The 57,671-nt window shown below is 42.8% G+C and carries 61 protein-coding genes and 6 tRNA genes (2 of these 67 only partly in view); 11 read left to right on the top strand and 56 right to left on the bottom strand.

The window, feature by feature from the left end; genetic code table 11:
• The 28 genes from secY to JZY04_RS08540 form a co-directional block, all read right to left on the bottom strand.
• On the bottom strand, positions 1-1,238 hold the 5' portion of the coding sequence (secY, locus tag JZY04_RS08675) for a preprotein translocase subunit SecY (protein WP_005782223.1). Its footprint begins 109 nt before the window's first position; 1,238 of the gene's 1,347 nt are visible here — the first part of the coding sequence; its start codon is at positions 1,236-1,238; the stop codon falls past the left edge of the window.
• Positions 1,239-1,242: 4 nt separating this feature from the next.
• Complete coding sequence (gene rplO / locus JZY04_RS08670) at positions 1,243-1,689, bottom strand: 50S ribosomal protein L15 (RefSeq protein WP_005782221.1); 447 nt, start codon at positions 1,687-1,689, stop codon at positions 1,243-1,245.
• Positions 1,690-1,719: 30 nt separating this feature from the next.
• Positions 1,720-1,896: a 50S ribosomal protein L30 gene (gene rpmD, locus JZY04_RS08665; protein ID WP_005782220.1), complete on the bottom strand. Its 177-nt coding sequence runs from the start codon at positions 1,894-1,896 to the stop codon at positions 1,720-1,722.
• Between the two features lie 10 nt (positions 1,897-1,906).
• Positions 1,907-2,425, bottom strand: a complete 519-nt coding sequence (gene rpsE / locus JZY04_RS08660; RefSeq protein WP_005782218.1) for a 30S ribosomal protein S5 — start codon at positions 2,423-2,425, stop codon at positions 1,907-1,909.
• A 5-nt stretch (positions 2,426-2,430) separates the two neighbouring features.
• The gene (gene rplR, locus JZY04_RS08655) at positions 2,431-2,775 is read right to left on the bottom strand and encodes a 50S ribosomal protein L18 (RefSeq protein ID WP_005782216.1); all 345 of its coding nucleotides are present in this window, start codon (positions 2,773-2,775) and stop codon (positions 2,431-2,433) included.
• Between the two features lie 21 nt (positions 2,776-2,796).
• Positions 2,797-3,366, bottom strand: coding sequence for a 50S ribosomal protein L6 (rplF, locus tag JZY04_RS08650; RefSeq protein ID WP_005782214.1), 570 nt, complete (start codon positions 3,364-3,366; stop codon positions 2,797-2,799).
• A gap of 15 nt (positions 3,367-3,381) precedes the next feature.
• On the bottom strand, positions 3,382-3,777 hold the full coding sequence (rpsH, locus tag JZY04_RS08645) for a 30S ribosomal protein S8 (RefSeq protein ID WP_005782213.1): 396 nt from the start codon (positions 3,775-3,777) through the stop codon (positions 3,382-3,384).
• Between the two features lie 54 nt (positions 3,778-3,831).
• A complete protein-coding gene (rpsN, locus tag JZY04_RS08640) occupies positions 3,832-4,131 on the bottom strand; it encodes a 30S ribosomal protein S14 (protein WP_005782211.1) in 300 nt (99 codons plus the stop codon).
• 6 nt (positions 4,132-4,137) lie between these two features.
• Positions 4,138-4,695: a 50S ribosomal protein L5 gene (gene rplE / locus JZY04_RS08635; RefSeq protein ID WP_005782210.1), complete on the bottom strand. Its 558-nt coding sequence runs from the start codon at positions 4,693-4,695 to the stop codon at positions 4,138-4,140.
• Positions 4,695-5,015 carry a 50S ribosomal protein L24 gene (rplX, locus tag JZY04_RS08630; RefSeq protein ID WP_005791554.1) on the bottom strand — a complete coding sequence of 107 codons (321 nt, stop codon included), beginning with the start codon at positions 5,013-5,015 and terminating at the stop codon, positions 4,695-4,697. The genes rplE and rplX overlap by 1 nt, the downstream gene beginning before the upstream one ends.
• A 20-nt stretch (positions 5,016-5,035) precedes the next feature.
• Positions 5,036-5,401: a 50S ribosomal protein L14 gene (gene rplN / locus JZY04_RS08625; RefSeq protein WP_004296340.1), complete on the bottom strand. Its 366-nt coding sequence runs from the start codon at positions 5,399-5,401 to the stop codon at positions 5,036-5,038.
• Between the two features lie 2 nt (positions 5,402-5,403).
• The gene (gene rpsQ / locus JZY04_RS08620; RefSeq protein WP_005782206.1) at positions 5,404-5,673 is read right to left on the bottom strand and encodes a 30S ribosomal protein S17; all 270 of its coding nucleotides are present in this window, start codon (positions 5,671-5,673) and stop codon (positions 5,404-5,406) included.
• Complete coding sequence (gene rpmC, locus JZY04_RS08615) at positions 5,670-5,867, bottom strand: 50S ribosomal protein L29 (protein ID WP_005782204.1); 198 nt, start codon at positions 5,865-5,867, stop codon at positions 5,670-5,672. The genes rpsQ and rpmC overlap by 4 nt, the downstream gene beginning before the upstream one ends.
• A 5-nt stretch (positions 5,868-5,872) precedes the next feature.
• Positions 5,873-6,307: a 50S ribosomal protein L16 gene (rplP, locus tag JZY04_RS08610; RefSeq protein ID WP_005791549.1), complete on the bottom strand. Its 435-nt coding sequence runs from the start codon at positions 6,305-6,307 to the stop codon at positions 5,873-5,875.
• Between the two features lie 23 nt (positions 6,308-6,330).
• Entirely contained in the window at positions 6,331-7,065 is a 735-nt protein-coding gene (gene rpsC / locus JZY04_RS08605) for a 30S ribosomal protein S3 (RefSeq protein ID WP_005782201.1), read from the bottom strand.
• A gap of 5 nt (positions 7,066-7,070) precedes the next feature.
• The gene (rplV, locus tag JZY04_RS08600; protein WP_004291236.1) at positions 7,071-7,481 is read right to left on the bottom strand and encodes a 50S ribosomal protein L22; all 411 of its coding nucleotides are present in this window, start codon (positions 7,479-7,481) and stop codon (positions 7,071-7,073) included.
• 35 nt (positions 7,482-7,516) lie between these two features.
• Positions 7,517-7,786 (bottom strand): 30S ribosomal protein S19, encoded by a 270-nt coding sequence (gene rpsS, locus JZY04_RS08595; protein WP_005782197.1) that lies wholly within the window; start codon positions 7,784-7,786, stop codon positions 7,517-7,519.
• 20 nt (positions 7,787-7,806) lie between these two features.
• A complete protein-coding gene (rplB, locus tag JZY04_RS08590; RefSeq protein ID WP_005782195.1) occupies positions 7,807-8,631 on the bottom strand; it encodes a 50S ribosomal protein L2 in 825 nt (274 codons plus the stop codon).
• Between the two features lie 5 nt (positions 8,632-8,636).
• Positions 8,637-8,927: a 50S ribosomal protein L23 gene (gene rplW / locus JZY04_RS08585; RefSeq protein ID WP_005782193.1), complete on the bottom strand. Its 291-nt coding sequence runs from the start codon at positions 8,925-8,927 to the stop codon at positions 8,637-8,639.
• A gap of 16 nt (positions 8,928-8,943) precedes the next feature.
• Complete coding sequence (gene rplD, locus JZY04_RS08580) at positions 8,944-9,570, bottom strand: 50S ribosomal protein L4 (RefSeq protein ID WP_005782191.1); 627 nt, start codon at positions 9,568-9,570, stop codon at positions 8,944-8,946.
• Positions 9,570-10,187 (bottom strand): 50S ribosomal protein L3, encoded by a 618-nt coding sequence (rplC, locus tag JZY04_RS08575; RefSeq protein ID WP_005782189.1) that lies wholly within the window; start codon positions 10,185-10,187, stop codon positions 9,570-9,572. The genes rplD and rplC overlap by 1 nt, the downstream gene beginning before the upstream one ends.
• Positions 10,188-10,205: 18 nt before the next feature.
• Positions 10,206-10,511: a 30S ribosomal protein S10 gene (gene rpsJ / locus JZY04_RS08570; protein ID WP_005782187.1), complete on the bottom strand. Its 306-nt coding sequence runs from the start codon at positions 10,509-10,511 to the stop codon at positions 10,206-10,208.
• A gap of 80 nt (positions 10,512-10,591) precedes the next feature.
• A complete protein-coding gene (gene fusA / locus JZY04_RS08565) occupies positions 10,592-12,709 on the bottom strand; it encodes an elongation factor G (protein WP_122143401.1) in 2,118 nt (705 codons plus the stop codon).
• A 53-nt stretch (positions 12,710-12,762) separates the two neighbouring features.
• A complete protein-coding gene (rpsG, locus tag JZY04_RS08560) occupies positions 12,763-13,239 on the bottom strand; it encodes a 30S ribosomal protein S7 (RefSeq protein WP_005782183.1) in 477 nt (158 codons plus the stop codon).
• Positions 13,240-13,399: 160 nt separating this feature from the next.
• Entirely contained in the window at positions 13,400-13,801 is a 402-nt protein-coding gene (rpsL, locus tag JZY04_RS08555; RefSeq protein ID WP_005675419.1) for a 30S ribosomal protein S12, read from the bottom strand.
• A 250-nt stretch (positions 13,802-14,051) separates the two neighbouring features.
• Positions 14,052-14,357, bottom strand: a complete 306-nt coding sequence (locus JZY04_RS08550) for a DUF3467 domain-containing protein (RefSeq protein ID WP_005782180.1) — start codon at positions 14,355-14,357, stop codon at positions 14,052-14,054.
• Positions 14,358-14,695: 338 nt separating this feature from the next.
• The gene (locus JZY04_RS08545) at positions 14,696-14,956 is read right to left on the bottom strand and encodes a YtxH domain-containing protein (protein WP_005782178.1); all 261 of its coding nucleotides are present in this window, start codon (positions 14,954-14,956) and stop codon (positions 14,696-14,698) included.
• 62 nt (positions 14,957-15,018) lie between these two features.
• The gene (locus tag JZY04_RS08540; protein ID WP_122143402.1) at positions 15,019-15,264 is read right to left on the bottom strand and encodes a GlsB/YeaQ/YmgE family stress response membrane protein; all 246 of its coding nucleotides are present in this window, start codon (positions 15,262-15,264) and stop codon (positions 15,019-15,021) included.
• A 191-nt stretch (positions 15,265-15,455) separates the two neighbouring features.
• On the opposite strand from JZY04_RS08540, the gene JZY04_RS08535 reads away from it, so the two are divergent.
• Both JZY04_RS08535 and JZY04_RS08530 read left to right on the top strand, forming a co-directional pair.
• Positions 15,456-16,019, top strand: coding sequence for a Crp/Fnr family transcriptional regulator (locus tag JZY04_RS08535; RefSeq protein WP_181996502.1), 564 nt, complete (start codon positions 15,456-15,458; stop codon positions 16,017-16,019).
• A gap of 75 nt (positions 16,020-16,094) precedes the next feature.
• Positions 16,095-17,231, top strand: a complete 1,137-nt coding sequence (locus tag JZY04_RS08530) for an acyltransferase (RefSeq protein WP_044300965.1) — start codon at positions 16,095-16,097, stop codon at positions 17,229-17,231.
• A 70-nt stretch (positions 17,232-17,301) separates the two neighbouring features.
• On the opposite strand, the gene rpoC is transcribed toward JZY04_RS08530, so the two are convergent.
• From rpoC to rpsU, 17 genes are all read right to left on the bottom strand, one after another.
• Positions 17,302-21,585 carry a DNA-directed RNA polymerase subunit beta' gene (rpoC, locus tag JZY04_RS08525; protein WP_122143403.1) on the bottom strand — a complete coding sequence of 1,428 codons (4,284 nt, stop codon included), beginning with the start codon at positions 21,583-21,585 and terminating at the stop codon, positions 17,302-17,304.
• A gap of 146 nt (positions 21,586-21,731) precedes the next feature.
• Positions 21,732-25,544: a DNA-directed RNA polymerase subunit beta gene (gene rpoB / locus JZY04_RS08520; protein WP_005811391.1), complete on the bottom strand. Its 3,813-nt coding sequence runs from the start codon at positions 25,542-25,544 to the stop codon at positions 21,732-21,734.
• Between the two features lie 104 nt (positions 25,545-25,648).
• Positions 25,649-26,023: a 50S ribosomal protein L7/L12 gene (gene rplL, locus JZY04_RS08515; RefSeq protein ID WP_005782165.1), complete on the bottom strand. Its 375-nt coding sequence runs from the start codon at positions 26,021-26,023 to the stop codon at positions 25,649-25,651.
• 48 nt (positions 26,024-26,071) lie between these two features.
• Complete coding sequence (gene rplJ / locus JZY04_RS08510) at positions 26,072-26,584, bottom strand: 50S ribosomal protein L10 (protein ID WP_005782163.1); 513 nt, start codon at positions 26,582-26,584, stop codon at positions 26,072-26,074.
• Between the two features lie 15 nt (positions 26,585-26,599).
• The gene (rplA, locus tag JZY04_RS08505; RefSeq protein WP_122143404.1) at positions 26,600-27,298 is read right to left on the bottom strand and encodes a 50S ribosomal protein L1; all 699 of its coding nucleotides are present in this window, start codon (positions 27,296-27,298) and stop codon (positions 26,600-26,602) included.
• Positions 27,299-27,313: 15 nt separating this feature from the next.
• Positions 27,314-27,757 carry a 50S ribosomal protein L11 gene (gene rplK, locus JZY04_RS08500; protein WP_004291286.1) on the bottom strand — a complete coding sequence of 148 codons (444 nt, stop codon included), beginning with the start codon at positions 27,755-27,757 and terminating at the stop codon, positions 27,314-27,316.
• A gap of 60 nt (positions 27,758-27,817) precedes the next feature.
• On the bottom strand, positions 27,818-28,360 hold the full coding sequence (nusG, locus tag JZY04_RS08495; RefSeq protein WP_005782159.1) for a transcription termination/antitermination protein NusG: 543 nt from the start codon (positions 28,358-28,360) through the stop codon (positions 27,818-27,820).
• Positions 28,361-28,377: 17 nt separating this feature from the next.
• Complete coding sequence (gene secE, locus JZY04_RS08490; protein WP_005782157.1) at positions 28,378-28,569, bottom strand: preprotein translocase subunit SecE; 192 nt, start codon at positions 28,567-28,569, stop codon at positions 28,378-28,380.
• Between the two features lie 14 nt (positions 28,570-28,583).
• Positions 28,584-28,656, bottom strand: a tRNA-Trp gene (locus JZY04_RS08485).
• A gap of 53 nt (positions 28,657-28,709) precedes the next feature.
• Positions 28,710-29,894: an elongation factor Tu gene (gene tuf, locus JZY04_RS08480; protein ID WP_005782155.1), complete on the bottom strand. Its 1,185-nt coding sequence runs from the start codon at positions 29,892-29,894 to the stop codon at positions 28,710-28,712.
• A 50-nt stretch (positions 29,895-29,944) separates the two neighbouring features.
• Positions 29,945-30,016 (bottom strand) — tRNA-Thr (locus JZY04_RS08475).
• Between the two features lie 11 nt (positions 30,017-30,027).
• Positions 30,028-30,100: transfer RNA gene (locus JZY04_RS08470), tRNA-Gly, on the bottom strand.
• Between the two features lie 32 nt (positions 30,101-30,132).
• Positions 30,133-30,215 (bottom strand) — tRNA-Tyr (locus tag JZY04_RS08465).
• Between the two features lie 71 nt (positions 30,216-30,286).
• A tRNA-Thr gene (locus JZY04_RS08460) sits at positions 30,287-30,360 on the bottom strand.
• 98 nt (positions 30,361-30,458) lie between these two features.
• Positions 30,459-30,758, bottom strand: a complete 300-nt coding sequence (hpf, locus tag JZY04_RS08455) for a ribosome hibernation-promoting factor, HPF/YfiA family (RefSeq protein WP_122143405.1) — start codon at positions 30,756-30,758, stop codon at positions 30,459-30,461.
• 14 nt (positions 30,759-30,772) lie between these two features.
• Complete coding sequence (xerC, locus tag JZY04_RS08450; protein ID WP_005811400.1) at positions 30,773-31,654, bottom strand: tyrosine recombinase XerC; 882 nt, start codon at positions 31,652-31,654, stop codon at positions 30,773-30,775.
• A 73-nt stretch (positions 31,655-31,727) separates the two neighbouring features.
• The gene (gene rpsU, locus JZY04_RS08445) at positions 31,728-31,919 is read right to left on the bottom strand and encodes a 30S ribosomal protein S21 (RefSeq protein ID WP_005782152.1); all 192 of its coding nucleotides are present in this window, start codon (positions 31,917-31,919) and stop codon (positions 31,728-31,730) included.
• A gap of 172 nt (positions 31,920-32,091) precedes the next feature.
• On the opposite strand from rpsU, the gene JZY04_RS08440 reads away from it, so the two are divergent.
• Positions 32,092-33,870, top strand: a complete 1,779-nt coding sequence (locus JZY04_RS08440; protein ID WP_122143406.1) for an aminopeptidase P family protein — start codon at positions 32,092-32,094, stop codon at positions 33,868-33,870.
• A 114-nt stretch (positions 33,871-33,984) separates the two neighbouring features.
• Positions 33,985-34,497: a gamma carbonic anhydrase family protein gene (locus JZY04_RS08435; RefSeq protein WP_005782150.1), complete on the top strand. Its 513-nt coding sequence runs from the start codon at positions 33,985-33,987 to the stop codon at positions 34,495-34,497.
• A gap of 80 nt (positions 34,498-34,577) precedes the next feature.
• Here JZY04_RS08435 and JZY04_RS08430 read toward each other — a convergent pair whose 3' ends face one another.
• Both JZY04_RS08430 and gltX read right to left on the bottom strand, forming a co-directional pair.
• Positions 34,578-35,798: a 3-deoxy-D-manno-octulosonic acid transferase gene (locus JZY04_RS08430; RefSeq protein ID WP_005782149.1), complete on the bottom strand. Its 1,221-nt coding sequence runs from the start codon at positions 35,796-35,798 to the stop codon at positions 34,578-34,580.
• A gap of 12 nt (positions 35,799-35,810) precedes the next feature.
• Positions 35,811-37,328, bottom strand: a complete 1,518-nt coding sequence (gene gltX / locus JZY04_RS08425) for a glutamate--tRNA ligase (protein ID WP_122143407.1) — start codon at positions 37,326-37,328, stop codon at positions 35,811-35,813.
• A gap of 94 nt (positions 37,329-37,422) precedes the next feature.
• On the opposite strand from gltX, the gene JZY04_RS08420 reads away from it, so the two are divergent.
• A complete protein-coding gene (locus tag JZY04_RS08420; protein ID WP_005822149.1) occupies positions 37,423-39,480 on the top strand; it encodes an HD family phosphohydrolase in 2,058 nt (685 codons plus the stop codon).
• On the opposite strand, the gene JZY04_RS08415 is transcribed toward JZY04_RS08420, so the two are convergent.
• The 4 genes from JZY04_RS08415 to JZY04_RS08400 form a co-directional block, all read right to left on the bottom strand.
• Positions 39,455-39,928 carry a low molecular weight protein-tyrosine-phosphatase gene (locus JZY04_RS08415; protein WP_005782146.1) on the bottom strand — a complete coding sequence of 158 codons (474 nt, stop codon included), beginning with the start codon at positions 39,926-39,928 and terminating at the stop codon, positions 39,455-39,457. The genes JZY04_RS08420 and JZY04_RS08415 overlap by 26 nt on opposite strands.
• A 113-nt stretch (positions 39,929-40,041) precedes the next feature.
• Positions 40,042-41,841 (bottom strand): DUF4091 domain-containing protein, encoded by a 1,800-nt coding sequence (locus JZY04_RS08410; protein ID WP_005811407.1) that lies wholly within the window; start codon positions 41,839-41,841, stop codon positions 40,042-40,044.
• Positions 41,842-41,881: 40 nt separating this feature from the next.
• Entirely contained in the window at positions 41,882-44,341 is a 2,460-nt protein-coding gene (priA, locus tag JZY04_RS08405; RefSeq protein ID WP_044300984.1) for a primosomal protein N', read from the bottom strand.
• A 75-nt stretch (positions 44,342-44,416) separates the two neighbouring features.
• Positions 44,417-44,995, bottom strand: coding sequence for a porin family protein (locus JZY04_RS08400; RefSeq protein WP_005782143.1), 579 nt, complete (start codon positions 44,993-44,995; stop codon positions 44,417-44,419).
• A 340-nt stretch (positions 44,996-45,335) separates the two neighbouring features.
• On the opposite strand from JZY04_RS08400, the gene JZY04_RS08395 reads away from it, so the two are divergent.
• Positions 45,336-45,423: transfer RNA gene (locus tag JZY04_RS08395), tRNA-Ser, on the top strand.
• Between the two features lie 97 nt (positions 45,424-45,520).
• On the opposite strand, the gene JZY04_RS08390 is transcribed toward JZY04_RS08395, so the two are convergent.
• Both JZY04_RS08390 and aspA read right to left on the bottom strand, forming a co-directional pair.
• Entirely contained in the window at positions 45,521-46,681 is a 1,161-nt protein-coding gene (locus JZY04_RS08390; protein WP_122142210.1) for a 6-bladed beta-propeller, read from the bottom strand.
• Between the two features lie 186 nt (positions 46,682-46,867).
• Positions 46,868-48,301: an aspartate ammonia-lyase gene (gene aspA, locus JZY04_RS08385; RefSeq protein WP_005782141.1), complete on the bottom strand. Its 1,434-nt coding sequence runs from the start codon at positions 48,299-48,301 to the stop codon at positions 46,868-46,870.
• Positions 48,302-48,622: 321 nt separating this feature from the next.
• Between aspA and JZY04_RS08380 the strand changes: the two genes are divergently transcribed.
• Genes JZY04_RS08380 through JZY04_RS08370 form a run of 3 tightly spaced genes read left to right on the top strand, consistent with a single transcriptional unit; the run spans position 48,623 to position 52,255 of the window.
• Positions 48,623-49,933, top strand: coding sequence for an anaerobic C4-dicarboxylate transporter family protein (locus tag JZY04_RS08380; protein WP_005782138.1), 1,311 nt, complete (start codon positions 48,623-48,625; stop codon positions 49,931-49,933).
• Between the two features lie 43 nt (positions 49,934-49,976).
• On the top strand, positions 49,977-51,035 hold the full coding sequence (gene ansB, locus JZY04_RS08375; RefSeq protein WP_005782137.1) for an L-asparaginase 2: 1,059 nt from the start codon (positions 49,977-49,979) through the stop codon (positions 51,033-51,035).
• Between the two features lie 32 nt (positions 51,036-51,067).
• A complete protein-coding gene (locus JZY04_RS08370) occupies positions 51,068-52,255 on the top strand; it encodes a porin (protein WP_032543020.1) in 1,188 nt (395 codons plus the stop codon).
• A 73-nt stretch (positions 52,256-52,328) separates the two neighbouring features.
• On the opposite strand, the gene JZY04_RS08365 is transcribed toward JZY04_RS08370, so the two are convergent.
• The 3 genes from JZY04_RS08365 to JZY04_RS08355 all read right to left on the bottom strand — a co-directional run bounded on the left by JZY04_RS08365 (position 52,329) and on the right by JZY04_RS08355 (position 53,863).
• Complete coding sequence (locus JZY04_RS08365) at positions 52,329-52,550, bottom strand: DUF2795 domain-containing protein (RefSeq protein WP_002558131.1); 222 nt, start codon at positions 52,548-52,550, stop codon at positions 52,329-52,331.
• Between the two features lie 71 nt (positions 52,551-52,621).
• Positions 52,622-53,185: a cob(I)yrinic acid a,c-diamide adenosyltransferase gene (locus JZY04_RS08360; RefSeq protein WP_005782133.1), complete on the bottom strand. Its 564-nt coding sequence runs from the start codon at positions 53,183-53,185 to the stop codon at positions 52,622-52,624.
• A gap of 48 nt (positions 53,186-53,233) precedes the next feature.
• Positions 53,234-53,863 (bottom strand): hypothetical protein, encoded by a 630-nt coding sequence (locus JZY04_RS08355; RefSeq protein WP_032531575.1) that lies wholly within the window; start codon positions 53,861-53,863, stop codon positions 53,234-53,236.
• Positions 53,864-54,209: 346 nt separating this feature from the next.
• Between JZY04_RS08355 and JZY04_RS08350 the strand changes: the two genes are divergently transcribed.
• Both JZY04_RS08350 and JZY04_RS08345 read left to right on the top strand, forming a co-directional pair.
• Positions 54,210-56,354 (top strand): glycoside hydrolase family 172 protein, encoded by a 2,145-nt coding sequence (locus JZY04_RS08350; RefSeq protein ID WP_122142211.1) that lies wholly within the window; start codon positions 54,210-54,212, stop codon positions 56,352-56,354.
• A 151-nt stretch (positions 56,355-56,505) separates the two neighbouring features.
• Positions 56,506-57,671, top strand: the 5' portion of a protein-coding gene (locus JZY04_RS08345; protein WP_122142344.1) for a glycoside hydrolase family protein. 451 nt of this gene lie beyond the right edge of the window; only the first 1,166 of its 1,617 coding nucleotides appear in the window; the start codon lies at positions 56,506-56,508; the stop codon falls past the right edge of the window.

Here is a 57,671-nt window from a genome sequence, read left to right as displayed (position 1 = left end):
AAAACAACACCTACAAGAATTAACAGAGACGTACCACCGAAGAATTGAGCAAACTCAGCCTTCACACCAAAGATGCCGGCAAATGCGGGCATAATAGCAATGAAAGCCAAAAAGAAAGAACCCGGCAAAGTAATACGTGACATGATGTCATCGATATACTCAGCAGTTTTCTTACCTGGCTTAATTCCCGGAATGAAACCATTATTTCTCTTCATATCCTCGGCCATTTGAGTCGGGTTAATGGTTATCGCAGTATAGAAATACGTAAATAAGATAATCATTACTGCAAAAACAAAATTATACCAGAAACTCGTATGGTCAGTAAATGCATGTACAAAACCACTTACATTGTTCGTGTTAGAAAAGCCAATGAAAGTGATCGGAATAAACATGATTGCCTGAGCAAAAATGATAGGCATCACACCAGCAGCATTCACTTTTAAAGGAATGTACTGTCTTGCACCACCGTACTGTTTATTACCGACAATTCTTTTTGCATACTGTACAGGAATTTTTCTTGTGCCTTGTACTAAAAGAATTGCTCCTGCAATTACTATCAGCAGGAATACTATTTCAAATAAGAACATGATTAAACCACCAGTCTTATCAGTCATACGGGAAATCAACTCCTGGAACAATGACTGCGGAAGACGAGCAATAATACCAATCAAGATGATAAATGAAATACCATTACCAATACCTTTATCCGTGATTCTTTCACCAAGCCACAGGATAAACATACTTCCAGCTGCCAAAATAATGGTAGAAGTAACCATGAAAAGAGTCCAATCTAATGAAGCATTTAAGGAAGGTCCAGCCTGCATTTTAAGATTGAGCAAATAAGAAGGGGCCTGAACCAATAAAATAGCAATCGTCAAATAACGAGTATATTGATTCATCTTTCTTCTGCCACTTTCTCCTTCTCGCTGAAGTTTCTGGAAATACGGCACAGCGATTCCCAACAACTGAATAACGATTGATGCAGAGATATAAGGCATAATTCCTAATGCGAAAATAGACGCATTAGAAAATGCTCCTCCTGAGAACATGTTTAATAAGGCTAAAAGGCCCTCGCTTGTTTGTTGGTGCAATTGTGTCAGCATACCCGGGTTGATTCCAGGCAGCACAACGTACGAACCGAAACGGTAAATCGCCACAAACAATATGGTAATGAGGATCCGTTGTCTCAGATCCTCAATTTTCCATATATTCTTTAATGTTTCAATAGCTTTTCTCATTGAATCAGAGTTTTACTACATTTCCACCAGCAGCCTCAATAGCAGCAACAGCACTCTTAGAGAATGCATGAGCTTCTACACTCAGCTTAGCAGTCAAAGTTCCGTTACCCAATACTTTTACCAACTGGCTTGAAGAAATGAATCCAGCTTCAATAAAGTCATTAACTCCTATTTTTTCCAACTTCTTAGCTTCAGCCAATTTCTGGATTGTTTCTAAGTTAATAGCTTTATATTCCACTCTATTAATGTTCTTAAAACCAAATTTAGGTACTCGACGTTGAAGAGGCATCTGACCACCTTCAAAACCGATTTTTTTAGAGTATCCAGATCTTGATTTAGCACCTTTATGACCTCTTGTAGAAGTTCCTCCTAAGCCAGAACCCGGACCACGTCCGATTCTTTTTCTTGTTTTAGTAGAGCCTTCTGCAGGTTTTAAATTACTTAAGTTCATATTGTAATTCGTTTTATATTCAACAAATAATTACTTAACAATGGCAACCAAGTGTTTAACCTTATCTACCATTCCAAGAATTGAAGGAGTGCTTTCGTGTTCAACCACACGGTTCAATTTGCGAAGTCCCAGTGCATCAAGAGTTCTTTTCTGATCAGCTGGAGCACCAATTCTACTTTTAACTTGTTTGATCTTTATAATTGACATATCTCCCTCCTTATCCTCTAAATACTTTTTCAACACTAATTCCTCTGTTTTGAGCAATCATTCTTGCATCACGCATTTCGCCCAAAGCCATGATAGTAGCCTTCACGAGGTTATGCGGATTTGAAGAACCTTTTGATTTAGCCAAAACGTCAGTTACACCAACACTTTCCAATACAGCACGCATAGCACCACCGGCTACAACGCCAGTACCATGAGAAGCAGGTTTGATGAATACCTCAGCACCACCAAACTTAGCTGTCTGTTCGTGAGGAACAGTACCTTTCAGTACAGGTACTCTTGTCAGGTTTTTCTTAGCCGACTCAACACCTTTAGCGATAGCTGCTGTTACTTCACCAGCTTTACCAAGTCCCCAACCGATAATACCTTCTTCGTTACCTACAACTACAATTGCAGAGAAACTAAAAGTTCTACCACCTTTGGTTACTTTAGTAACACGATTAATAGCAACTAATCTGTCTTTCAGTTCTATATCGTTAGTAATCTTAACTCTATTATTAACTCCTGCCATAATGATTAAAATTTAAGTCCACCGTTACGAGCAGCATCAGCTACTTCTTTTACTCTCCCATGATACAAGTAACCATTACGGTCGAAAACAACAGTCGTAATACCTGCTTCCTGAGCCTTTTTTGCAATCATCTCACCTACTTTAGCAGCAACTTCTTTCTTAGGCAACTTCTCAGTCATACCCAGTGAAGAGGCAGCAGCCAATGTCTTACCTGACAAATCGTCGATAATCTGGACATAGATTTGCTTGTTACTTCTAAATACACTCATACGCGGACGTGCAGCAGTACCTGACACTTTATTGCGTACTCTATATTTGATCTTAATTCGTCTTTCTATTTTTGTTGTCATAATAATACAAATTTACGTAAATTACTTAGCACCGGCTGATTTACCAGACTTTCTGCGAATTACCTCGCCAACAAACTTAATACCTTTACCTTTATACGGTTCGGGCTTACGGAAAGAACGTATCTTAGAGCAAACTTGACCAAGCAATTGTTTGTCACAAGACTCTAAAAGAATAAGAGGATTCTTATTTCTTTCTGACTTTGTCTCTACTTTGACTTCAGGAGGCAACTGTATAAAGATATTGTGTGTATATCCTAATGCTAATTCAATGATATTTCCTTGATTAGAAGCACGATAGCCAACACCAACAAGCTCCAATTCTTTCTTATATCCTTCAGAGACACCAACAACCATGTTGTGTACTAATGAACGATACAAACCGTGAAATGCATGTTTCTGCTTGGGATTATCCAGCATTGCATTTTCGTTTTCAGTTAAAGTGATGTGTCCATCTTCAATAGCAATATTGATAGCCGGGTTCACATACTGGCTAAGTTCACCTTTGGGTCCTTTAACAGTAACCACTTCACCGTTCAGAGTAACTGTTACTCCAGCGGGAATACTAATGGGTAATTTTCCTATTCTTGACATTGCTTTTTCCTCCTATTAATATACATAACACAATACTTCACCACCGATCTTGAGTTCAGCAGCTTCTTTGTTTGTCATTACACCTTTGGAAGTAGATATTATAGCAATACCCAAACCATTAATAACACGCGGCATATCTTTGTAACCAGTATACTGACGCATACCCGGAGAAGATATTCTTTCAAGTTTTTTGATTGCGTTAACTTTGTTAACCGAATCATACTTCAAGGCAACTTTAATTGTTCCTTGAGGACCGTCTTCTACAAACTTATAATTAAGAATGTAGCCTTTTTCAAAAAGAATCTTAGTGATTTCTTTTTTCAAATTTGAAGCAGGAACTTCTACAACTCTGTGCTTTGCATTAATTGCGTTCCTTAACCTCGTCAAATAATCTGCTATTGGATCAGTCATATAAAAAATAATTAAATTAATCAGGACTACCCTGACAATATTTAAACAATATATTTACCAGCTTGCTTTCTTTACACCTGGGATCAGCCCATTAGATGCCATTTCACGGAACTGGATTCTTGAAACACCGAACTGACGGATATATCCTTTAGGACGACCAGTCAATTTACAGCGATTGTGCATACGAATCGGATTAGAATTCTTAGGAAGCTCCTGTAATTTCTGTGCAGCTTCGAAAGCTTCAGCAGGATCTCCGGTTCTCACAATCTGCTTCAAGGCAGCTCTCTTTTCGGCATATTTGGCTACTAATTTAGCACGCTTTACTTCGCGTGCTTTCATTGATTCCTTTGCCATAATTTATCAGTCTTTTTTAGCGTTTTTAAACGGTAAACCGAATTCTTTCAATAAGGCATAACCTTCTTCATCTGTTTGCGCAGAGGTTACAAAGGTAATATTCATTCCGAGAATTCTGGTAATACTATCGATATTAATTTCAGGGAAAATGATTTGTTCCTGAATACCAAGGGTATAGTTACCCTTACCATCGAACTTAGTTTCAATACCTTTGAAGTCACGGATACGCGGCAGAGCCACGCGAACCAATTTTTCCAGGAATTCGTACATTCTTTCACGACGCAGAGTCACCATAACTCCGATCGGCATTTTCTTACGCAACTTAAAGTTAGCGATATCTTTACGCGAAATAGTAGCTACGGCCTTCTGACCGGTGATAGCTGTCATTTCGTTGATTGCCACTTCGATAATCTTCTTGTCAGCAACAGCCATACCCAAACCCTGATTGATAACAATCTTCTTAAGTACGGGTACCTGCATTGTAGAAGAATACTGGAATTGTGACTTTAATGCAGGAGCAATGCGCTCTGCATATTCTTTCTTAAGGCTTGCAGTATTACTCATTACTTAATCTCCTCTCCTGATTTTTTAGAATAACGCACTAAAGTTCCTTCAGAACTTACTTTTCTACCAACACGCGTTGCTTTACCAGTTTTTGGATCAACCGGATTCAAGTTTGAAATGTGGATAGGAGCTTCCTGCTTAACTATACCACCCTGCGGGTTCTTTGCATTCGGTTTTGTGCTTTTAGATACCATGTTGATACCTTCAACTATTGCACGTCCTTCTTTAACAAGAACCTTCAATACACGACCAGTTTTACCTTTGTCTTCACCAGCATTTACGTAAACTGTATCGCCTTTTTTAATATGTAATTTACTCATTACTTAAATCTTTTACAAAATTAAAGTACCTCAGGCGCAAGTGACACAACTTTCATGTTTGTAGCACGAAGTTCTCTTGCTACAGGACCGAAAATACGACTACCTCTAATTTCACCTGCATTATTCAACAACACGCAAGCATTATCATCAAAACGTATATAAGAACCATCGGGACGACGGATTTCTTTCTTAGTACGTACGATCAAAGCTTTTGACACTGCACCCTTTTTAACATCACTTGAAGGGATGACGCTCTTTACAGAAACGACAATAACATCCCCCACTGAAGCGTAGCGACGACCTGTTCCGCCCAATACACGGATACACAGGGCTTCTTTAGCTCCACTGTTGTCACATACTGTAAGTCTGGATTCTACTTGTATCATAATTACTTAGCTCTTTCAATTATTTCTACTAATCTCCATCTTTTAGTCTTGCTCAAAGGACGAGTTTCCATGATGCGTACAGTATCACCTACATTGCATTCATTCTTTTCATCGTGAGCATGGTACTTCTTCGTTTTGCTAACGAACTTACCATATATAGGGTGTTTTTCCTTGAACTTAGCAGCAACTGTAACGGTTTTATCCATTTTATTGCTCAGCACAACCCCTGTTCTTTCTTTTCTTAAATTTCTTGCTTCCATCAAGCTGATCATTTATTGTTAAGTTCTCTTTGGCGTAACTCTGTTCTCATACGCGCAATCGTCCTGCGTAATTGTTTGATCTGCGCAGGATTTTCCAAAGGAGAAATAGAATGATTGATAACCATTTGGTTGTAATTAACCACTTCTGCTTCTACTCTTTCTACCAAATCATTGGTAGACATTTCTTTAATTTCTGCAATTTTCATAAACCTTACGCATTTTGATTTTGAATATCATAATCACGTCTCACGACAAACTTCGTAGTAATCGGAAGTTTCTGAGCTGCCAAACGCAATGCTTCTTTCGCGATCTCGTAAGATACTCCTTCAGCTTCAATAATAATTCTACCTGGTGTAACCGGAGCCACGAATCCTTCGGGGCTACCCTTACCTTTACCCATACGTACATCAGCAGGTTTTCTAGTAATCGGTTTATCCGGGAAAATACGAATCCAAATCTGTCCCTGACGTTGCATATATCTTGTCACTGCAATACGAGCAGCTTCAATCTGTCGGCCTGTGATCCATTTAGTTTCTAAAGCCTTAATACCAAAAGAACCAAAAGCGAGCTGGTTGCCTCTTTGTGCATTACCTTTAGCGCGACCTTTTTGTTGTCTTCTGAATTTTGTCTTTTTCGGTTGTAACATAGTTTCCTAAAATTCAAATTCGTTTAGCGATTATTTTTCTTTCTTTTGAAGTTCTTTCCGCCGCCGTTGTTTCCACCATTGTTTCCACGACCACTTTCTTTGCTTTGTGTAAAGTTCGGAGCCAATTCTCTCTTACCAAAAACTTCACCTCTACAAATCCAAACTTTAATACCGAGAAGACCTACTTTTGTCAATGCTTCAGCATGGCAATAGTCGATATCTGCTCTGAAAGTGTGTAACGGAGTTCTTCCTTCCTTATACATTTCAGAACGGGCCATTTCAGCTCCATTCAAACGTCCTGAAATCTGAATTTTGATACCTTCAGCACCCATACGCATAGTATTTGCGATAGCCATCTTAATGGCGCGGCGATAGGCAATTTTACCTTCTACCTGACGAGCGATGTTATTAGCAACAATCACAGCATCCAGTTCCGGTCTTTTCACTTCAAAGATATTGATTTGAATATCTTTGTCGGTAACCTTCTTCAACTCTTCTTTTAACTTATCAACTTCCTGGCCACCTTTACCGATAATAATACCCGGACGAGCAGTGCAAACAGTAATAGTAACGAGCTTCAGCGTACGTTCAATTACGATTCTTGATACACTTGCTTTCGCAAGTCTTGCATTAAGATATTTACGGATCTTGCTATCTTCCAGCAAAGAGTCACCGTAATCATTTCCACCATACCAGTTAGAATCCCATCCTCTGATAATTCCTAAACGGTTGCTTATTGGATTAACTTTTTGTCCCATCTACCTTAATTTTGATCTTCGTTATTACTTTTAGAACCAACGAACAATGTTACGTGATTTGAACGTTTGCGAATTCTGTATCCTCTTCCCTGCGGAGCCGGTCTCATTCTTTTGAGTGTAGCACCACCATCAACAAAAATCTTCGTTACGAATAATTCGCCACTTTCAGCTTTACGTTCGTTTTTCTGCTCCCAGTTAGCAATTGCAGAGCGCAATAATTTTTCCACTCTTGCAGCTGCTTCTTTTGAAGAAAACTTCAAAACGCCAAGTGCTCTGTTCACTTCCATCCCACGAATCATGTCAGCCACGAGACGCATTTTGCGAGGAGAAGTAGGAACATTTTGCAATTTAGCAAAATACATGGTTTTAAGGGCTTCTTTTCTCTTTTCAGCCGATATTTTTTTTCTTGCTCCCATTATATTTATTACTTTATTATTTCAGATAAATCCTGTTATTTTTTCTTGTTACCAGCGTGTCCTCTGAATGTACGAGTTGGAGCGAATTCACCCAACTTGTGACCTACCATATTTTCGGTAACATATACAGGAATAAATTTATTTCCGTTGTGAACTGCAACTGTATGGCCTACAAAATCAGGCGAAATCATTGAAGCTCTGGACCAAGTCTTAACGACAACTTTCTTGCCTGATTCATTCATAGCAAGCACTTTCTTTTCGAGTTTTACGTTAATATATGGACCTTTTTTTAATGAACGACTCATAGTTTACTCAATTAATCAGATTACTTTTTTCTTCTCTCAATAATGTACTTAGACGATTGTTTCTTCGGAGCTCTAGTCTTAAGTCCCTTAGCATACAATCCCTTACGAGATCTTGGGTGACCTCCGGAAGCACGTCCTTCACCACCACCCATCGGGTGATCAACCGGGTTCATAACAACACCACGGTTACGAGGACGACGGCCTTGCCAACGAGAGCGTCCAGCCTTACCTGAGCTTTCCAATCCATGATCTGAGTTACCAACGCTACCGATAGTAGCTTTACAAGTGCTAAGTATTTGTCTTACTTCACCTGAAGGCAATTTAATTACACAGTATTTACCTTCTCTTGAAGTCAGCTGAGCGAAGTTTCCTGCTGATCTAACCAGAGCAGCACCCTGACCCGGACGCAATTCAATATTGTGAATTACTGTACCGACCGGGATATTCTGAAGCGGAAGTGCATTACCAATCTCAGGCGCCGCATTCTCTCCGGACATCAAAGTCGCACCAACTTGCAATCCATTGGGAGCAATAATATATCTTTTTTCACCATCAGCATAAAACAACAAAGCGATACGAGCCGAACGGTTCGGATCGTATTCGATCGTTTTTACAACTGCCGGAACACCGTCTTTATTTCTTTTGAAATCGACAATTCTGATCACTTTTCTATGGCCACCACCCATGTAGCGCATTGTCATCTTACCTTCGCTGTTACGACCGCCAGATGATTTTTTACCATATACAAGCGACTTTTCTGGTACTGATGCAGTAATTTCCTCGAAAGTACCAATAATCTTATGTCTTTGCCCCGGTGTAGTGGGCTTAAATTTACGTACTGCCATTTTTATTAAATATTGCTATAAAAATCAATAGTATCTCCTTCTTTCAATGTCACGATTGCTTTTTTGTAAGCATTCGTACGACCATTGATGATACCTGCTTTTGTATAACGGCTCTTATTTTTGCCAGCATACTTCACAGTATTTACATCAACTACCGTAACATTATAAAGGGCTTCAACTTCACTCTTAATTTCCAATTTATTAGCTTCAGGACGCACGATAAAGCCGAAACGATTCAGCTTATCAGTTATCGCAGTCATTTTCTCTGTCACCAACGGTTTAATAATAATTCCCATTATTTAAGCCTCCTTTTTAGATTAAGATATTGTCAATAGCCTTCAAAGAGCTTTCGGTAAGCACAACAACCCCAGCATTCAATACTCTGTAAGTATTTAATCCTGAGATAGTCTGAACGTTAGCACCTTCGATGTTACGAGCTGACAAATATACATTTTTATTTGCTTCTGGTAAAACTACAAGCAGTTTTTTGTCAGAAACTTTAAGATTTTTTGTCATTTCAACGAAAACCTTAGTCTTTGGAGCCTCAAAGTTGAAGTCTTCCACCACTACGATTGCGTTGTCTTGAGCTTTATACGACAAAGCTGACTTACGAGCTAATGTCTTAACTTTTTTATTCAGTTTGAAGTAGTAGTCTCTCGGTTTCGGACCAAATACACGTCCACCACCTACGAGCACCGGTGAATTCATGTCACCACGACGAGCACCGCCACCACCTTTCTGACGACCGATTTTACGAGTAGATCCGCTGATTTCGCTTCTCTCTTTTGACTTGTGAGTACCCTGACGCTGGTTAGCCATAAATTGCTTTACGTCCAGATAGATAGCGTGGTCATTGGGCTCAATTCCGAAGATAGATTCGTTTAACGTAACCTTTCTTCCAGTGTCTTCACCTTTAATGTTATATACGTTAACTTCCATTATTTTTCAATTAATACGATTGAACCTTTGCAACCCGGTACAGAACCCTTGATCAAAAGAAGATTGTGTTCCGCGATTACTTTTAATACCTGTAAGTTTTGAACAGTAACTCTGTCGCCACCCATTTGTCCGCCCATGCGCATTCCTTTGAATACTTTTGCAGGATACGAACATGCACCGATAGAACCCGGTTTACGGGCACGGTTGTGCTGACCGTGAGTAGATTGACCTACACCACCAAAGCCATGTCTTTTAACTACACCCTGGAAGCCTTTACCTTTAGAAGTACCAACAACGTCTACATAGTCTGCGCCGTCGAACAGTTCTACTGTAACAGTATCACCCAGATTTAACTCGTTTTCAAATTCCTTGAACTCGGCCAAGTGTCTCTTCGGTGTTACTCCAGCCTTTTTAAAGTGACCCATCAACGGTTTAGTTGTATGTTTTTCCTTTTTGTCCTGGAAACCCAACTGAACGGCTGCATAGCCATCTTTTTCTACGGTCTTTACCTGAGTAACAACACAAGGACCTGCTTCGATAACAGTGCATGGTACATTCTTACCATCGGCACTGAAAACGGATGTCATTCCGATTTTTTTTCCTAATAATCCTGGCATTTCACTAATTTTTAAATACTACACTTTAATTTCTACTTCTACACCACTCGGTAACTCCAACTTCATCAGAGCATCTACAGTCTTAGCTGTTGAGCTATAGATATCGATCAGTCTCTTAAATGAAGAAAGTTCGAACTGTTCTCTTGATTTCTTGTTAACGAAAGTAGAGCGGTTCACTGTAAAGATACGCTTGTGCGTCGGAAGGGGAATCGGTCCGCTAACAATAGCACCGGTAGCCTTCACTGTTCTAACGATCTTCTCAGCTGATTTGTCAACCAAGTTGTGGTCGTAAGATTTCAGTTTAATTCTAATTTTCTGACTCATTAGTTTTTTAATTAATAAATTTATAAATAAGATAAAGCGGCAGGCTAAGAGTCATTCGCTAGCCTGCTGCTCAAGATATTTTAGAGTAAATCAGCACGTCCTTTTACTTCTTCCAATACTGCCTTAGCAATAGAGTTAGAAACCTGAGCGTGGTGAGAGTAAACCATTGATGAAGTTGCACGACCAGAAGTGATGGTACGCAACGCAGTTACATAACCGAACATTTCAGCCAACGGAACCATTGCTTTCACGATACGGGCTCCTGAACGGCTTGACTCCATACCTTCAACTTGGCCACGGCGTTTGTTCAAGTCACCGATAACATCACCCATGTTTTCTTCCGGAGTAACGACTTCCAGTTTCATGATAGGTTCCATCAATACAGGACCTGCCTTAGCACAAGCATTCTTATATGCCTGGATAGCACAGATTTCGAAAGACAACTGGTCAGAGTCAACCGGGTGGAATGAACCATCGACCAAAGTCACTTTCAATGAATCCAGCGGATAGCCGGCCAATACACCATTCTTCATCGCAGTCTGGAAACCTTTCTGAACTGAAGGAATGAATTCCTTAGGAATGTTACCACCCTTCACTTCATCAACGAATTGCAGGCCACCTTGAGTAAAGTCTTCATCAACCGGGCCGATGTTCACAATAATATCAGCGAACTTACCACGACCACCAGACTGTTTCTTATAGACCTCACGCAAATTAACTGTCTTCGTGATAGCTTCTTTGTAGTTAACCTGAGGTTTACCCTGGTTACATTCCACTTTAAACTCACGTTTCAGACGGTCGATGATGATATCCAAGTGAAGCTCACCCATACCGGAAATAACTGTCTGACCTGTTTGTTCGTCAGTTTTCACTGTAAATGTCGGGTCTTCTTCAGCCAATTTAGCCAAACCGTTAGACAGCTTATCCATATCTTTCTGAGTCTTAGGCTCAACTGCGATACCGATTACCGGTTCCGGGAAGTCCATTGATTCAAGAACGATCGGAGCTGTTTCGTCGCACAGCGTATCACCAGTGTGAATATCTTTGAAACCTACACCGGCACCAATATCACCTGCACCGATAACTTCTACCGGGTTCTGCTTGTTTGAGTGCATCTGGAACAGACGAGAAACACGTTCCTTCTTACCTGAACGAGAGTTGTAGATATAAGAACCTGCTTCAATCTTACCAGAGTATACACGGAAGAAAGTCAGACGACCAACATACGGGTCAGTAGCGATCTTAAACGCCAAAGCAGAAGTTTTGTCATCTTCGCTTGGTTTACGATCTTCTTCAGCACCGGTATCAGGGTTTGTACCGATTACATTCTCAGTATCCAACGGAGAAGGCAAGAAAGCACAAACGTAGTCAAGCAAAGTCTGAACACCCTTATTCTTGAATGAAGAGCCACACAACATCGGAACTACTGCCATCTGAACAGTTGCATTGCGAAGGGCTCTCAACACTTCTTCTTCTGTGATAGTAGAAGGATCGTCGAAATATTTCTCCATCAAAGCATCGTCAAATTCAGCAACTTTTTCAAGCATCTTATCTCTCCATTCGTTAGCTTCGTCAACGAGGTTAGCCGGGATCTCTTCCACAGTGTAGTCAGCACCCATTGTTTCATCATGCCAATAGATAGCTTTCATCTTGATCAGGTCAACCAATCCTTTGAAACTTTCTTCTGCACCGATAGGAATAACAACCGGACACGGATTTGCACCCAAAACAGCCTTCATCTGGCGAACTACTTCAAAGAAGTCGGCACCCGAACGGTCCATTTTGTTAACGTAAGCGATACGCGGTACGTTATATTTGTCAGCCTGACGCCACACAGTCTCCGACTGAGGTTCTACACCACCTACTGCACAGTAAGCAGCGACAGCACCATCAAGAATACGAAGTGAACGTTCTACTTCAGCAGTGAAGTCCACGTGTCCCGGAGTGTCAATCAAGTTGATTTTATAAGTATTACCAGCATACTTCCAACGAGTAGTTGTAGCAGCAGAAGTGATAGTGATACCACGTTCCTGCTCCTGCTCCATCCAGTCCATTGTTGCGGCACCGTCGTGTACCTCACCGATTTTGTGAGTTAAACCGGTGTAGAACAGGATACGTTCAGAAGTTGTTGTCTTTCCGGCATCAATGTGAGCCATGATACCGATATTACGAGTCAAATGTAAATCATTCTTTGCCATTTTCTTTTTCCTTTACTTTAAGTTTTTAATCAAATAGGTATTTCTTATAGTAATTAGAATCTGAAATGAGCAAATGCACGGTTAGCTTCAGCCATTCTGTGCATATCTTCTTTACGTTTGAAAGCACCGCCTTGTTCATTGAATGCATCCATGATTTCAGCAGCCAATTTATCAGCCATAGATTTACCACCTCTCTTACGAGCAAACAGAATCAAGTTCTTCATTGAGATTGATTCTTTACGGTCCGGACGGATTTCAGTAGGAACCTGGAAAGTTGCACCACCCACACGGCGTGATTTTACTTCTACTTGAGGAGTTACGTTATCCAACGCTTTTTTCCAGATTTCAAGAGCTGATTTTTCTTCGTTAGGAAGTTTTGTTTTTACTGTTTCCAGTGCGGCGTAAAAGATTTCATAAGAAGTATTCTTCTTTCCGTCATACATCAGATGGTTTACAAATTTAGAAACCTTCTGGTCATTGAACACGGGATCCGGAAGGATTACGCGTTTTTTTGGTTTTGCTTTTCTCATTTGTTTGAAAAATAATGTTTTTGTTTTTGGTTGTCTATTTCTTGACGTCTTCAACTCCCCCTCTGGGGAATTTACTCAACCTTTTTATAGCTTATTCCAACAAACTAAAACGAAAGTTATTACTTTTAATTTAAAAAATCAAATTCGGAATCACTCCGGATTATTTCTTCTTAGCCGGTGCTGCTTGTCCCGGTTTCGGACGTTTAGCTCCATATTTAGAACGTCTCTGAGTACGTCCGGCTACACCTGCTGTATCGAGTGTACCTCGAACGATGTGGTAACGTACACCCGGAAGGTCTTTTACACGACCACCGCGAACCAGTACGATTGAGTGTTCCTGCAAGTTGTGTCCTTCTCCCGGAATGTAAGAGTTCACCTCTTTCTGGTTAGTCAAACGTACACGAGCTACTTTACGCATTGCAGAGTTCGGCTTCTTCGGAGTAGTTGTATATACTCTCACGCAAACGCCACGTCTTTGAGGACAAGAATCCAAGGCTGGAGATTTACTTTTCTCCACCAGCACTTCGCGTCCTTTTCTTACTAATTGCTGAATTGTAGGCATTTTAAATTGTTTTTTAATTTATATTATTGTTATATTAATTTCGTAACTATACATTTTGGGCTGCAAAAATACGAATAATATTTGAATAATCAATGCACTACATCTTTTTTTTAATTTTTAAGAGCTTATTTCCCGGAAATCATTTCAATGGAAAGAAATTTGGGTGTAGCCATCCGCTCGCCAAGGCTACACCTTTTCCACCGGATAGCTACACCCATTGCCTCGGATGGCTACACCCTTTCTGCTTTCTTCAGGCTTCTCCCTTTATATCCAATATAGGTGGAGTATCTTCTTCCTGCAACCGGATCGGACCAAACGCACGCTCGTATTTGGCTATATTTTCTTCAAGCGCCCGTTGTAAACGTTTGGCGTGTTCGGGAGCAAGGATAACACGCGACTGCACTCCCGCTTTGGGCAATCCGGGTAATACCCGTACAAAATCGAGCACAAATTCTGAACTTGAATGAGTGATAATGGCTAAATTAGCATATGTGCCCTGTGCCACTTCTTCTTTCAATTCTATTTGCAACTGATTATCGGGATTCTGATTTTCCATACTTTAATTATTATTGATTATTCTAAATTCTTCTGGCACAAATATACAGATAATGTTTTATAGTAAAGACAAATGCCTTACACTCTTTTCAACAGAATGCAAGGCATGCAATAACAGACCATTATTAACAACTCCCCCTCTTTCTTTATCCAATACCTGAAGCCAGATCAGGAACATCCGGATTGTTAAGAAAGGAAGAACAGACTTATATAGTTTTCAAACGATATCTGAATAATTTCTGGAACAGTTATAAATCATAAACGGCGAACAATAACCTCCGTACACTTTGATAGTGCTATCTTATTCATTGTTCACCGTTCATAAACCACCACCCATTATTAAGAGTTAGATGTCAACTTATCTTTCACCTCAGTAGCTTTATCAGCCACCTTTTCGGCCACTTTAGCACCTGTCTTCACGGCCTTCTCTTTTGCTTCAACGACTGCCAATTCGGCATCTGCCTCTATTTCATGAAGAGCATTGAACACATCATTTTTCAATTTCTTAGCTTTCGCTGTGCGCGAAAAATGATAAACCAGCGCACCGATGGCAGAACCGATTCCAAGTCCCACCAGGAATTTTGCATTTCCACTTCCCATAAACTATTAATTTTTATATAACCACAATAAACAATATCGTTCTATAATAAAGCTCGTTTTCCCTATCGGGAACGACTGAAAAAAGAGGCTATCCAAAGAAATAAAATGGCACCGACAACGGAAGTAATCAAACTACCGATGATTCCGGTTGCTGCCAGCCCGAGAAGGGCAAATACCCAGCCACCCAACACAGCACCTATAATCCCTAACAGGAGATTGACTAAGAGGCCGAAACCTCCTCCGCGCATTATCTTACCGGCAAAATAACCGGCAAGGATACCTATCAAAATGTACCAGATAAAATTCATAATGCTTGATTTATATTGTTTTGTTATAGGAACGCTATAGGCACTGAAATGTTCGGGAGTCAAAGAAGGAATTAACGACTATTGAGAAACCTGCCTAAGCAAGCAGTACAGACAGATCGGATTTTCGGGTAACAAATTGTGGCGCTTACTAAAAAGAGGTTATCTTTGCCGAAAAGATAATCTTAGGGTCTATGAAAAATATAATTTACAACATAAAAAAGCAGTCTGAGATGTCTGATGAAACAATAGATTTACTGACGAAACAGCTGACTCCGTGCCGATTCCCCAAAAGGTATCTGCTGATACGGGAGGGAGTCTATCACAAATACGCTTATTTCATAGAAAAAGGAATCACACGGTCGTACTGGCTGGTAGACGGAAAAGAGGTTACGACTTCTTTTTCGTGTGAAGGAGATATCGTGTTCAGCATGGATGAGTTATATTACGGTAAACCTAGTGAAGAGTTTGTGGAAACACTGGAAGATGTACTGCTCTATGCCATCCCCATCAAGACACTGACCGAACTGTACGAAACAAATATAGAATTGGCTAATTGGGGAAGAGTCATTCATCAGAATGGATACCGGGAACTCCATCGCAAACATAAAGAACGGCTGACATTGTCGGCCCGAGAGAGGTATGCAAAACTTAAAGAAAGGCTTCCCGATGTCTGCAGCCGGGTCAATCTGGGTTATATTGCCGCCTATCTGGGCATTACTCTGCCTACCCTGAGTAAAATAAGGGCGGAAGAGTGATTTTAATGTAGGGCAAATGCTGACAGCAAAATAGATTGTACATTTGCCGCTTAACACATTTAAATCAATTATATCATGGAATTAAAGAAAAGAGAGAATATAGGTTGGATTGACCTGCTGAGGGTGCTCGCCTGCTTCTTCGTTGTTTTTTCGCACTGCTGCGATGCGTTCATCGGGCAATTTGACGCCAATCGGGAGTCGTTTCTGACAGGAACATTTTTAGGTAGCTTGATGCGCCCATGTGTACCCATTTTTGTTATGATGACCGGTGTATTGCTATTTCCCGTACGAACCGACATGGGGACATTTTACAAGAAGAGGATCGGGAGACTGATTCCTCCGATAATCTTTTGGTCACTGGTCTTACCTGTACTGTATTTCGTATATCTGAACTACATCAACCCTGATACTCAAAATCCATTGATTTCCATGCCGGATCATAGTTTGGAGGCTTTGTGGATCAAACTGTATACATTTATCTTTAACTTCAATTTCGATACAGTTCCATTATGGTATCTCTATATGCTGATTGGCCTGTATTTGGTGATGCCTATTGTCAGTGGTTGGTTGGAAAAAGCGTCGAAAAAGGAACTGAAGCTATTCCTAAGCATTTGGGGCGTGAGTCTAATAGCACCTTACGTTAAAATGTTTGCTCCGATGCTGGGCTATCAAGGCAACTATGGCAATATGGGTTTATGGGGAATATGTGATTGGAATGATTACGGAACTTTCTATTATTTCTCAGGATTTATCGGCTATCTTTTACTGGCCTATTATCTTACGAGGTATCCACTAAAATGGAGTTGGAAGAAACTCTTGGGCGTCACCATTCCGATGTTTCTGGTAGGCTACCTGATTACCTCATACGGATATGTCATCACACAGAACCACTTCCCTGGTAATTATGCCTATCTGGAAATTGTATGGTACTTTGCAGGCATCAACGTGTTTATGATGACCTTCCCGGTATTTGTAATCGTGCAGAAAATAAAGGTTCCTTCAAACCGATGGTTATCCCATATGGCATCACTCACATTCGGCATTTACCTGAGCCACTACGTATTTGTATTTGTCGCCTACGACTTGTTGGATAAGGAACAGTTACCATATATCGTACGTATCATCAGTATGGCCTGTCTCGTATTCCTGACATGCTACGCTATCGTCTGGTTAATGTCGAAAAGTAAACTAACCGATCGTTTCATACGATAACATCCTATAAAAAAAGAGCAATCACCTTTACGGCAATTGCTCTTTTTCAGTTATAGTCAATTGAATTGTATTATTCTACTTCATTATAGTCAAGCACTGTCTTTTTGTTAGCCAAAATACGATCGTACTCTTCTTTAGAACCTACAATGATCTTATCAAATTCGCGCAGTCCTGTACCTGCCGGAATGAGGTGACCGCAAATTACGTTCTCCTTCATACCTTCCAATTTATCTATCTTACCGTTGATGGCAGCTTCGTTCAAGACTTTAGTTGTTTCCTGGAAGGAAGCAGCTGACATAAAGCTTGAAGTCTGCAATGCAGCACGAGTGATACCCTGGAGAATCTGAGTAGAAGTAGCGGCAACAGCATCACGCACTTCAACCGGTTTAAGGTCACGGCGTTTCAACATACTGTTTTCATCACGCAACTTACGGGCAGTAACAATCTGACCTGCCTTCAAGTTTTCAGAATCACCAGCATCTACAACTACCTTCTTACCCCAGATACGATCATTTTCTTCCATGAATTCCAGTTTATCGACAACCTGTTGTTCAAGGAAACGAGTATCGCCCGGCTCGTCGATAGTTACTTTACGCATCATCTGACGAACGATAATTTCAAAATGCTTATCATTAATCTTCACACCCTGCAAACGGTATACGTCCTGAACTTCATTCACAATATATTCCTGTACAGCCGTAGGACCTTTGATCGCCAAAATATCAGCCGGAGTGGTAGCACCATCAGACAGCGGAGTACCGGCACGAACGTAATCGTTCTCCTGTACAAGAATCTGTTTAGACAGCGGAACAAGATATTTCTTCACTTCACCGGTCTTAGAAGTAACGATGATCTCACGATTACCACGTTTCACCTTACCCATAGTTACCTCACCATCAATTTCAGATACAACAGCAGGGTTCGACGGGTTACGTGCTTCAAACAACTCTGTAACACGAGGAAGACCACCGGTAATATCACCAGCCTTACCTACGGCACGCGGAATCTTAACGATTACCTCACCAGCTTTCACCTTCTGACCATTTTCGATCACGACGTGTCCACCCACAGGTAAGTTGTATGTACGAATCAAGTCACCATCTTCCGTCAAAATATGGGCAGAAGGAACTTTAGTTTTATCCTTAGATTCGATAATGATAATTTCACGAAGTCCTGTTGCTTCATCCGACTCAATCTTATAAGTAACGTTTTCAATAACGCCCTCGAATTCGATCTTACCAGTAGCCTCCGTTATGATAACAGCGTTGAACGGGTCCCACTTCGCAATCAGCTTACCTTTTTCTACTATTTCACCATCGGCTACATAAAGTGTAGAACCGTAAGGAACATTGTGTGTAGAAAGTACAATACCCGTATTGACGTCGATGAAACGAACTTCAGCCAAACGGCCTACTACCACTTTGGCAGCTTCGCCTGTCTCGTCGACAACGTCTACCGTACGGAGTTCTTCGAATTCCAAACGAGCATTGTTCTTGGCAACGATACTTGCATTAGCTGCGATATTGGCAGCCGTACCACCGGCATGGAATGTACGCAGTGTCAACTGTGTACCCGGTTCACCAATAGACTGGGCAGCAATTACACCGACAGCCTCACCTTTCTGAACCATATGGTTCGTAGCCAGGTTACGACCGTAACATTTCGCACAAACTCCCTTCTTCGATTCGCAAGTCAATACCGAACGGATTTCAACACTTTCGATCGGAGACTCCTGTATCTTCTTAGCGATATCTTCTGTAATTTCTTCACCACCAGCAACCAAGAGTTCTCCGGTCTGGGGATGTATGATATCATGTACGGATACACGACCAAGAATACGTTCGTACAGGGTAGCGATAACTTCATCGTTGTTCTTAAGGTCTGTACAAACCAATCCGCGGAGCGTACCGCAATCCTCTTCATTAATAATAACATCATGCGAAACGTCTACCAGACGACGAGTCAGATATCCGGCATCGGCAGTCTTCAATGCGGTATCGGCCAAACCTTTACGGGCACCGTGGGTAGAGATAAAATACTCCAATACGGAAAGTCCTTCTTTAAAGTTCGACAGAATCGGGTTTTCGATGATCTGACCACCTTCAGCACCTGCTTTCTGCGGCTTAGCCATCAAACCACGCATACCGGAAAGCTGACGAATCTGCTCTTTAGAACCACGGGCACCGGAATCAAGCATCATGTACACAGAATTGAAACCCTGATCATCAGAAGAAATTGTCTTCATCAAAATGTTAGACAACTCAGAGTTAACATGTGTCCAGATATCAATCACCTGATTGTAACGTTCGTTATTGGTAATGAAACCCATGTTATAGTTATTGATCACTTGCTCAACTTCGTCGTAACCTCTCTGAACAAGTGTCTCTTTCTCTTCTGGAATGATAATATCACCCAAGTTGAATGACAGACCGCCTTGGAAGGCCATCTTGTACCCCAGGTTCTTGATTCCGTCAAGGAAATCAGCAGTTTTAGCAACACCGCAAGCCTTGATTACGGCACTAATAATGTCACGCAGCGACTTCTTAGAGATAATAGTATTGATATATCCTACTTCAGGCGGAACGATCTCGTTCACGATTACACGACCTACTGAAGTTTCACGCATTACATCAACAATGTTTCCATTTTCGTCAAGGTCTTTCACAATAACCTTCACCGGAGCATGGATATCTACCTTGCCTTCATTATAAGCGATCAATGCTTCTTCCGGACCATAGAATATAAGCCCTTCACCTTTCGCGCCTTTACGAAGCTTAGTAATATAATACAGACCAAGCACCATATCCTGTGAAGGAACAGTAATAGGAGCACCATTAGCAGGGTTCAGAATATTGTGAGAAGCCAACATCAACATTTGGGCTTCAAGCACTGCTTCGTTACTCAAAGGCAAGTGAACCGCCATTTGGTCACCGTCAAAGTCGGCATTAAACGCTGTACATGCCAATGGGTGCAACTGGATAGCTTTACCCTCGATCATCTTGGGTTGGAAAGCTTGGATACCCAAACGGTGAAGTGTCGGAGCACGGTTCAGCAATACCGGGTGACCTTTCATTACGTGTTCAAGGATATCCCAAATCACCGGCTCCTTACGGTCTACAATTTTCTTAGCAGACTTCACAGTCTTTACGATACCGCGCTCAATCAGTTTACGAATAATGAACGGTTTGTACAACTCGGCAGCCATCAGCTTAGGAATACCACACTCGTGCATTCTCAATTCCGGACCAACAACAATTACCGAACGGGCTGAATAGTCAACACGTTTACCCAGCAAGTTCTGACGGAAACGTCCTTGCTTACCTTTCAAACTGTCTGACAATGATTTCAACGGACGGTTGGCATCAGTCTTAACTGCACTTGACTTACGTGAGTTATCAAACAATGAATCGACAGATTCCTGAAGCATACGTTTCTCGTTGCGGAGAATCACTTCAGGAGCCTTAATTTCAATCAAACGTTTCAAACGGTTGTTGCGGATAATCACACGACGATAAAGGTCATTCAAATCGGATGTAGCAAAACGACCACCATCCAACGGAACCAATGGACGAAGTTCAGGTGGGATCACCGGTACAATTCGTACAATCATCCATTCCGGCTTGTTGCGTCCGCGTGATGCACGGAACGACTCTACCACCTGAAGACGTTTCAGAGCCTCGTTCTTACGTTGCTGCGAAGCATCATTGCCGGCGCGGTGGCGCAATTCGTATGACAACGCATCAAGATCAAGACGTGCAAGCAAATCATAAATCGCTTCGGCACCCATCTTAGCGATGAACTTGTTAGGATCCGTATCTTCCAGATACTGGTTGTCTTTGGGAAGAGTATCAAGAATATCGAGATATTCTTCTTCCGATAGCAAATCGAATTCGGCAATGCCGTCTTCAGCTTTCACACCTGGCTGAATGACAACATAACGTTCGTAGTAAATGATAGAATCAAGTTTCTTAGTGGGAAGACCCAGTAAGTAACCGATCTTATTGGGCAGCGAACGGAAATACCAGATGTGAGCCACAGGCACAACAAGCTGAATATGTCCCATACGTTCGCGACGTACTTTCTTTTCAGTAACTTCTACACCACAACGGTCGCAGACAATACCTTTATAACGGATACGTTTGTATTTACCGCAATGGCATTCGTAGTCTTTGATCGGGCCGAAGATACGTTCGCAGAACAAACCGTCACGCTCGGGTTTGTACGTACGATAGTTGATGGTTTCAGGCTTTAATACTTCACCACTCGAATTCTCAAGGATTTCTTCCGGAGAAGCCAAACCGATAGAGATTTTCGAGAAATTGCTCTTGATCTTATTTTCTTTTCTAAAAGCCATACTTTTATAATTATATAATATGCTAATTAACTAAATAATGTGCCGATTGGCTAATGCCAATGTGCCAATAAGAAAACATACTAATTATGAAATGCCACAGCCAATGTACCTTGATCGGTACATTGGCATATTGGCACATTAGTTCATTATTCCAAATTGATGCTCAGCCCCAATCCTCTTAATTCGTGCAACAACACGTTCAAGGATTCAGGGATACCCGGCTGCGGCATAGGTTCGCCCTTCACAATCGCTTCATAAGCCTTAGAACGTCCTACAACATCATCCGACTTAATTGTCAAGATTTCCTGGAGAATATGTGATGCACCGAAGCCTTCGAGTGCCCAAACCTCCATCTCTCCGAAACGCTGACCACCAAATTGAGCTTTACCACCAAGAGGTTGCTGAGTAATCAATGAGTATGGACCGATAGAACGTGCGTGCATCTTGTCTTCAACCATGTGACCGAGTTTCAACATATAAGTAACACCTACAGTTGCTGGTTGGTCAAAGCGTTCTCCTGTACCACCGTCGCAAAGATAAGTCTTGCAATAGCGAGGCAAGCCAGCTTTATCTGTCCATTCGTTCAAGTCGTCAAGAGTTGCACCATCAAAAATCGGTGTAGCGAACTTCACACCCAAATTCTTTCCGGCACGTCCGAGGACAGCCTCAAAAATCTGACCAATGTTCATACGTGAAGGCACACCCAACGGGTTCAATACAATATCCACCGGAGTACCATCTTCCAGGAATGGCATGTCTTCCTGGCGAACAACACGTGACACGATACCTTTATTACCGTGACGACCTGCCATCTTATCACCTACACCAATCTTACGTTTCTTAGCAATATATACTTTCGCCATCTGGATGATTCCTGCAGGCAGTTCATCACCAATTGTGATAGCAAACTTCTTACGTTTCAGTTCTGCATCGAGCTCTTTGTACTTCTTGATGAAGTTCAGGATCAAATCACGAATCATACCGTTCGCATGATCATCATTAGTCCAGTCGCTCAACTGTATTGCGGTGAAATCAAGTGAATCGAAATCTGATGCACTGAACTTAGAACCTTTGGCAATAACTTCGGCACCCAGATAGTCTTTCACGCCTTGAGATACTTTACCTTCGGTCAATGCCATCAGTTTCTTCACCAGAATGCGTTTCAAGTCTGCTACCTTAGATTCAAATTCATCATCAATCTTTGGAAGCAATGCCTTATCGGCCAACTTAGAACTACGGTTTTTAATGACACGAGAGAATAACTTCTTGTCAATGATCACACCCTTCAATGAAGGGGATGCTTTCAGAGAAGCGTCTTTCACATCACCCGCTTTATCTCCAAAAATGGCACGAAGCAATTTCTCTTCCGGAGAAGGATCAGATTCACCTTTCGGAGTGATCTTGCCAATCAGGATATCACCCGGCTGAATGCGTGCACCAACACGTACAATACCGTTCTCATCAAGATCCTTAGTGGCTTCTTCACTAACATTAGGGATATCGGAAGTCAACTCTTCCATACCACGCTTGGTTTCACGAACTTCGAGCGAATACTCTTCTACGTGAACTGAAGTCAGCAAGTCCTCGCGAACTACACGTTCGTTCAACACGATAGCATCCTCATAGTTATAACCTTTCCAAGGCATGTAGGCTACAAGCAGGTTCTTCCCCAAAGCAAGCTCACCATTCTCGGTAGAATAACCTTCTGTCAAAATCTGACCTTTTGTCACACGATCACCTTTATTGCAGATCGGACGAAGGTCAATAGTCATATTTTGGTTCGTTTTGCGGAACTTCGGAATCCTGTATTCTTTCAATGCAGGTTCGAAGCTTACAAACTCTTCATCTTCAGTACGATCGTACAGAATACGAATAGTAGTAGCATCAACAAAATCAATTACACCATCACCCTCAGCAGCAATCTGAGTACGTGAATCACGCACCAACTGGCGCTCGATACCTGTACCTACGATCGGGGCTTCGCTTCTCAACAACGGAACTGCCTGGCGCATCATGTTCGATCCCATCAAAGCACGGTTAGCGTCATCATGTTCAAGGAATGGGATCAAAGATGCAGCAATAGAAGCAATCTGCTGAGGAGCAACGTCCATCAACTCTACTTCTGAAGGCTCTACAACCGGATAATCAGCATCCTGACGAGACTTAACCTTATTGCGAATAAATGTTCCATCATCATTCAGTGGAGCATTACCCTGTGCAATGATCTTGGCTTCTTCTTCTTCAGCTGTCAGGTAGACAAGTCCGTTTTCAGAAAGGTCTACTTTACCATTATCTACTTTACGGTAAGGAGTTTCAATGAAACCAAGGTCATTGATCTTAGCAAACACGCAAAGTGATGAAATCAAACCGATGTTCGGACCTTCCGGTGTCTCAATCGGACAAAGACGTCCATAGTGCGTATAGTGAACGTCACGAACCTCAAATCCGGCACGTTCACGAGACAGACCACCAGGACCAAGGGCAGACATACGGCGCTTGTGAGTAATCTCAGCCAACGGGTTTGTCTGGTCCATAAACTGAGACAATGCATTAGTTCCGAAGAACGAATTGATCACTGAAGAAATAGTCTTCGCGTTGATCAAATCAATCGGAGTAAACACCTCGTTATCACGAACGTTCATACGTTCACGAATAGTACGCGACATACGTGCCAAACCGACAGCAAACTGGTTAGACAGCTGCTCGCCTACAGTACGTACACGACGGTTACTTAAGTGGTCAATATCATCCACATCTGCTTTAGAGTTAATCAACTCAATCAGATATTTAATGATCTCAATAATATCTTCTTTGGTGAGGACACGCACATCCATGTCTGTCGTCAAATTCAACTTTTTGTTGATTCTGTAACGACCTACATCACCAAGGTCATACCGCTTTTCAGAAAAGAACAGGTTATTGATAACCTCACGGGCACTGGCATCATCAGCTGGATCTGCATTACGCAATTGGCGATAGATATACAGCACAGCTTCCTTTTCCGAGTTACTCGGATCTTTCTGAAGGGTATTATATATAATAGAGTAGTCGGACTGATTCGGCTCTTCCTTATGAATAAGGATGTTTTGAACGCCCGAGTCAATTATTTCATCTATATGTTCCGGCTCGATCACTGTTTCACGGTCGATAATGACTTCATTACGCTCGATAGAAACAACTTCACCGGTATCTTCATCAACGAAATCTTCAATCCAGGTTTTCAAGACACGTGCAGCCAATTTACGACCTACTACCTTCTTGAGATTTGTTTTGTTAACCTTTACATCTTCAGCCAAGTTAAAAATCTCAAGAATGTCTTTGTCATTCTCAAAGCCAATAGCTCTTAACAGCGTAGTAACAGGTAACTTCTTCTTACGATCGATATAAGCATACATCACATTGTTGATGTCGGTAGCAAACTCAATCCATGATCCCTTGAACGGGATAATACGGGCCGAGTACAATTTTGTACCATTGGCATGTACACTCTGACCGAAGAATACGCCCGGAGAACGGTGAAGCTGCGACACAACTACACGCTCAGCACCATTGATGACGAAAGTTGCCTTATCAGTCATGTAAGGGATAGGACCAAGGAACACATCCTGAATCACTGTATCGAAATCCTCATGATCGGGGTCTGTACAGTAAAGCTTGAGTTTCGCTTTCAATGGGACACTATATGTAAGCCCACGCTCTATACAATCATCAATGGTATAGCGCGGCGGATCAATATAATAGTCCAGAAACTCAAGAACAAAATTGTTTCTTGTGTCGGCAATTGGGAAGTTTTCGGCAAATACTTTATACAATCCCTCTTTTTTACGCTTCTCAGGTGGGGTATCTAGTTGTAGAAAGTCTTGGAATGACTTCAATTGTACTTCCAGGAAATCCGGATATTCAAGCGGATTCTTAGTCGAAGCAAAATTAACTCTTTGATTTACAGTATTTGAAGACATCTGTCAATGAATTTGGAGAACTTAATTTTAAATATATACACAAAAAGGTTAAGAATCCTCTTGTGAAGGATTCTTAACCGAATTACCTGATTACCAGGCTAATGTTATTTAAGTTCAACTTCAGCTCCAGCTTCTTCCAATGTTTTCTTCAATGATTCTGCTTCGTCTTTAGCCAAACCTTCTTTTACTACACTAGGAGCACCGTCTACCATGTCCTTAGCTTCTTTCAAGCCAAGACCACAAGCTTCTTTAACGGCTTTAACAACCTGAAGTTTAGCTGCACCAGCGCTCTTCAATACTACGTCGAAAGAAGACTTTTCTTCTGCGGCAGCAGCACCAGCTGCAGGACCAGCAGCAACAGCTACAGCTGCAGCAGCAGGTTCAATACCATATTCTTCTTTAAGGATAGTTGCAAGTTCATTAACTTCTTTTACTGTCAAGTTAACTAATTGTTCTGCAAAAGCTTTCAAATCTGCCATTTTTTGTATGATTTTAATGTTTAATTTACTAAATAAAATGTGTTATAATTATCTTTCACCAAGAGTTTTGAGAACTCCGTGAAGGGTGTTGCCACCTGATTGAAGAGCAGAAATAACATTCTTGGCCGGTGATTGCAACAGGGCAACGATATCGGCAATAACTTCATTTTTACTCTTAATAGCTACGAGAGCATCCAACTGGTCAGCACCAACATAGAAGCTTTCTTCTGCATATGCAGCTTTCAGTCCCGGAATGCCATCTTTAGATTTATCTTTGATCAGTTTTGCAGGTGCGTTTGCAACGTTGCAGAACATCACAGCTGTCGTACCTTTCAAAGAACCATAAAGAGGAGAGAAATCACCTTCAATGCTTTCAAGCGCTTTGTGGAGGAGTGTGTTCTTAACTACCATCAATTTGATGTCAGCCTTGAAACAAGCTCTTCTCAATTCACTTGTTGCAGCAGCGTTCATAGCTGTTGTATCTACCAAATAGAAGTGACCATATTCCTGTACTGTAGCAGCAATCTGCTCAATAATCGTATTTTTATCTTCCTTTCTCATTGTTACTCTGTTTTATTAGATTTCCTCTACTGATTTCGGGTCAATTTTGATACCCGCACTCATTGTACTAGAAAGATAAATACTCTTAATATATGTACCCTTGGCTGCAGTCGGTTTCAACTTGTTCAATGTAGAGATAAATTCTTTTGCGTTATCGCGAATCTGCTCTGCAGTGAATGAAACCTTACCAATTGAAGTATGAACAATACCGCTCTTATCAACTTTGAAGTCGATCTTACCTTGTTTTACTTCTCTTACAGCTTTAGCAACATCCATAGTTACGGTACCACTCTTCGGGTTAGGCATCAATCCACGAGGACCAAGCACACGACCGAGTGCACCAATTTTACCCATGATAGATGGCATAGTGATAATCACATCAATATCAGTCCATCCACTTTTGATCTTTTCAATATATTCGTCAAGACCAACATAGTCAGCACCAGCTTCTTTTGCAGCAGCTTCAGCATCCGGTGTACAAAGCACCAACACACGTACTTGCTTTCCAGTTCCATGAGGAAGTGAAACAACACCTCTCACCATTTGGTTTGCTTTACGTGGATCAACACCTAAACGTACATCAATATCTAATGAAGCATCAAACTTAGTAAAAGTGATTTCCTTTACCAAAGATGCAGCTTCTTTCAGTGAGTATGCTTTCCCTGCTTCAATTTTTCCTGCAGCTAACTTTTGATTTTTTGTCAGTTTACCCATTACAATTGAAGTTTATTAATTATTAACCGGGAACTCCCCTTTTACAGCGATACCCATACTTCTAGCTGTACCTGCAACCATTTTCATGGCAGCTTCCACAGTAAAACAGTTCAAGTCAACCATTTTGTCCTGAGCAATCGTACGAACCTGTTCCCAAGTGATCTCGGCAACTTTCTTACGGTTAGGCTCAGCAGAACCACTCTTTACCTTAGCCACTTCAAGCAACTGAATGGCAACGGGAGGAGTCTTGATTACAAAATCGAAAGACTTATCTGCGTAGTAAGTAATGATAACAGGCAAAATCTTACCTGCCTTGTCTTGGGTTCTGGCGTTGAATTGCTTGCAAAACTCCATGATGTTGATTCCCTTAGAACCTAATGCAGGTCCAACGGGAGGTGATGGGTTTGCCGCGCCTCCTTTAATCTGTAATTTGATTAGTCCAGCAACTTCTTTAGCCATTTTTTTATTGATTTATATATAACATTAAACGAAGGACAACTACAGCGTAACAATTCTGAGTTATTCCTTTTCCACTTGCATAAAGCCTAATTCAAGCGGTGTTTTACGCCCGAATATCTTTACCATGACCTTTAGTTTCTTCTTTTCACTATTCACTTCTTCAATGATACCACTAAATCCGCTAAAAGGACCAAAAGTAACCTTTACAGTTTCACCTACAATATACGGAACATTTAAGTCTTCACCCGTTTCTTGCAATTCGTCCACTGTACCAAGTATACGATTCACTTCCGACTGTCTGAGGGGAACCGGTTTATCGGAACCTCCCAAGAAACCTATCACATTAGGAGTATTTCTCAGATGGTGAGAAACCTCACCAACCAAAGCAGCCTCCACCAAAACGTAACCAGGAAGATAACTTCTTTCTTTCACAATTTTTTTACCATTGCGAACCTGGTATACCTTTTCGGTAGGAATCAATACCTGAGACACATATTCGCCAAGGTCGCTGTTTTTAATATCAGCTTCAAGATACTCTTTTACCTTAGCTTCTTTTCCGCTAATAGCACGCAAAACGTACCATTTCTTTTCAATCTCAGACATCGTAATTCCTCTTTTTTTTAATGTGGATAAATTATTTTTTCCATAAAATTCTGGAAACAGAAGTCCATCGCGAACACTACCAATGCAATAAGCAGGGAAGCATATAAAACAACTACCGCACTGTTAGTTAGTTCTGAATACGTAGGCCACGACACTTTATGAACAAGTTCGTCGTAAGATTCTTTAATATAAGCTACTACTTTTTTCATTTCATAAATATTAGCACGGGAGGAGAGGCTCGAACTCCCGACAGCCGGTTTTGGAGACCGGTGCTCTACCAACTGAGCTACTCCCGTTTGTACATAATCAGTTCCCGATAATACTACCGGGAACTGATTAATATTTAATTTTAGTCGATAATTTCAGTAATCTGACCAGCACCTACTGTACGACCACCCTCGCGGATAGCGAAACGAAGACCGATGTTCAATGCAACCGGATAGATCAACTCTACAGTGATAGTTACATTATCACCCGGCATCACCATTTCAGTTCCTTCCGGAAGAGTGATTTCACCTGTACAGTCCATAGTACGCAGATAGAACTGAGGACGGTATTTGTTGTGGAATGGAGTGTGACGACCACCTTCTTCTTTCTTCAGGATATAAACCTCAGCTTTAAACTTAGAGTGAGGTTTGATCTGACCTGGTTTACAAAGAACCATACCACGTTTGATTTCGTTCTTGTCAACACCACGAAGCAACAGACCTACGTTGTCACCAGCCTCACCCTGATCCAGAAGTTTGCGGAACATTTCAACACCTGTTACAACTGATTTCTTATCTTCACCCAAACCAAGGATTTCGATTTCATCACCTACGTGGATAACACCAGTTTCGATACGACCTGTAGCTACAGTACCACGACCTGTGATAGAAAACACGTCTTCTACCGGCATCAAGAAAGGTTTATCAACATCGCGCGGAGGCAACGGAATCCAAGTATCAACAGCTTCCATCAGCTCCATTACTTTGTCTTCCCATTTTTCTACACCGTTCAATGCACCAAGAGCAGAACCCTGAATGATCGGAGTATTGTCACCGTCGAAATCATAGAAAGAAAGAAGTTCTCTCATTTCCATTTCAACCAGTTCCAACATTTCAGCATCTTCAACCATATCGCACTTGTTCATGAATACAACCAGTTTCGGAACGTTTACCTGACGAGCCAAAAGGATGTGCTCACGAGTCTGAGGCATCGGACCATCAGTAGCAGCAACTACGATGATAGCACCGTCCATCTGAGCAGCACCAGTAACCATGTTCTTTACGTAGTCAGCGTGACCCGGGCAGTCAACGTGTGCGTAGTGACGGTTAGCTGTTTCGTACTCAACGTGTGAAGTATTGATAGTAATACCTCTTTCCTTTTCTTCAGGAGCGTTGTCGATAGAATCGAAAGAGCGGAGTTCAGAAAGACCTTTTTTTGCCAACACTGTAGTGATAGCAGCAGTCAAAGTGGTTTTACCGTGGTCAACGTGACCGATTGTACCAATGTTTACGTGCGGTTTGGTACGTTCAAATTTCTCTTTAGCCATAGCTTTACTTGTTATTTATTTGATTAATAATCAGCATTTACATCTTACAGAGCTGTTACCGGGATTTGAACCCGGGACCTCTTCCTTACCAAGGAAGTGCTCTACCACTGAGCTATAACAGCGAAATAGAGAGAGCGGAAGACGGGGCTCAAACCCGCGACCCTCAGCTTGGAAGGCTAATGCTCTATCAACTGAGCTACTTCCGCAATTTGCCAAAGTTTTCACTCTGTCTTCTCCGTGGGCAAAGATGGATTCGAACCACCGAAGGCGTAAGCCAGCAGATTTACAGTCTGCCCCATTTGGCCACTCTGGTATTTGCCCTTCATTACAGAAATCGAATTTCGAAGTAAGCGTAAGAACGCCCAAACTTTTCCTATTCTGATTTATTCTTGAGCCTCTTGTCGGATTCGAACCAACGACCCCGAGATTACAAATCACGTGCTCTGGCCAACTGAGCTAAAGAGGCGTTTTTACTTAAAAAATGCAACCGTCACGTCCTAACGCGAGCGAAACGGCTGCAAATTTAGTTATTTATTTCTTTCCCGCAAAATATTTGCGGTATTTTTATTTATTTCGTTGTTTTTCCTTGTACTTAACCAGCTGCTTCTCCAATGCTTCCACACACAAATCAACCGCTTCTTCAAACGTATCACAGATTTTGCTTGCATGAAAATCATTGTTTGGAACCAACACCGTAATTCCGACCTCCTTATTCTCCGCAGTTTCTGGTTTAACCACCTTTAATGACACCTCTACTTTCTTTATATCTTCGTAATATTTTTCCAACTTAGACACTTTCTTCTGAATGAAAGCCTGCAATTGTTCTGTTGCATCAAAGTGAATCGATTGAATTCTAATTTCCATACTTACCTCCTTTTTTAGGCTCGTGGATGAGCTTGTTTATACACTTTTTTAAGTTCTTCAAAAGTGGTATGCGTATAAATCTCCGTAGTCGCCAGACTACTATGACCTAAAAGCTCTTTCACCGCACCCAACTCCGCATCATTATTCAGCATTGTTGTGGCAAAGGTATGCCTCAACACGTGAGGACTGCGCTTCTTAAGCGTTACCACCTTCGAAAGGTTCCGTTTCACCAAATTATAGACCAGATTCTTATAAAGTCGTTCGCCATTCTCTCTAACAAAAAAAGCATCAGACTTCACTGAAATCACTTTGTTCCTTACATCAACATACTCAAACATCGCTTCTTTCAATTCATCCCCAAAAGGGATCAAGCGCTGCTTATTTCTCTTTCCCGTTACTTTCAGAAGAGAGGCTGAGAAATCTACATCCTTATCATCCAAACCTATCAATTCAGAGAGACGCATGCCTGTGGCATAAAACACCTCAATAATCAAACGATCCCGACATCCCTTAAACCCTTCACCAAAATCCGTGTCATCCAGTAATTTATTCATTTCACTCTCTTTCAAGAAAGAAGGAAGTGGCTTTTTATTTTTTGGCCCCGTTATTTTACGTAACGGATCAACACTCACCTCTCCTTGTCTGAGGAGATATTTATAAAACGACCGGAGCGAACTCAGCTTACGATTCACAGAAGTTGAAGTATACCCCCGATCCATCAGTGAAACAATCCACTCACGAATCAGTTCGGGCTTCACTTCCAACGGATTAAACTCCCCAATCTCCTCTTGAGCAAACTCCTGCAACTGCGAAATATCCTCGCCGTAAGCCAGTACGGTCTTCTCAGAATAATTCCGTTCGTACCGGAGGTAATCAAGAAAAGAATCTGCTAACATAATATCGCTACATCTATAATTCTGCAACGAATGTATGAAAAGAATTCAATAATTCAAAGGAAATTACGAATTATTAATCTTCTACTTGCTGAAGTTTTTGTACGTAAACTGCACGTTCTTTCTTAAGTCTTTTAGTTACAGACGGTTTGTCGAACTGTTGTCTGCTTCTCAACTCTTTAACGATGCCAGTTTTTTCAAATTTTCTCTTAAACTTCTTCAGCGCTTTTTCAATGTTTTCGCCTTCTTTTACAGGTACTACAATCATTTTGTTACTATTAAATATGTTATGGTTTAAAATTTCCGCAGTCAAATTGCGCCGCAAAATTACACATACTTTCTTTATTCACAAAACTTTCGGCAATTATTTCTCAAAATCAATGCAAAAGGAACAGAAAGTAGTTATCTTTGGAGAGTATAACATATAATATATATAATGTATGAAACAGTCTATCAGTGAACGAATACATGCATTACGCATGTGGTTTAAACCAAACATTCAAGCATTCATCATCCCCAGCACAGACCCTCATCTCAGTGAATACGTTGCACCACACTGGAAATCACGAGAATGGATTTCCGGATTTACCGGGTCGGCCGGTACGGTAGTGATTACAGAAAAGAAAGCAGGACTCTGGACCGACTCAAGATATTTTTTACAAGCAGCAGAACAGTTACAAGGAAGTGGCATAGACTTATATAAAGAGATGCTGCCGGACACTCCAAGTATCACAGAATTCTTATCTACCCAGTTAAAACCGGGAGGGGCAGTAGGTATCGATGGAAAAATGTTCTCAGTGGAACAAGTGGAGTATATGCAGACCGAACTTTCATCAAGTAATCTTCAAATCATATTCTGCCCTGATCCTATGCAGGAGATATGGACAAATCGACCGCCTATGCCGGAATCACCTGCCTTTGTATACGACATTGAATATGCGGGAAAAAGTTGCACAGAAAAAATCGCATCCATTCGTACGGAGCTAAAGAAAAAGGGTGCAGAAAGTGTTATGTTATCAGCTTTAGATGAAATAGCCTGGACCCTAAACCTACGCGGAAACGATGTACATTGCAACCCCGTAGTAATAAGCTATTTACTTATTACAGAAGACAGCACGATATTATTCATTGCTCCGGAGAAAGTAACTGAAGAAGTACGGAACTACTTAAAAGAGCAGAAAGTAGAGATACGGAACTACGCAGAAACAGAAATTTACTTATCAGATCTCAAGAGCACCAGCATCCTGATGAATCCGGCAAAAACCAATTATGCTATTTTTTCCTCCGTAAACCCCAAATGCCGGATCATACGAGGAGAAGCACCGGTAGCCTTACTGAAAGCTGTCCGTAACAATCAAGAAATAGCAGGAGTCCATGCAGCCATGCAGCGTGACGGTGTCGCTTTAGTCAGATTCCTTAAATGGCTGGAGTCTGCCGTCCCTTCCGGAATAGAAACAGAATTAAGCATCGATCACAAACTGCACGAGTTTCGTGCTGCACAGAATTTGTACGTAGGCGAAAGTTTTGATACCATTGCGGGTTACAAAGAACACGGGGCTATTGTACATTATTCAGCAACCGAAGAAAGCAACGCGACATTGCAACCCAAAGGCTTTCTTTTACTCGACTCAGGAGCTCAATACATGGATGGCACCACTGACATCACACGTACCATTGCATTAGGTGAGCTAACAGAGGAAGAAAAGACAGACTATACACTGGTCCTCAAAGGACACATCGCATTGGCGATGGCCGTTTTTCCGGCAGGAACCAGAGGAGCACAACTGGATGTACTGGCACGTATGCCATTATGGAGCCACAAAATGAATTTCCTACATGGCACCGGTCATGGCGTAGGCCATTTCCTCAGCGTGCACGAAGGTCCACAAAGCATTCGTATGAACGAGAATCCGGTTGTATTGCAACCCGGCATGGTCACCTCAAACGAACCCGGAGTATATAAAGGTGGCAGCCACGGCATACGAATCGAGAATCTGACACTGGTATGCAAGGCTGGTGAAGGCTTGTTTGGCGAATACCTGAGGTTCGAAACCATCACGCTTTGTCCTATCTGTAAAAAGGGTATAATCAAGGAGTTGCTAACCGCAGAAGAAACAGACTGGCTGAATGATTATCACCGGCAAGTATATGAAAAGTTATCCCCCGGTCTGAATGAAGAAGAAAAAATATGGTTGAAAGAGGCAACAGCCGCAATCTGACAAACCAAAGGAAGGACCGCCTTTATAGGTCACCAAAATCATTATTAGTGTGAATCAGCATCTTATAGGATGCTGATGCCATCTATTTCTCAAACATGTTTTAATCAATAACCTATGGCTTTAATAAAATCAGTAAGAGGTTTTACTCCTGAATTCGGAGAAAACTGTTTTCTGGCCGACAATGCCACCATCATCGGCGATGTAAAGATGGGGCGCGATTGTAGCATTTGGTTCAGTACCGTGCTGAGAGGGGATGTAAACTCCATCCGCATTGGCGACGGAGTGAATATACAAGACGGGAGTGTATTACACACTCTCTATCAAAAATCGACGATTGAAATAGGTAATCATGTATCGGTAGGACATAATGTAACCATTCATGGTGCGACAATTAAAGATTACGCATTGATCGGTATGGGATCGACCCTGCTCGATCATGCTGTTATCGGTGAGGGAGCGATTGTAGCAGCAGGCTCACTTGTACTCAGCAACACCATCATCGAACCGGGAAGTATTTGGGGAGGAGTACCGGCAAAATTTATAAAAAAGGTTGATCCGGAACAAGCCAAAGAGTTAAACCAAAAAATAGCTCATAATTACCTGATGTACTCTGATTGGTATAAATAAGACCTGACCTGATAAACAAAAATATCCTCCGGGGAACCCAGTCCCTCCGGAGGATATTTTTGTTTATCAGGTTCAAAGCCTTAAAAATTTATCATGTGTAGTACCTTGTCCGTCGCTCCGGAGTTGCCAATCACATAATTACCGGCGTTAGTTCCCGTTTCTTTCAGGAACTTTTCATCGGACAGAAGCCTGTCGAGCAACGTCTTCAACTCCTCGTAATCCTTAATCGAATAAGCCCCTTTAGCTTCAATCAATTGTACCGCCTCCATAAACTTCTGATATTTGGGTCCGAAAATTACCGGAATACCATAAACTGCCGCTTCAAGAGTATTATGAATTCCTACTCCGAAACCACCTCCGATATAAGCAATCTCTCCGTAACGATAAATAGAAGACAGTAAACCGAAACAATCGATTATCAGGCAGTCCGCCTTCCGGACATTCTTTTCATCGGCACGGGTATAACGCACAGAAGGACGTTTCAACTTACCAATAATCTCTACCAAATGATTCTCATCAATTACATGTGGTGCTATAATCAACTTCATCTCAGGATGATTATTAAAATACTCAATGAAAAGATCCTCATCCGGTCCCCATGAACTTCCGGCCACAAAAGTAAATGCGCCATCCTTGAACTGTTCCACCAGCGGCAACTCCTTGGCCTGCTCACGAATCTGCAAAACACGGTCAAAACGCGTATCTCCCACTACCGTAACCCTTGTAATTCCAATCTTGGCAAGGAAACGCTTCGATGCTTCGTTCTGCACAAACAAGTGATCAAAATCCTTCAGCACATTTCTGTAAGTACCTCCATACCACTTAAAGAATATCTGATCTTTACGGAAAATGGACGAAACACTATACACAGGGATACGACGCTTGTGTAATTCATCCAGATAGTTCTTCCAAAATTCGTATTTGATGAAGAAAGCCATACAAGGATTCACAATATCCAGAAACTTCTTCACATTACGAGGTTTATCAAACGGCAAATAGCAGACAATGTCGGCTCCACGGTAGTTCTTCCGGACCTCATATCCCGAAGGAGAAAAAAACGTTTGCAATATTTTATAATCCGGATACCTCTCCCGTATTTTCTCAATCAAGGGACGCCCCTGCTCAAACTCTCCCAAAGAAGCAGCATGAAACCAGATATAGCGCGCGTCCTTCTCTACCTGTTGACGAAGAAGGTCGTACACTACCCAATGCCCCTTCATCATCTTTCGGGGCTTACGGCTGAATGGTGCAGCCAGATGCACCAGAAGGTCGTAAATTCCTATTGCCAGATCGTAAAACATACCTCCGGATTCTTATTTCAAAACCTCTACGGCACGTTTCATACGAGCCAGTGTTTCTTCTTTTCCCAATACCCAGGAAATGTCAAACATATGGGGACCTTTGCCCTCGCCTACCAGCGTCAAGCGGAAAGCATTCATAATATTACCTGTATGATAACCTTTCTCAGCAATCCAATCCATTACAATTTTCTCTTGACCTTCAATACTGAAATCTTCTATTCCGGCCAATACTTCAGCCAGTTCGGCCATACATTTAGCCGAATCTTCTTTCCAGCGTTTTTTTACCGTCTTTTCATCATATTCTGCCGGGGCTACAAAGAAGAAACTGCATACATCCCACAGTTCTTTGACAAAGCTGACACGGTCCTTCATCATCCCAACCACTGTTACTACTTTTTCGAAAGGAGCTTCCACACCATGTTCTTTCAGAACAGGCACAAACAGTTCGGCTATTTCTTCGTCAGACTTCTGTTGAATGTAAGTATGATTGAACCAAATCCCTTTCTTATAGTCAAATTTAGCACCCGATTTACTGCAACGGTGCAAGTCGAACAGACGAATCAACTCATCCATGGACATTACCTCCTGATCGTTACCCGGATTCCATCCCAACAAGGCGAGGAAGTTAATGACAGCCTCAGGCAAATAACCCGATTCACGATAACCTGAAGAAACTTCTCCACTCTTCGGATCATGCCATTCAAGCGGAAATACAGGAAATCCCAGACGGTCACCATCACGTTTACTCAGCTTACCATTGCCCTCGGGTTTCAACAACAGAGGTAAATGAGCAAAAGCAGGCATTGTGTCTTCCCAACCAAATGCGCGATACAACAATACGTGCAACGGAGCGGAAGGCAACCACTCCTCACCACGGATCACGTGTGATACCTCCATCAGATGGTCATCAACAATATTAGCCAAGTGGTAAGTAGGCAGTTCATCGGCCGATTTATATAGAACCTTGTCGTCAAGGATAGATGAGTTAATAATCACTTCTCCACGAATCAGGTCATTCACATGAATGTCTTCGTTCGGCTCAATTTTAAAACGTACCACATATTGCTTTCCGTCAGCAATCAACGCCTTCACCTCTTCCTGTGAAAGGGTCAGCGAATTGCGCATTCCCACACGGGTAGATGCGTCATATTGGAAGTTGGCTATTTCAGCACGTTTGGCATCCAGCTCCTCCGGAGTATCGAAAGCAATATAGGCTTTTCCGTTGTCAAGCAACACTTGTACATACTTCTTGTATATTTCGCGACGTTCTGACTGGCGGTACGGTCCATATTCACCTCCAAAGCCGACACCCTCGTCAAACTGAATCCCTAACCACTTAAATGATTCCAGGATATATTCTTCCGCACCCGGGACAAAACGGTTTGAGTCAGTATCCTCGATACGGAAAATCAAATCTCCCCCATGCTGGCGGGCAAACAGATAATTATACAAAGCGGTACGCACACCACCTATATGCAATGCTCCTGTTGGGCTCGGAGCAAAACGAACTCTTACTTTTCTTTCTGCCATAATTTGCGTTAGTATAGGTAAATCGTGGCAAAATTAAACCTTTTTTTCCACACTATTGTTTTTTTTTGTACTTTTCGCAAAAAATTCAAGGGTTATGGAACACTGGAAGAAGAAAAATAGTTTCTCATACAAAGATTTGTTATATAAAGCACTGATTTTCGTCGGTACTGTGGCCTTCATTGTTTATTTCCTACCACGGGATGGGAAGTTTAACTATCAGTTTGACATAAACAAGCCGTGGAAGTACGGTCAGTTAATGGCTACTTTCGACTTCCCGATTTACAAAGACGAGGCAGTGGTAAAAAGGGAGCAAGACAGTCTTCTGGCCTCTTTTCAACCCTACTTTGAATTGAATAAAGAGGTGGAAAAGAACGCGCTCGCCAAGCTTAAGGAGAACTACCATACACATCTGAAAGGGATACTCCCCTCAACAGATTACATCCGTTATATTGAGAAAGGGCTGAAGACCATTTATCAATCGGGAGTCGTATCGACAGAGGAGATGCGAACCCTCCTCCATGACAGTCTCTCTTCTATCATGGTGATTGACGACAAATTAGCCAACCAGCGAATGACTGACGGAATATATACCGTAAAGAGAGCCTACGAGTATCTTATATCGAGTGACACCGCCCATTATAACAAAGACATCCTGCGTCAATGCGCACTCAACGAGTATATAACTCCCAATCTGATTTATGACTCCGTACGTACAGAGACTGCCCGGAAAGAGCTGCTCGACAACTATTCCTGGGCAAATGGAGTCGTACAAAGCGGACAAAAGATCATCGACCGTGGAGAGATTGTCAGCAAACAGACATACAACATTCTGGAATCTTTACGTAAAGAGTCTATTAAACGGAGTGAATCTCTTGGACAAAAGCGGCTGATACTCGCCGGACAAATCTTATTTGTCGGTATCCTGGTACTTTGCTTTATGCTATATCTGGAACTCTTCCGCAAAGACTATTATGAGCGTAAAGGCAGTCTGTCGCTACTTTTCGCCTTAATCGTATTCTATTGCGTCATCACGGCATTGATGGTGACAAACAATATATTTAATGTGTACATCCTGCCTTATGCCATGCTTCCGATTATCATCCGGGTTTTTCTCGATTCACGCACGGCATTCCTGACACATGTCATCACCATACTGATCTGTTCCATCACCCTGCGATACCCCCACGAGTTCATCCTGACACAATTAGCAGCCGGACTCGTGGCTATCTTCAGCCTGAGAGAATTGTCGCAACGCTCACAACTGTTTCGCACCGCCCTCCTGGTGATACTGACGTATGCAGCCATATATTTCGCTTTTGAACTGATCAGCGAAAACGATCTTTCAAAGCTGAATGTCAGTATGTACATATACTTCATCATCAATGGAGTGCTATTACTGTTTGCTTATCCTTTATTATTCCTGCTCGAAAAGACTTTTGGTTTTACATCGAACGTAACGCTTGTAGAGTTGTCGAACATCAACAACGATCTGCTGCGAAGAATGTCCGAAACCGTTCCTGGTACTTTCCAGCACTCGATGCAGGTGGCTAATCTGGCCGCCGAAGCTGCAATACGTATCGGTGCCAAAAGCCAGTTGGTACGTACCGGAGCACTGTATCATGATATCGGAAAAATGGAGAATCCGGCTTTCTTTACCGAAAACCAGTCGGGGGTGAACCCCCATAAGAACCTGAGTTATGAACAGAGTGCCCAGGTAGTTATCAGTCACGTAACAGACGGATTAAAACTGGCCGACAAGCATAACTTACCCAAAGTGATCAAGGATTTCATCAGCACCCACCACGGGCGCGGAAAGACCAAATTCTTCTACATATCCTGGAAGAACGAACATCCGGGTGAGGAACCGGATGAAGAAGTATTCACATATCCGGGACCTAACCCGTTCTCAAAAGAAACAGCCATACTGATGATGGCAGACTCCGTAGAAGCCGCTTCACGCAGTTTACCTGAGTATACCGAAGAGAGCATCAGCAACCTGGTAGATAAAATTATCGACTCACAAGTGCAGGAAGGATATTTCAAAGAATGTCCGATTACCTTCAAAGACATTGCGACGATCAAAGCGGTATTTAAAGAAAAGCTGAAAACGATTTACCACACGCGTATCAGCTATCCTGAGTTAAAGAAGTAAGGAGTCCGGCACAAGCATCCTCGAGTATATCGAGCACGTATTCAAAGCCTTCCGCACCTCCATAATAGGGGTCGGGCACGTGATCGGCGGGGATGCGGGTGCAGTATTCCGTCATCCGGTGAATCTTTTCCCATTCTGCCGGAGAGGGAGCTTTCTCCCTCAGGTCATCGATATTCCGATCGTCCATGCCGATTATAAGGTCAAAGTCATAAAAGTCCTCTGTACGGACCGGACGCGAACGATGAACCAGTTCATATCCTCTGCGAGCTGCATGAGCACGCATGCGGCTGTCGGGCAGCTCTCCCTGATGATAGGCCAAGATACCGGCCGAATCAATCATGAACTGATCTTCCAATCCGGCCTCTCTGATCAGATGAAGCATCACGCCTTCTGCCGTAGAAGAGCGGCAAATGTTGCCCAAACAAACAAAAAGTATTTTCTTTTTCATTCTTTCTTATTTTAAATAATTAAGGTATAAAAATCCGCATGCAGGAACACGCTACATGGATCTCCCCTGCTACACGTTTCTGCATGCGGTATAAAAAGGTATTGTCGATAACTCTACAACGAATTCAATATTTTGTTCGCCTTATTCACCGTTTCAGCAGCCGGCACTTCCGGGAAGTCCTTCAGTTTAAAGGTGGATAGCATTTTTTCCAGCTTCTTAAATCCGTTCTTGTTTTTCTTATCCGTAAACTCTTTACGTAAGATTGTTATCTTCTCATGAGCCTGAACGCCCTCGATAAGTTTCTCGAAACGGATGGAAGAGCGTGCTCCCGGATAAACCAGATAAGTATCACCACCGGCCCAAGCCTCAAAACGTGAGTCGAGCAACGGCTCTTTCGGCCAACTGTTATATGCCCAACGCAGGTAACCGTCGAGGTGATCTTTAGCAGAATAATAGCTCATCCAGGCAGCCTCGGCAGGATCGGAGAAAGTAAAGGTATTCGGGAAAGCTTCTGTACAACAGGTGTAATAAGTTGTAGGCAACTGCTTTTGTGCACGGCGTGCCAATACCTCTTTCGGATAAGAAGCGCCGATAGGAATACAGTAATCGTAAATATCAGCCTCCAATTCTTTATGGAAATTTCCGGCCAGCGAAACTTTAAATTCCGGATCAGCTTTACGGATCACCTGCAATGTTTTCTGCATTACCTCCATCGGGCGTTCGTCCATAGCGATGGCACAAATGTCGAACCAGCCTTTTTCACGCAAATGTTTAGAGAATGACTTCAGCATAGCCACCCACATCTCTTCGTAAGCTTTCTCGCCCGGAGCAGTCTTGGCGTATTGCATACTGTTTGTAGCCTGATCGAAGTACTGGAATGACAATTTCCACGGAACCATTGAATAGCAGTTGATTTGCTTGTCAATGCCTACGCTCATCATCATCTCCACCCACTTGTCGAACACACCATAGTCGAAAGCCCATGTGCCATCAACCTTTTTCGTCCAGGTAACCATCGATTCAAAATAGTCATAAGTCTGTCCGTTCCAAGGTTTGTGCATGATGGTAGCCGTAATAATCTTCTGTCCGGCATCCGCCAGCATCTTCATCAACGGACGCATGGCATCCATATGTTCCTGACTCCAAAGCGGAACCTGATAATAGCGTGCCACGGCAAACGGACTCTGCCACAAATCCAGATGATAAGCCCATTCGGACGGAGCGGGCAATACGCGGGAAGAGACTTTAATGTCCATCTTGAGGGTAGACAGCCTCTGGTCTCCGTCTTTCACCTCAACGGTGCCGCGATAAACTCCCGGAGACACGGTCTGGGGTATCTGGCAATTGATCCAGATAGCTTGGGTACTCTTAGCCTCCATAGGCATGGAAGTCAGCAAGTGGTCAATCGGATCGGCCACTAACAGAGAGTCATAAATAGAATGATCCGGACGATAGCCACAGGCACCGCGTCCATCCTTATTCAGTTCATCCGTCATCACATAGCGGACAAAACCTCCGCTGAAGGCACTTGCCGGAAGCACGTCGCCCTTGGAGTTTTTAAATTCGGAAAGAGAATAATTCAACCCTTCCAGATCGGTACCTGTCCAGACAACAGCCTGAGCATGGAGTTTCTCGCCACGCCAGCCTTCCAGTGTGACGCTTTTCTGTGATTGAATCATGGGGACAACATGTTTTGCATACCGGGTATCGGTATTTCCCCATTGCACCTGAGGAGTTTTGACTGCCGCCCACTCCTTCTCGGAAGGAGTAACCGGATCGGGTAACTCTTTGTAAGATTGAAGTGGGAACGGAGCCTGTCCGGTCGGTGTTCCACATTGTGTCACTCCTTGCTGTGCAAGAAGCGGGCCTGTACTAACCAGGCAAGAAAGCAAAAGTGTCGTGATTCGCTTCATGGTTTCATTTTTTAAAGGTATATATTAAGATTGGTTTTCATTACATAGGATCTACATCATAATAGACAATCAACGATTTAAACCGTTCGTCTTCTATCATTTCCCGTTGTACACGCAAAAGTAATTCACGGGCGCGACTCATTGGCGCATTTTGTTCTATTTTAACAACTATTTTCCGTATAAACAAAGTCTGGATACGGGCAACGGGAGGCTTATCCGGCCCCAGTATACGGTTTCCGAACAATGCGCGCAGCTTTTCGGCCATGGTATGTGCCATCACATCCAGCAATGTCTCATTCCGGTTCTTCAGATAAACATACACCATCCGGTAGTAGGGAGGATAATGGAACATCTGTCGTTCGGCCAATTGTCCCGCTACCATATCCTCGTAATCGTTCGTCATCACCTGACGGATGATGGGGTGATCTATACTTTTGGTTTGCAACACAACCCTGCCCCGTTTATTTTTTCGCCCGGCACGTCCGGCAACCTGTGCCATCAACTGGAAGGCACGTTCGTACGAACGGAAATCGGGATAATTCAACATCGTATCCGCATTGAGGATGCCCACTACACTGACATGATCGAAGTCGAGTCCTTTTGATACCATCTGGGTACCGATCAGTATATCAGTCTTCCCCTGCTCAAAATCTGCAATAATCTTTTCATAGGCCGACCGGGTACGGGTAGTATCCAAGTCCATACGTGCCACAGAAGCTTCCGGAAAAATCAGTTTTACGTCATCTTCTATCTTCTCCGTACCAAAGCCCCTGTGCATAAGTTCGACTCCCTCGCAAGCCGGACACGAACGGGGCAACTGGTAGGTATACCCGCAATAATGGCAAGTCAGCTGATTGATACCTTTATGATAAGTCAGGCTGACATCACAGTTTTTGCATTTAGGCACCCATCCGCAAGTGCGGCACTCTATCATCGGGGCAAAACCGCGCCGGTTCTGAAATAGAATCACCTGCTGTTTATTATCAAGCGCCTCACGGACGTATTGCAATAACAAGGGGGAGAATTGCCCCGTCATCCGCTTTTTGCGGTGTAATTCCTTGATATCTACCGGAATAATTTCCGGAAGTTGAATCTCTTTATATCGTTCTTTCAACTCCACCCATCCGAATTTACCGGTAGTGGCATTCTGCCAGGTCTCCACCGAAGGAGTGGCAGTGCCTAACAACGTCTTTGCCCCATACATCGAAGCCAGTACGATAGCGGCATTGCGGGCATGATAACGTGGCGCGGGGTCTTGCTGTTTATAAGTGTTCTCGTGCTCTTCGTCCACAATGACCAGTCCGAGATTCCGGAACGGGAGGAATACCGAAGAGCGCACCCCCAGAATAATGTCATATCCTTCTTCCGTCAATTGTTTTTGCCAGATCTCAACCCGTTCGGCATCGGGAAACTTGGAGTGATAGATCCCCAACCGGGAGCCGAACACCCGTTTCAGACGTTCGGTAATCTGAGTGGTCAACGCAATTTCGGGTAACAGGTAAAGCACCTGTTTCCCCTGACGTAAAGCATCTTCTATCAGATGGATATACACTTCAGTCTTTCCGCTGGAAGTCACACCGTGGAGCAAGCAGACATTCTTCTCTTGAAAGCTCCGCACAATTTCATCATAAGCCCGCTGCTGATGTTCGTTCAGAACGTTCAGTTCCACCGTTTGTCCCGAGATACGGTTCAATCGGCCGATTTCCCGTTGATAGACTTCAAAGACCCGCTTTTCTACCAATCCGTTAAAAACGGCAGGAGAAGCGGAAGCACGCTGCAACAATTCCTTTTTCGATACTTCCTTCAGCGTGCCGTCTCCCAATACCCCGGAAAGCTCGACGTACTTCATCAACAGTGCCAGTTGCTTCGGGACGCGTTCTAATTTATCAAAATGTCGCCGGAGATTCTCCTCGCCCGAAGCGTCGGCTGTCAACCGGACCCGGACTTCTGTTTTGGGTTTATAGGTACGGCGAAGTTCCTCTTTTACAAAAAGGGCTTCCTTATCGAGCAAGGATTTAATAACAGTAAGTATGTTTTTCAGACCACTCTCCTTTTCAAGTTTGGTGACGCACTGCTCAGGATCTTTTGCAAGCAAGTCAAGTATCCGTTGTTCCCGTTCGGGAAGGGGAGCATCGGCTTCAAAGTCGGGGTTGTATTCAACGATCGTCTCACTTTCCAGTTTTAAACCGGAAGGTAACGCCGCTTTGTAGACATCGCCCTGTGTACAGAGATAATAATCGGATAACCATTCCCAAAACCGGAATTGTACAGGGAGCAGTATCGGAGAGGTATCAAGTACGGCGGAAATCTCTTTGACTTCATATTCGGTCGGCGCATAATAGTGAACATTGCAAACAATGGCTGTATAATACTTTTTCCGCCCGAAAGATACGACTACCCGGCAACCGATTTGTACCTCTTCTGCTCCTTCGTCCGGAAGGGAATAAGTGAAGCAACGGGGCAGAGGCAAAGGTAATATGACATCTACATACTTTTTCATCGTGAGGACAAAGATACAAAAAAATCCCCGACGCAAACGCCGGGGATTTGTATATCATCAGATGATTCTGATTTCTTAGAAAATATAAGCAGCAGATATCTGCCACATTTTAGTCTTATAAGAAAAATCAGCCTCTTTCCATTCCGCTGTTTTATTCAACGGGATATTATAATTGGCTCCTATCTGCAAATGCCTCAGTAATTTCACACCGGCACCTACATTAATACCTATCTGTGCGTTCTTTTTATTCAACCGACCAAGGTCCTCGTAATTCTTATCGCCTGAGAAGTTAAAATAAAAATCCGGACCGGCTGCCACGTAGATACCCAATGCACTACCCAAGCCAATAGTATACTTCAAGTTAATTGGAATATCGAGACCATTCTGTCTGATAGACTCATCACCTACTTTGACACCTCTCTGAGAGAACAAAAGAGCACCGTCAACCCCCAAACCTACCAGTGGGATAGTAACCTCAGCCATCGGGCCGATAAAGAAACCGGTAAAGTTGTCTGTTTTTAAATCAGACTTATTAAAATCAGCTTTTGCCAGGTTTACACCACCTTTCACACCAAACTTGATAAGTTGTGCCTGAGCAGGCATAGCCATACCGATACATACAGCTATCATTAAAGCACTAATAATCTTTTTCATAACTAAGTTGTGTTTAAAATTCGGGACAAAGATATAGTTTTAAATTAAAAAAACATTAAATTCGTTTGCATATTTTCAGCAAAGCGCTCTATTCTATAACATTACTCAACAGCATTTTGTTGTTTCAATCCCCAATATAAAGGACTTGCCGTTTTCTCAATAAAAAGATCCATCTTTATCATCTAAGGGAACTATATACGAGATGTACAACTGGTATATCGGATCTTTTAATAATAGACCCGCAACCTCATAAAGTAGCAGCAAAATCCCGGCAAGAAGAAAAAAACACCCTTACCGGAACAACGAATCATAAAACGATTTACCTTTGTAGTACATTTAAGGAAAGATGCCAGAGTGATCGAATGGGCCGGACTCGAAATCCGGTGAACGGCTTGTCTGTTCCGTGGGTTTGAATCCCACTCTTTCCGCACAGGATTGCAGGTTCCGGTTAAGAAAAAGAGCCTTGCAAAAGCCCGTTTCACCACAGACTGTGACACCTCCCCCTTCTCCATGAAGACCGTTTCTCTATCCCTTAAACTGTATCAGCATCAGGACAGGATTATCATCTACTTTCATTCCCGAAACAATCTTCTTCAGTTCACCACTCAACTCACCGGCTTCGTAAGCCTCCACCAAATCTTCCGACTTCAGAATGACTAAAGCGCAATCTTCGGGATAACGATAAAACATGATGCCTGAGACCGGTTTCGAAGTATCTTCACGATTCTTGAAAATATAGCGGAAAACCTCCTGGGTACGGCGGTCATAAAGCCATTCTTCATTTTGCAAATCCAGATGATCGATGCTGTTCATAGGTATCTCCATCGGTTGCTTGGTTAAAAAAAGATAGGGTCCCGCCACTCCTTTCAAAAACAAACCATACTGGTTCCCTTCTTCATTATGTGAAGGGGTACGGACCAGCAAAGGTTTTAAAGCAAAATCCGGCTCCATCGTAAACAAAGTATCCGAGTCCGCATTGCCTATGTAGAACCGGGAACCATTGCAAATAATCGATGGCTCATGCATATAGCCATACAGATGCGCTTGCTCGTTGATGATTAATTTAACTTGCACACATTTTTTCTGCACATAGCTCAAAGAATCCAGCTGTCCGCTCTCGGTAGAGACAAGGAGGTAGGGATGGAACCCGGCATCCGAACCTGCGGAAGGAGTGAAGTCCCGGGAGGCAATCAGATATTCGGGAGAGAAAAGATACATCTGGTCCAACCATATATTTTCGGGATAAGGGAGCGAACGCTTGAACGTGCCATCCAGCGAATAGACGTGAATTTTTTGCCGGTTCATCTCTTTCAGATAAAGTTCGCCATTCTCCCAGTTTACGTCTACCGTCGCAATATCTTTGTATTCTCCCGGACCATTTCCCACCCGGTGGATACGGGTAAGGGCTTTTCCCTCCCGGCTGAACAGACAGACATCTCCACTCTGGTGACCTATCGTCACGATATATTTATCGGACACTATCGCGGCAACACCATTGAACAGAAAGTCATCGGTAGTTTCCAAAGGAATATATTCCACATCGGCAATGTCTTGCAGAACAATCTCCTTTTCAGGGTAACTTTTTGTCATGTCGACAACGGATAAAGCCTGAGTCTCCGCCTGCTTCGTCCCCTGGCATGAAGCCAACAGGTACAGCACCAGAAAGTAAAAAGGGAATTTTTTCATAGTATCATCATTAATCACACCGGCAAGATAGAAAAAAAATACCGGATTCAGCTCTCAAACTTCAGAAAATAAAAAAAGAAGTTGTACCCCAAACCGTTGCAATTCTCCTATCCTCCCTAAACGGAAGAAAGGACTGTAACCGGATTGGGATACAACTTCTTAAATATGCTGACCGGATTCCCCAGATCAGTTGTTAGGCTTAATATCGAGTTTAACCGGATGAATCATGTTTTCCGGCTTCAGGATCGTATCAAGGTCTTCTTTCGAAAGAATGTTATGTTCCAACACCAGTTCGTAAACTCCCTTACCGGTCTCCTGTGCCTCTTTGGCAATTTTGGTAGAATTCTTATACCCGATGACAGGGTTGAGGGCCGTCACAACACCGATACTGTTGTGAACATCTTTCCGGCATTTCTCCTCATTGGCCGTAATGCCGTCTATACACAAAGTACGCAGTGTATCGAAGCCATTCATCAGCAAATCGGCAGACTCAAAGCAACACTGTGCCATAACCGGTTCCATCGCATTCAGCTCCATCTGAGCCGCTTCGCCACTCATAGCCACGCAAAGGTCGTTGCCTATCACTTTATAGTCGATCTGGTTCATCACTTCGGGGATAACCGGATTTACCTTACCGGGCATGATAGACGAACCGGGTTGCATGGCAGGCAGATTAATCTCACCCAACCCGCAACGCGGACCGGATGCCAGAAGACGCAAGTCATTGCAAATCTTATTCATTTTTACAGCTATACGACGCATGGCTGAAGAATACCCCACCAGACAGGAAGTATCGGAAGTAGCTCCTATCAGATCGTCGGCCAAACGGATATCCAGCCCGGTAATCTTCCGGAGGGCCGCGATGCATTTGGTAGCATATTCCGGTTCGGCGGTAATTCCGGTTCCGATGGCAGTAGCTCCCATATTGACTGTCAGGAAGTCTTGTGCAGCAAAGTCCAGATTCTTAATTTCATCTTGAAGGATGCTGGCAAAACCATTGAATGTCTGCCCAAGCGTCATCGGCACCGCATCTTCCAACTGTGTACGCCCCATCTTGATCACATGTGCAAACTCTTCTGCTTTTCTCCGGAAAGCACCGATCACTTCTTTGAAATGCTTCACCAGTTTCAGATGCGTATAATACATACCTATATGGATGGCAGTGGGATAGGCATCGTTGGTGGACTGCGAACGGTTGACGTGGTCATTGGGCGAACAATATTGATACTCTCCGCGTTTATGTCCCATCAGTTCGAGGGCACGATTGGCTATCACCTCGTTGGCATTCATGTTGGTGGTAGTTCCGGCTCCACCCTGAATCATGTCTACCGGGAATTGGTCGTGATGTTTGCCTTCCAGGATTTCTTTACATGCATGGAGAATGGCATTTGCCTGTTCTTCAGTCAGCAATCCAAGCTCAAAGTTAGCCATAGCGGCTCCCATCTTGGTTATGGCAAGTGCATTGATAAACAACGGATACTCACAAAGGTGATATTTACTAATGCGGAAGTTCTCTATGCCCCGAAGGGTTTGTACGCCATACAAGGCGGTTTCGGGTACTTCACGTTCACCTATTAAATCACTCTCTGTACGGGTTGCTTTCGATAATTCTTCTTTCATAATATATCTTTATTAACAATTATAATCTTAACTGTGTTTATAATAACCAAACTTAAGCAATATTGTTTTGAAAGCAATCATATTCACTATTTAGTTAACACACTTTAAACAAGGAGTGATTTACGTATAATAAAGCAAAGACATGTATCATATTGTAAACAACATCCGGTTGAGAGATATTTTATAAAATCTCCTTCATAATGAAAAAATATGCAAACCAGCAAAAACCAATTAACCTCTTTTTTGTTGATTACCATATCATTTACCAATTCAGAGACAATTTATTAAATTATCTTTGCCAAAAAATAAAAAAAGAAAGATATGATTTTACAATTGGCTTTTGTACTGACAGCCATTATTATCGGTGCCCGTTTGGGAGGTATCGGACTCGGAGTAATGGGCGGCGTAGGTTTAGGGATACTGACTTTTGTCTTCGGACTGCAACCCACAGCCCCTCCGATCGATGTAATGTTGATGATTGCCGCGGTTATTTCGGCTGCATCATGCATGCAGGCAGCCGGCGGACTGGACTATATGGTGAAGCTGGCAGAAAAGTTATTGCGTAAAAACCCGTCACACGTCACTCTTTTGAGTCCTATTGTGACTTATCTGTTCACCTTCGTCGCCGGTACGGGACATGTTGCCTATTCCGTACTGCCGGTGATTGCCGAAGTGGCCACCGAAACAAAAATCCGTCCGGAACGCCCTCTCGGTATCGCCGTTATCGCTTCTCAGCAAGCCATCACAGCCAGCCCCATTTCGGCTGCCACAGTTGCCTTGCTCGGACTTCTGGCAGGTTTTGACATTACCTTATTTGACATTTTAAAAATAACGATCCCCGCTACCATTATCGGTGTACTGGTAGGTGCACTGTTCTCAATGAAAGTGGGCAAAGAACTGGTGGACGACCCAGAATATCAAAAGCGATTGGCAGAAGGGTATTTCAACTCTAAGAAAGTAGAGATTAAGGACGTACACAACAAGCGCAATGCAATGATCTCGGTTCTGATTTTCATTTTAGCAACGGCCTTCATCGTATTCTTCGGGTCTTTCGACGGTATGCGCCCCACCTTCCTGATAGACGGAGAAACCGTTACATTGGGGATGTCTGCCATTATTGAAATCGTAATGCTTTCGGCAGCTGCGCTTATCCTGATGATTACCAAGACGGATGGAATCAAAGCAACACAAGGTTCTGTTTTCCCGGCAGGAATGCAGGCGGTAATCGCCATCTTCGGTATAGCCTGGATGGGTGACACATTCCTGCAAGGCAACATGGGGCAACTGACAGAATCTATCGAAGGATTGGTTCGGCAGATGCCATGGTTATTCGGAATAGCTTTGTTCGTAATGTCTATCCTGCTTTACAGTCAGGCGGCCACAGTACGTGCACTGATGCCACTGGGCATCGCCCTCGGCATTTCGCCGTATATGCTGATCGCCATGTTCCCGGCCGTAAACGGATACTTCTTCATTCCGAATTATCCGACGGTGGTTGCTGCCATCAATTTCGACCGTACAGGAACAACCAAAATCGGTAAATATGTGTTGAATCATTCGTTTATGATGCCCGGATTGGTATCAACCGTTGTAGCTATCGTACTCGGATTGCTCTTCATCCAGGTATTTTAAAAATACGAACTATCTATTTTTTAACCTAAATAACAGTTGAGTCATGAAAGAACTAAAAAGACTAAGCCTTGTAGTGGTTACACTACTGCTTTCCACAATGATGGCCTTCTCACAGAAGCCAAACATTCACATCCTTGCTACCGGAGGAACGATTGCCGGGACAGGCGGCTCGGCAACCTCTACCAATTACACAGCCGGACAAGTAGCAATCGGTACGCTGCTGGATGCAGTACCCGAACTAAAAAACATTGCCAATGTGACCGGTGAACAAATTGTGCGCATCGGTTCGCAGGACATGAACGACGAAGTATGGCTGATACTTGCCAAAAAGATCAACCAGCTGTTGAAGCGTCCGGATATCGACGGCATCGTTATCACTCACGGAACAGATACAATGGAAGAAACGGCTTACTTCCTGAACCTGACCGTCAAAAGCGATAAGCCGGTAGTGCTGGTAGGAGCCATGCGTCCTTCCACCGCACTTAGTGCCGATGGTCCGCTGAACCTTTATAACGCCGTAGTCACCGCAGGGGCCAAAGAATCTGTAGGCAAAGGCGTACTGGTAGCCATGAACGGATTGATTCTCGGGGCAGAAAGTGTATTAAAGATGAATACAATCGATGTACAAACCTTCCAGGCCCCCAACTCCGGAGCGTTGGGCTATATCTTCAACGGAAAGGTATTTTACAACCAAGCCCCACTGAAAAAGCATACCACTCAGTCTGTGTTCGACGTAACCAACCTGAACTCTCTGCCTAAAGTAGGTATCGTTTATAGCTACTCAAACATTGAGGCAGATATGGTAACCCCACTTCTACACCACGATTATAAGGGTATTATCCATGCCGGCGTAGGTAACGGAAACATTCACAAGAACATTTTCCCGGTACTGACAGAAGCCCGTAAGAAAGGAATACTCGTTGTCCGTTCATCCCGTGTACCGACCGGACCTACGACACTGGATGCCGAGGTGGATGATGCTCAATATCAATTTATCGCTTCGCAGGAATTGAACCCGCAAAAGTCACGTGTACTGCTGATGCTTGCACTGACCAAAACCAACGACTGGAAGCAGATTCAGCAATATTTTAATGAGTACTAACCGGGCATCGAACCGATAAAACCTGAACACTTATGAAGAAATTAATGGCAATGCTGCTCCTTGCGGGCAGCATTCAAGGAGTATATGCACAAAAGGCAGAAAAGAAGGAAATGTTTCTGGAAAACAAATCGTTGTACGAAGAACTGGCCAACGTGCAAAAAAAGACGGATAAGTTCAATCTGTACCTCAATATGCAAGGTAGTTTTGACGCTAACTTCCGCGATGGTTTCGACGAAGGAGTATTCAAAATGCGTCAACTCCGCATCGAAGCAAAAGGCAATCTCAACAGCTGGCTCTCTTACCGCTATCGTCAACGCCTGAACCGTTCGAACGAAGGAGGAGGAATGATTGATAACATCCCTACCTCGATAGACTATGCCGGAATCGGTGTGAAACTGAATGATCAGTTCTCTTTCTTTGCCGGTAAGCAATGTGCCGCTTACGGGGGATTTGAGTTCGACCTGAATCCGATCGACATTTACGAATACAGTGACATGATCGACAATATGAGTAATTTTATGACCGGACTGAACGTCGGTTATAATATTACCCCCACCCAGCAACTCAACCTGCAGATTCTGAATAGTCGTAACAGTTCATTTGACAAGACATACGGAATCACCGAAGATTCGGAAGGCAAATTGCCGGATCTCAAATCGGGGAAGATGCCCCTGGTCTATACCCTGAACTGGAACGGTAACTTCAATGAGGTATTCAAAACCCGCTGGTCGGCCTCCGTCATGAGTGAAGCCAAAGGCAAGAACCTCTACTATTATGCAGTGGGCAACGAGCTGAATCTGGATAAGTTCAATATGTTTGTCGACTTCATGTATTCGCAGGAAGGCATCGACCGCAACGGTACTATCACCGGAATCGTGGGTAATGCCAGCGGACACAATGCTTTCAACGCCGGTTACTTATCCGTGGTGACCAAGCTCAACTACCGTTTCCTCCCGAAATGGAATGCTTTTGTAAAAGGTATGTACGAAACCGCTTCGGTTACTAAAGCAGCTGACGGCATTGAAAAAGGTAACTACCGTACTTCCTGGGGATACCTGGCCGGAGTAGAGTTTTACCCGATGAAGACCAACCTGCATTTCTTCCTGACTTACGTGGGACGTTCATACGACTTCACACATCGTGCCAAAGTACTGGGACAGGAGAACTACAGTACCAATCGTTTGTCTTTAGGTTTCATCTATCAGTTACCGATGTTCTAATACCAATAAAATAGTCCCGATAAACCGGATCGTTTATCGGGACTATTTATTATTTTCAATTCATTCGTTCGTATCAATACTCCTCTTCGTTAAAGAAGAAATCTTCTTTACTGGGGTAGTCCGGCCAAATATCTTCTATACTTTCATAGATTTCGCCTTCATCTTCCATTTCCTGAAGGTTTTCAATCACTTCAAGAGGAGCACCCGACCGCATGGCATAATCAATCAGTTCATCCTTAGTTGCCGGCCAAGGAGCATCTTCCAGTTTAGATGCTAATTCCAACGTCCAATACATAAGCTTTCGTATTTAAAATGTGAATATTAATACCTACTCTCTATTTTTCGGCAAAAGTATAATAAAAAATTTCACTTGCAACTATTATTCCAAAATATTTCGTCTTTTCCCTCATTAAAATTCATTTTACGAGACAAGACAAATAAATAATCAGACAGCCGGTTGACATAAGCCAGCAAATCAGCAGAGATTGTATAGCTTTCGGATAATGCAAGAATACGCCGCTCCGCCCTCCGGCAAACGGTACGGCAAACGTGGCAAAGTGCCGAGCCACGACTTCCTCCCGGAATGATGAAGGAATGTAAAGGCGGAAGAATTTCGTCGGCAGCATCAATTTCACGTTCAATAGCTTCTACATCGGCAGGGGTAATAATACTGACATCGTGCAGTTGGATCTTCTCCTGGTCAGTGGCCAGATGCGAACCAATGGCAAACAGTTTATCCTGCACCGACTGTACGAAATCCAAATCATGCTCGTCCATCAGGTAAGTTGCCAGTAATCCCAGATTCGAGTTCAGTTCATCGACCGTTCCATACGCTTCAAGGCGGATGTGGGTTTTCGGCACACGGGTTCCTCCTATCAGACCCGTTGTTCCTTTATCACCCGTTTTTGTATATACAAGACTCTTTTTCATAATGATAGTAAGTTTATTATTTCTGTAAAGGTTAACACACAAAAGGATTCAGAAGTTGACGATATAGTGCTGTTTTATCTTCGTACGGTCGAAAAAGACGATTCCAAGATCATATAAATCGAATGTAACACCCGTCCGGTCATCCTGCTGTATCTTTTTCCAGAGTGCTTTCATCTTTTTCGTATAGCAGATACCGGCAATCACAAAAACTCCTTGTTCCGTTGTTCTCGACGCACATATATCGAATACTTTCTCTACAAATTCCAAGTCACGGTAATGGTGCAAATAAAGAAAATCGACAGGTGTATCTTTCTCCAAAAAGAGTTCGGACAAATCAGAAGCACCCAAATAACCCGCTTTAGCATGTCCGGCCTGCAAATAGAGAGACGATACCGACAACGTTCCGGCATCTACAATCGTGGCAGGTTGCATTCGGTTGACCAACCGGAACAATAACCGGTTCACCTTCTTTGATTCATGCTTCCACTTCTTGCCGGGATTTACCGACATTTTCTTTTGTTCAGTCTCCAGCAAACTGTAAGCATAGTAAGGGGTACGCTCATAAATGACGTTGGTTATCAAGTCGAAAGCAAATGGTGAATGAACCCCATATCCACAACGGTGACGAAAGCGGGCCAGCCAGATAAAAGGGCGTTTCAACAGTAGAAATCCGTTCATAATAAATTGAAATATATCGCGTTCAACGCACAAAGATATATAAAACCATTTGAGAAGTAAAGTGTTATATGCAAGTAATTAAAAACCTGAACCAGAAGATTTATAAAGAAATTAATATTCCTGCCTTTCCTGACGGCCGCAATATTCTATAGTTGTTCGGATAACAATTCGTGTGCGTCATGCAAGAAAGATAGCGGAAAGCCGGTCACTCCACCACCATAAGTCGGCAAAACCCAAAAAGAATGCTTCATGTAACGTCTGTACTACGATTTGGTACAATTCATTATAGCCTCATCCGATATACTTTCTTAATATTGCGGCTACTTACCATCAATAAAATCGTATTATGGACACAAAATGGAAACAACTCTTATTATCTTCTCCGAAGCCTGAGTTTACAACAGGAATAATGAAATGGGGGATCACCTTACTTTTCTCCGCTCTGTGCACCTGTTCATTTGCACAGACAAAATATCAGATCACAGTAGAAACTCTCCTGAAAGAGATGACCTCACGGGATGAAATGAGCCGCTATCCGGCCCTGCCCTATCGCAGTATGCAGCAAAGCAGCTACGATCGCAGGTCCGTTTCTCCTGACCGCCCCAATTGGTTTGCCAATGATGACGGCGAAGGATTCATCCGCCTTGAAGAACGCAACGGACGGAAAGAAAAGGTTCTTTTTGAGGACAAAGGTCCCGGTGCCATTACCCGCATATGGCTCACGACCTTTGGCAGCATAAATACAATCTTACGTTTCTATTTTGACGGAAAAGACGAACCGGGCTGGGAGGTGCCCTCTTATGATCTCCAGAAGTTCGGTGTGCGAGGATTGAAGAAAGGGTTAATCGAACCGGACAATAAATGGAACAGAGGCAGCCTGATTTATCTACCTGTCCCCTATAACAACGGCTGCAAAGTGACCATGGAGGAACTTACCCCCGAACGGACTAACCGACACTTTTTGTTCAATTACCGCAAATACCCCACAGGTACTCTGGTAGAAACTTTCTCACAGGAAGTGGCAGACCGCATACCCGCTTTAGCAGAAAAAACATCCGACGCACTCTATAAAAATATGGATAAGGGATTTAATCCTCAGTCTGATTATGGCAAAGGTTCACTTAACCATCAACAGAGCTTTTCATTAAATAAAGGTGAAAAACAAAAGCTGAACCTTCGCACAGGAAAAAGAGCGATCAGCCTTCTTCAGTTCAATGTGAAAACAGATAAAAACCTGAAACCCGGAACAGACGATTTTGCCCTATTGATGCGTAGCCTGATCGTAACCATAAGCTTTGACGGAAAACAAACCGTATGGGCTCCACTATCCGATTTTGCAGGCTCCGGCATGGGATCTTTTGCGTCCAGAAGTTTTTTCTTCTATTCCGATGGCAAAGGGATTGTCTGCAGCAAATGGTTGATGCCCTATAAGCAAGATTGTGAAATCACGATCTTGAACCTCTCCCCATACAGAGCCGATATACAAACAGATATTGTTTCACAACCCTATAAGTGGGACAACCGGTCTCTCTATTTCCATACAGCCTGGAAGCAGGAACGTGGTCTGCCCGTCGTCACCTGGATGGAACATGAAAAATGTATGGATTGGAATTTCACCACTATATCCGGCAGAGGAGTTTATCGGGGAGACCTGCTATCACTTTTCAACCATACGACAGAGTGGTATGGAGAAGGAGATGAAAAAATAACCGTAGATCACGAACCATTTCCTTCCCATTTCGGAACAGGCACTGAAGACTACTACAGTTTCGATGGCTATTTTAAAAGTCAGACACCATTTGCCGGACAACCCCGCCAGGATATGCGAGATTTTTATGGCTACAACAGCTTCTTCAGAGTCAGATGCTTAGATGCCATTCCCTTCAACCGGCAATTGAAGTTCGATTTCGAATTGTTAGGTTGGGAAAACGGGACGGTAGATTACTCTTCGACTGTATTCTGGTACGGAGACTTAGGTTCCGAAGCCACAGGCTCTTCCGGCATAGAAGAAATAGAAGCAGGGTTATTGCCTACCCCTACTCAATCTCCTGTCTGCAACATACCAAATGCCATTGATTTTTGCCAAATCCAGCCAACTTCCAAATCAGAAAGACTGCGTTATGACAGACAAAGACTCAGCGGGCATCCGGGCAAATGGAACTTAAAAGACCATCTGGTATGCCATGGCGGTAAGGAGGGCGATTACATCGAGTTCGAATTCTCCGGTTTTGAGGATTGTGAATACAGCTTGAGTCTATATTGTACCAAAGCAACCGACTACGGCAATATAAGGTTGTATGTAAATCACCCCAAAAACGGAAAACAGTTGGACTGTTACAGCGAGAAAGTCGAAGCCACAAATGCCATTGATTTAGGCACGTATAAACCTGTAAACGGCAAATTTATCCTGCGGATAGAATTGATCGGCCAAAATCCGCTATCGACAGGAACTTTGTTCGGACTGGATTGTATACAGATCGAGGCACTTTAACCATAAAGCAACGGATGCTCCAATGTCTATTTCGTGAAATAATCCATGCTTTTATAACTTTCATCCATTTTATGATATAATTTCCAACCTTACTTTTGTATCCCAATATCCAACAAAAAAAATTATGATATTTCTGCAAATCCATTTTACTATGAATAGATTTTTGGCATTAGTGATCGTGAGTTGCTTTTTTGCCTCCGCTACATCTCAAGTTATGGAACGCGAACGTCCTACAGAATGGCAACATCTGGCAAAAGGAGCACGCTTCATGGATCGCTTTTTGCCTATGCCCAATGGGACTCAAGCAGAAAATATATGGGGGACGGATGAGGTACGTAACAGATATGTTGATAATGGGATAGAAGATGCCGATTTATCTTTCTGGGGTGGAAACATCTTGCGGGATGCCGAAGGAAAATATCATTTATATGTGTGCGGATGGCCGGAGTCTTCTCCTAAGGGGCATATGTTTTGGCCTAATTCCACCGTATTCCGTGCTGTAAGCGACAGGCCAACCGGTCCTTTCAAAATACAAGATTCAATCGGTAAAGGACATAACCCCGAAGCTTTCCGCCTAAAAGACGGACGAATAGTGGTTTATACAATAGACGGTTATTACATCGCAGATAGAGAAGATGCATCGAAATGGATATTCGGTCATTTCAATTTTGATTCTCGTGATAGGAAAATTATAGAGGGGCTTTCCAATTTGACTTTTGCCCGCAGATCGGATGGCTCATACCTGATGGTGTGCCGCGGTGGAGGTGTATGGATCAGCAAAGACGGCCTTTCAATCTATCATCAATTGACGGACAAACGAATATACCCGGCTGTCGAAGGAAGATTCGAAGATCCCGTGGTGTGGAAAGATGAACTTCAGTATCATCTGATTGTAAACGACTGGTTGGGGAGGATTGCATTCTACCAACGCTCAAAAGATGGCGTGAATTGGGTGACAGAACAGGGCGAAGCCTATATGCCGGGAATCTCCTTTCATAAGGACGGAAAAGTAGAGAGGTGGTTCAAGTATGAACGCCCCAAAGTGCTTCAAGACCAATATGGCCGAGCCACTCAAATGAATTTTGCAGTGATCGACACTATCAAATGGAATGATTTACCGAACGACAAGCACAGTTCTAAAAATATCTGCATCCCATTAAATAAAGGAATGAGACTTTCCATTCTCAACAAAAAGAAAATAACTCCATCAACCCGCAACATTGAAGTGAGAATTTTAGCAGAAGAGGGATTTGCTCCTCAAACAGATGTAGATGTAAAATCACTACGATTCGGTTCATATACCGAAGTGAATTTCGG

The sequence above is a fragment of the Bacteroides sp. 11BF genome, from assembly GCF_019633765.1.
Classification (GTDB): domain Bacteria; phylum Bacteroidota; class Bacteroidia; order Bacteroidales; family Bacteroidaceae; genus Bacteroides; species Bacteroides hominis.
This window is presented reverse-complemented; position numbering and strand designations above follow the sequence as displayed.

Bases quoted from the DNA above. Each gene is read 5' to 3' on its own strand.
- rplO (WP_005782221.1), bottom strand. From the start codon at position 1,689: ATGAACTTAAGTAATTTAAAACCTGCAGAAGGCTCTACTAAAACAAGA.
- rpmD (WP_005782220.1), bottom strand. From the start codon at position 1,896: ATGTCAATTATAAAGATCAAACAAGTTAAAAGTAGAATTGGTGCTCCA.
- rpsE (WP_005782218.1), bottom strand. From the start codon at position 2,425: ATGGCAGGAGTTAATAATAGAGTTAAGATTACTAACGATATAGAACTG.
- rplR (WP_005782216.1), bottom strand. From the start codon at position 2,775: ATGACAACAAAAATAGAAAGACGAATTAAGATCAAATATAGAGTACGC.
- rplF (WP_005782214.1), bottom strand. From the start codon at position 3,366: ATGTCAAGAATAGGAAAATTACCCATTAGTATTCCCGCTGGAGTAACA.
- rpsH (WP_005782213.1), bottom strand. From the start codon at position 3,777: ATGACTGATCCAATAGCAGATTATTTGACGAGGTTAAGGAACGCAATT.
- rpsN (WP_005782211.1), bottom strand. From the start codon at position 4,131: ATGGCAAAGGAATCAATGAAAGCACGCGAAGTAAAGCGTGCTAAATTA.
- rplE (WP_005782210.1), bottom strand. From the start codon at position 4,695: ATGAGTAATACTGCAAGCCTTAAGAAAGAATATGCAGAGCGCATTGCT.
- rplX (WP_005791554.1), bottom strand. From the start codon at position 5,015: ATGAGTAAATTACATATTAAAAAAGGCGATACAGTTTACGTAAATGCT.
- rplN (WP_004296340.1), bottom strand. From the start codon at position 5,401: ATGATACAAGTAGAATCCAGACTTACAGTATGTGACAACAGTGGAGCT.
- rpsQ (WP_005782206.1), bottom strand. From the start codon at position 5,673: ATGATCAGCTTGATGGAAGCAAGAAATTTAAGAAAAGAAAGAACAGGG.
- rpmC (WP_005782204.1), bottom strand. From the start codon at position 5,867: ATGAAAATTGCAGAAATTAAAGAAATGTCTACCAATGATTTGGTAGAA.
- rplP (WP_005791549.1), bottom strand. From the start codon at position 6,307: ATGTTACAACCGAAAAAGACAAAATTCAGAAGACAACAAAAAGGTCGC.
- rpsC (WP_005782201.1), bottom strand. From the start codon at position 7,065: ATGGGACAAAAAGTTAATCCAATAAGCAACCGTTTAGGAATTATCAGA.
- rplV (WP_004291236.1), bottom strand. From the start codon at position 7,481: ATGGGAGCAAGAAAAAAAATATCGGCTGAAAAGAGAAAAGAAGCCCTT.
- rpsS (WP_005782197.1), bottom strand. From the start codon at position 7,786: ATGAGTCGTTCATTAAAAAAAGGTCCATATATTAACGTAAAACTCGAA.
- rplB (WP_005782195.1), bottom strand. From the start codon at position 8,631: ATGGCAGTACGTAAATTTAAGCCCACTACACCGGGGCAAAGACATAAG.
- rplW (WP_005782193.1), bottom strand. From the start codon at position 8,927: ATGGGAATTATTATTAAACCGTTGGTGACAGAGAAAATGACTGCGATA.
- rplD (WP_005782191.1), bottom strand. From the start codon at position 9,570: ATGGAAGTTAACGTATATAACATTAAAGGTGAAGACACTGGAAGAAAG.
- rplC (WP_005782189.1), bottom strand. From the start codon at position 10,187: ATGCCAGGATTATTAGGAAAAAAAATCGGAATGACATCCGTTTTCAGT.
- rpsJ (WP_005782187.1), bottom strand. From the start codon at position 10,511: ATGAGTCAGAAAATTAGAATTAAACTGAAATCTTACGACCACAACTTG.
- fusA (WP_122143401.1), bottom strand. From the start codon at position 12,709: ATGGCAAAGAATGATTTACATTTGACTCGTAATATCGGTATCATGGCT.
- rpsG (WP_005782183.1), bottom strand. From the start codon at position 13,239: ATGAGAAAAGCAAAACCAAAAAAACGCGTAATCCTTCCGGATCCCGTG.
- rpsL (WP_005675419.1), bottom strand. From the start codon at position 13,801: ATGCCTACAATTCAGCAATTAGTAAGAAAAGGACGCGAAGTGCTGGTG.
- JZY04_RS08550 (WP_005782180.1), bottom strand. From the start codon at position 14,357: ATGGAAAATCAGAATCCCGATAATCAGTTGCAAATAGAATTGAAAGAA.
- JZY04_RS08545 (WP_005782178.1), bottom strand. From the start codon at position 14,956: ATGGGAAGTGGAAATGCAAAATTCCTGGTGGGACTTGGAATCGGTTCT.
- JZY04_RS08540 (WP_122143402.1), bottom strand. From the start codon at position 15,264: ATGAATTTTATCTGGTACATTTTGATAGGTATCCTTGCCGGTTATTTT.
- JZY04_RS08535 (WP_181996502.1), top strand. From the start codon at position 15,456: ATGAAAAATATAATTTACAACATAAAAAAGCAGTCTGAGATGTCTGAT.
- JZY04_RS08530 (WP_044300965.1), top strand. From the start codon at position 16,095: ATGGAATTAAAGAAAAGAGAGAATATAGGTTGGATTGACCTGCTGAGG.
- rpoC (WP_122143403.1), bottom strand. From the start codon at position 21,585: ATGGCTTTTAGAAAAGAAAATAAGATCAAGAGCAATTTCTCGAAAATC.
- rpoB (WP_005811391.1), bottom strand. From the start codon at position 25,544: ATGTCTTCAAATACTGTAAATCAAAGAGTTAATTTTGCTTCGACTAAG.
- rplL (WP_005782165.1), bottom strand. From the start codon at position 26,023: ATGGCAGATTTGAAAGCTTTTGCAGAACAATTAGTTAACTTGACAGTA.
- rplJ (WP_005782163.1), bottom strand. From the start codon at position 26,584: ATGAGAAAGGAAGATAAAAATACGATTATTGAGCAGATTGCTGCTACA.
- rplA (WP_122143404.1), bottom strand. From the start codon at position 27,298: ATGGGTAAACTGACAAAAAATCAAAAGTTAGCTGCAGGAAAAATTGAA.
- rplK (WP_004291286.1), bottom strand. From the start codon at position 27,757: ATGGCTAAAGAAGTTGCTGGACTAATCAAATTACAGATTAAAGGAGGC.
- nusG (WP_005782159.1), bottom strand. From the start codon at position 28,360: ATGTCTGAGATTGAAAAGAAATGGTACGTTTTGCGTGCTATTAGCGGA.
- secE (WP_005782157.1), bottom strand. From the start codon at position 28,569: ATGAAAAAAGTAGTAGCTTATATTAAAGAATCTTACGACGAACTTGTT.
- tuf (WP_005782155.1), bottom strand. From the start codon at position 29,894: ATGGCTAAAGAGAAATTTGAACGTACCAAACCGCACGTAAACATTGGT.
- hpf (WP_122143405.1), bottom strand. From the start codon at position 30,758: ATGGAAATTAGAATTCAATCGATTCACTTTGATGCAACAGAACAATTG.
- xerC (WP_005811400.1), bottom strand. From the start codon at position 31,654: ATGTTAGCAGATTCTTTTCTTGATTACCTCCGGTACGAACGGAATTAT.
- rpsU (WP_005782152.1), bottom strand. From the start codon at position 31,919: ATGATTGTAGTACCTGTAAAAGAAGGCGAAAACATTGAAAAAGCGCTG.
- JZY04_RS08440 (WP_122143406.1), top strand. From the start codon at position 32,092: ATGAAACAGTCTATCAGTGAACGAATACATGCATTACGCATGTGGTTT.
- JZY04_RS08435 (WP_005782150.1), top strand. From the start codon at position 33,985: ATGGCTTTAATAAAATCAGTAAGAGGTTTTACTCCTGAATTCGGAGAA.
- JZY04_RS08430 (WP_005782149.1), bottom strand. From the start codon at position 35,798: ATGTTTTACGATCTGGCAATAGGAATTTACGACCTTCTGGTGCATCTG.
- gltX (WP_122143407.1), bottom strand. From the start codon at position 37,328: ATGGCAGAAAGAAAAGTAAGAGTTCGTTTTGCTCCGAGCCCAACAGGA.
- JZY04_RS08420 (WP_005822149.1), top strand. From the start codon at position 37,423: ATGGAACACTGGAAGAAGAAAAATAGTTTCTCATACAAAGATTTGTTA.
- JZY04_RS08415 (WP_005782146.1), bottom strand. From the start codon at position 39,928: ATGAAAAAGAAAATACTTTTTGTTTGTTTGGGCAACATTTGCCGCTCT.
- JZY04_RS08410 (WP_005811407.1), bottom strand. From the start codon at position 41,841: ATGAAGCGAATCACGACACTTTTGCTTTCTTGCCTGGTTAGTACAGGC.
- priA (WP_044300984.1), bottom strand. From the start codon at position 44,341: ATGAAAAAGTATGTAGATGTCATATTACCTTTGCCTCTGCCCCGTTGC.
- JZY04_RS08400 (WP_005782143.1), bottom strand. From the start codon at position 44,995: ATGAAAAAGATTATTAGTGCTTTAATGATAGCTGTATGTATCGGTATG.
- JZY04_RS08390 (WP_122142210.1), bottom strand. From the start codon at position 46,681: ATGAAAAAATTCCCTTTTTACTTTCTGGTGCTGTACCTGTTGGCTTCA.
- aspA (WP_005782141.1), bottom strand. From the start codon at position 48,301: ATGAAAGAAGAATTATCGAAAGCAACCCGTACAGAGAGTGATTTAATA.
- JZY04_RS08380 (WP_005782138.1), top strand. From the start codon at position 48,623: ATGATTTTACAATTGGCTTTTGTACTGACAGCCATTATTATCGGTGCC.
- ansB (WP_005782137.1), top strand. From the start codon at position 49,977: ATGAAAGAACTAAAAAGACTAAGCCTTGTAGTGGTTACACTACTGCTT.
- JZY04_RS08370 (WP_032543020.1), top strand. From the start codon at position 51,068: ATGAAGAAATTAATGGCAATGCTGCTCCTTGCGGGCAGCATTCAAGGA.
- JZY04_RS08365 (WP_002558131.1), bottom strand. From the start codon at position 52,550: ATGTATTGGACGTTGGAATTAGCATCTAAACTGGAAGATGCTCCTTGG.
- JZY04_RS08360 (WP_005782133.1), bottom strand. From the start codon at position 53,185: ATGAAAAAGAGTCTTGTATATACAAAAACGGGTGATAAAGGAACAACG.
- JZY04_RS08355 (WP_032531575.1), bottom strand. From the start codon at position 53,863: ATGAACGGATTTCTACTGTTGAAACGCCCTTTTATCTGGCTGGCCCGC.
- JZY04_RS08350 (WP_122142211.1), top strand. From the start codon at position 54,210: ATGGACACAAAATGGAAACAACTCTTATTATCTTCTCCGAAGCCTGAG.